The organism is Streptomyces sp. C, from assembly GCF_000158895.1.
In the GTDB taxonomy this organism is placed as follows: domain Bacteria; phylum Actinomycetota; class Actinomycetes; order Streptomycetales; family Streptomycetaceae; genus Streptomyces; species Streptomyces racemochromogenes.
Map to the genome: position 1 here is coordinate 1,511,628 of NZ_GG657750.1, position 53,735 is coordinate 1,565,362.

48 protein-coding genes, 1 tRNA gene and 2 pseudogenes are annotated in these 53,735 nt (G+C 72.1%); 11 read left to right on the forward strand and 40 right to left on the reverse strand.

Annotated elements, in window-relative coordinates; translation table 11 throughout:
- Positions 1–122 precede the first annotated feature (122 nt).
- The 14 genes from nusB to SSNG_RS06670 all read right to left on the reverse strand — a co-directional run bounded on the left by nusB (position 123) and on the right by SSNG_RS06670 (position 13,215).
- Positions 123–554: a transcription antitermination factor NusB gene (gene nusB, locus SSNG_RS06605; protein ID WP_007263033.1), complete on the reverse strand. Its 432-nt coding sequence runs from the start codon at positions 552–554 to the stop codon at positions 123–125.
- Between the two features lie 2 nt (positions 555–556).
- Entirely contained in the window at positions 557–1,123 is a 567-nt protein-coding gene (gene efp, locus SSNG_RS06610) for an elongation factor P (RefSeq protein WP_007263034.1), read from the reverse strand.
- Between the two features lie 59 nt (positions 1,124–1,182).
- Positions 1,183–2,289, reverse strand: coding sequence for an aminopeptidase P family protein (locus SSNG_RS06615; RefSeq protein ID WP_007263035.1), 1,107 nt, complete (start codon positions 2,287–2,289; stop codon positions 1,183–1,185).
- 90 nt (positions 2,290–2,379) lie between these two features.
- On the reverse strand, positions 2,380–3,114 hold the full coding sequence (locus SSNG_RS06620) for an AAA family ATPase (protein ID WP_128636885.1): 735 nt from the start codon (positions 3,112–3,114) through the stop codon (positions 2,380–2,382).
- A gap of 46 nt (positions 3,115–3,160) precedes the next feature.
- A complete protein-coding gene (aroQ, locus tag SSNG_RS06625; RefSeq protein WP_007263037.1) occupies positions 3,161–3,601 on the reverse strand; it encodes a type II 3-dehydroquinate dehydratase in 441 nt (146 codons plus the stop codon).
- Positions 3,598–4,689, reverse strand: a complete 1,092-nt coding sequence (aroB, locus tag SSNG_RS06630) for a 3-dehydroquinate synthase (protein ID WP_007263038.1) — start codon at positions 4,687–4,689, stop codon at positions 3,598–3,600. Before aroB ends, aroQ begins: the two co-directional genes overlap by 4 nt.
- Positions 4,686–5,204, reverse strand: a complete 519-nt coding sequence (locus SSNG_RS06635; protein ID WP_007263039.1) for a shikimate kinase — start codon at positions 5,202–5,204, stop codon at positions 4,686–4,688. The genes aroB and SSNG_RS06635 overlap by 4 nt, the downstream gene beginning before the upstream one ends.
- On the reverse strand, positions 5,201–6,385 hold the full coding sequence (gene aroC, locus SSNG_RS06640; RefSeq protein WP_007263040.1) for a chorismate synthase: 1,185 nt from the start codon (positions 6,383–6,385) through the stop codon (positions 5,201–5,203). Before aroC ends, SSNG_RS06635 begins: the two co-directional genes overlap by 4 nt.
- A gap of 188 nt (positions 6,386–6,573) precedes the next feature.
- The gene (locus tag SSNG_RS06645; RefSeq protein WP_007263041.1) at positions 6,574–7,401 is read right to left on the reverse strand and encodes a shikimate dehydrogenase; all 828 of its coding nucleotides are present in this window, start codon (positions 7,399–7,401) and stop codon (positions 6,574–6,576) included.
- Positions 7,402–7,408: 7 nt separating this feature from the next.
- Positions 7,409–9,145: an endolytic transglycosylase MltG gene (gene mltG / locus SSNG_RS06650; RefSeq protein ID WP_007263042.1), complete on the reverse strand. Its 1,737-nt coding sequence runs from the start codon at positions 9,143–9,145 to the stop codon at positions 7,409–7,411.
- Between the two features lie 128 nt (positions 9,146–9,273).
- The gene (gene ruvX, locus SSNG_RS06655; RefSeq protein WP_030028999.1) at positions 9,274–9,744 is read right to left on the reverse strand and encodes a Holliday junction resolvase RuvX; all 471 of its coding nucleotides are present in this window, start codon (positions 9,742–9,744) and stop codon (positions 9,274–9,276) included.
- Positions 9,745–9,746: 2 nt separating this feature from the next.
- A complete protein-coding gene (alaS, locus tag SSNG_RS06660) occupies positions 9,747–12,416 on the reverse strand; it encodes an alanine--tRNA ligase (protein WP_007263044.1) in 2,670 nt (889 codons plus the stop codon).
- Positions 12,416–12,778 (reverse strand): DUF6167 family protein, encoded by a 363-nt coding sequence (locus tag SSNG_RS06665; RefSeq protein WP_007263045.1) that lies wholly within the window; start codon positions 12,776–12,778, stop codon positions 12,416–12,418. The genes alaS and SSNG_RS06665 overlap by 1 nt, the downstream gene beginning before the upstream one ends.
- Before the next feature lie 8 nt (positions 12,779–12,786).
- Positions 12,787–13,215, reverse strand: coding sequence for a DUF948 domain-containing protein (locus SSNG_RS06670; protein ID WP_007263046.1), 429 nt, complete (start codon positions 13,213–13,215; stop codon positions 12,787–12,789).
- Positions 13,216–13,415: 200 nt separating this feature from the next.
- On the opposite strand from SSNG_RS06670, the gene SSNG_RS06675 reads away from it, so the two are divergent.
- Positions 13,416–15,602, forward strand: a complete 2,187-nt coding sequence (locus tag SSNG_RS06675) for a hypothetical protein (RefSeq protein WP_050779565.1) — start codon at positions 13,416–13,418, stop codon at positions 15,600–15,602.
- Between the two features lie 17 nt (positions 15,603–15,619).
- Here SSNG_RS06675 and rpsD read toward each other — a convergent pair whose 3' ends face one another.
- Positions 15,620–16,231 (reverse strand): 30S ribosomal protein S4, encoded by a 612-nt coding sequence (rpsD, locus tag SSNG_RS06680; RefSeq protein ID WP_007263048.1) that lies wholly within the window; start codon positions 16,229–16,231, stop codon positions 15,620–15,622.
- A gap of 55 nt (positions 16,232–16,286) precedes the next feature.
- On the opposite strand from rpsD, the gene SSNG_RS06685 reads away from it, so the two are divergent.
- Positions 16,287–17,195, forward strand: coding sequence for a DUF2470 domain-containing protein (locus SSNG_RS06685; RefSeq protein ID WP_007263049.1), 909 nt, complete (start codon positions 16,287–16,289; stop codon positions 17,193–17,195).
- Between the two features lie 160 nt (positions 17,196–17,355).
- Here the strand turns inward: SSNG_RS06685 and SSNG_RS06690 are convergent.
- From SSNG_RS06690 to SSNG_RS06705, 4 genes and pseudogenes are all read right to left on the reverse strand, one after another.
- Positions 17,356–18,710, reverse strand: a pseudogene (locus SSNG_RS06690) (replication-associated recombination protein A).
- Between the two features lie 50 nt (positions 18,711–18,760).
- The gene (locus SSNG_RS06695) at positions 18,761–19,375 is read right to left on the reverse strand and encodes a vitamin K epoxide reductase family protein (protein ID WP_007263051.1); all 615 of its coding nucleotides are present in this window, start codon (positions 19,373–19,375) and stop codon (positions 18,761–18,763) included.
- A 186-nt stretch (positions 19,376–19,561) separates the two neighbouring features.
- On the reverse strand, positions 19,562–20,821 hold the full coding sequence (gene hisS / locus SSNG_RS06700; RefSeq protein WP_007263052.1) for a histidine--tRNA ligase: 1,260 nt from the start codon (positions 20,819–20,821) through the stop codon (positions 19,562–19,564).
- A gap of 10 nt (positions 20,822–20,831) precedes the next feature.
- Positions 20,832–21,542, reverse strand: coding sequence for an MBL fold metallo-hydrolase (locus SSNG_RS06705; RefSeq protein ID WP_007263053.1), 711 nt, complete (start codon positions 21,540–21,542; stop codon positions 20,832–20,834).
- Between the two features lie 152 nt (positions 21,543–21,694).
- Here SSNG_RS06705 and SSNG_RS06710 point away from each other — a divergent pair, with 152 nt between their 5' ends.
- The 3 genes from SSNG_RS06710 to SSNG_RS06720 all read left to right on the forward strand — a co-directional run bounded on the left by SSNG_RS06710 (position 21,695) and on the right by SSNG_RS06720 (position 25,372).
- Positions 21,695–22,477: a peptidylprolyl isomerase gene (locus tag SSNG_RS06710; RefSeq protein ID WP_007263054.1), complete on the forward strand. Its 783-nt coding sequence runs from the start codon at positions 21,695–21,697 to the stop codon at positions 22,475–22,477.
- A 189-nt stretch (positions 22,478–22,666) separates the two neighbouring features.
- Positions 22,667–23,896 carry a DUF349 domain-containing protein gene (locus SSNG_RS06715; protein ID WP_007263055.1) on the forward strand — a complete coding sequence of 410 codons (1,230 nt, stop codon included), beginning with the start codon at positions 22,667–22,669 and terminating at the stop codon, positions 23,894–23,896.
- A gap of 231 nt (positions 23,897–24,127) precedes the next feature.
- Entirely contained in the window at positions 24,128–25,372 is a 1,245-nt protein-coding gene (locus SSNG_RS06720; RefSeq protein WP_128636886.1) for a glycosyltransferase family 39 protein, read from the forward strand.
- A 91-nt stretch (positions 25,373–25,463) separates the two neighbouring features.
- Here SSNG_RS06720 and SSNG_RS06725 read toward each other — a convergent pair whose 3' ends face one another.
- The 15 genes from SSNG_RS06725 to pgsA all read right to left on the reverse strand — a co-directional run bounded on the left by SSNG_RS06725 (position 25,464) and on the right by pgsA (position 40,716).
- Positions 25,464–27,890 (reverse strand): bifunctional (p)ppGpp synthetase/guanosine-3',5'-bis(diphosphate) 3'-pyrophosphohydrolase, encoded by a 2,427-nt coding sequence (locus SSNG_RS06725; protein WP_007263057.1) that lies wholly within the window; start codon positions 27,888–27,890, stop codon positions 25,464–25,466.
- A 295-nt stretch (positions 27,891–28,185) separates the two neighbouring features.
- The gene (locus SSNG_RS06730; RefSeq protein ID WP_007263058.1) at positions 28,186–28,743 is read right to left on the reverse strand and encodes an adenine phosphoribosyltransferase; all 558 of its coding nucleotides are present in this window, start codon (positions 28,741–28,743) and stop codon (positions 28,186–28,188) included.
- Positions 28,740–29,795, reverse strand: coding sequence for a protein translocase subunit SecF (gene secF / locus SSNG_RS06735; RefSeq protein ID WP_007263059.1), 1,056 nt, complete (start codon positions 29,793–29,795; stop codon positions 28,740–28,742). Before secF ends, SSNG_RS06730 begins: the two co-directional genes overlap by 4 nt.
- A 3-nt stretch (positions 29,796–29,798) precedes the next feature.
- Positions 29,799–31,610, reverse strand: coding sequence for a protein translocase subunit SecD (gene secD, locus SSNG_RS06740; protein ID WP_042800638.1), 1,812 nt, complete (start codon positions 31,608–31,610; stop codon positions 29,799–29,801).
- Between the two features lie 150 nt (positions 31,611–31,760).
- Positions 31,761–32,204, reverse strand: a complete 444-nt coding sequence (gene yajC / locus SSNG_RS06745; RefSeq protein ID WP_042800639.1) for a preprotein translocase subunit YajC — start codon at positions 32,202–32,204, stop codon at positions 31,761–31,763.
- Positions 32,205–32,368: 164 nt separating this feature from the next.
- Positions 32,369–33,430 carry a Holliday junction branch migration DNA helicase RuvB gene (ruvB, locus tag SSNG_RS06750; protein ID WP_042800641.1) on the reverse strand — a complete coding sequence of 354 codons (1,062 nt, stop codon included), beginning with the start codon at positions 33,428–33,430 and terminating at the stop codon, positions 32,369–32,371.
- A 233-nt stretch (positions 33,431–33,663) separates the two neighbouring features.
- Positions 33,664–34,293 (reverse strand): Holliday junction branch migration protein RuvA, encoded by a 630-nt coding sequence (gene ruvA, locus SSNG_RS06755; protein ID WP_007263063.1) that lies wholly within the window; start codon positions 34,291–34,293, stop codon positions 33,664–33,666.
- The gene (ruvC, locus tag SSNG_RS06760) at positions 34,290–34,829 is read right to left on the reverse strand and encodes a crossover junction endodeoxyribonuclease RuvC (RefSeq protein ID WP_007263064.1); all 540 of its coding nucleotides are present in this window, start codon (positions 34,827–34,829) and stop codon (positions 34,290–34,292) included. The genes ruvA and ruvC overlap by 4 nt, the downstream gene beginning before the upstream one ends.
- A gap of 120 nt (positions 34,830–34,949) precedes the next feature.
- Positions 34,950–35,702: a YebC/PmpR family DNA-binding transcriptional regulator gene (locus tag SSNG_RS06765; protein WP_007263065.1), complete on the reverse strand. Its 753-nt coding sequence runs from the start codon at positions 35,700–35,702 to the stop codon at positions 34,950–34,952.
- A 57-nt stretch (positions 35,703–35,759) separates the two neighbouring features.
- Positions 35,760–36,350: a pyridoxal 5'-phosphate synthase glutaminase subunit PdxT gene (gene pdxT / locus SSNG_RS06770; RefSeq protein WP_007263066.1), complete on the reverse strand. Its 591-nt coding sequence runs from the start codon at positions 36,348–36,350 to the stop codon at positions 35,760–35,762.
- A gap of 8 nt (positions 36,351–36,358) precedes the next feature.
- Complete coding sequence (pdxS, locus tag SSNG_RS06775) at positions 36,359–37,276, reverse strand: pyridoxal 5'-phosphate synthase lyase subunit PdxS (RefSeq protein WP_007263067.1); 918 nt, start codon at positions 37,274–37,276, stop codon at positions 36,359–36,361.
- Between the two features lie 135 nt (positions 37,277–37,411).
- Entirely contained in the window at positions 37,412–37,954 is a 543-nt protein-coding gene (locus SSNG_RS06780; RefSeq protein ID WP_042800642.1) for a membrane protein, read from the reverse strand.
- Positions 37,955–37,982: 28 nt separating this feature from the next.
- A complete protein-coding gene (locus SSNG_RS06785; RefSeq protein WP_007263069.1) occupies positions 37,983–39,146 on the reverse strand; it encodes a glycosyltransferase family 4 protein in 1,164 nt (387 codons plus the stop codon).
- Positions 39,146–40,048 (reverse strand): phosphatidylinositol mannoside acyltransferase, encoded by a 903-nt coding sequence (locus tag SSNG_RS06790; RefSeq protein WP_042800643.1) that lies wholly within the window; start codon positions 40,046–40,048, stop codon positions 39,146–39,148. Before SSNG_RS06790 ends, SSNG_RS06785 begins: the two co-directional genes overlap by 1 nt.
- A complete protein-coding gene (pgsA, locus tag SSNG_RS06795) occupies positions 40,048–40,716 on the reverse strand; it encodes a phosphatidylinositol phosphate synthase (RefSeq protein ID WP_042800644.1) in 669 nt (222 codons plus the stop codon). The genes SSNG_RS06790 and pgsA overlap by 1 nt, the downstream gene beginning before the upstream one ends.
- A 254-nt stretch (positions 40,717–40,970) precedes the next feature.
- Between pgsA and SSNG_RS06800 the strand changes: the two genes are divergently transcribed.
- From SSNG_RS06800 to SSNG_RS06810, 3 genes are all read left to right on the forward strand, one after another.
- Positions 40,971–43,175 (forward strand): elongation factor G-like protein EF-G2, encoded by a 2,205-nt coding sequence (locus SSNG_RS06800; RefSeq protein ID WP_007263072.1) that lies wholly within the window; start codon positions 40,971–40,973, stop codon positions 43,173–43,175.
- Positions 43,176–43,386: 211 nt separating this feature from the next.
- Positions 43,387–45,069 (forward strand): hypothetical protein, encoded by a 1,683-nt coding sequence (locus tag SSNG_RS06805; protein WP_007263073.1) that lies wholly within the window; start codon positions 43,387–43,389, stop codon positions 45,067–45,069.
- 41 nt (positions 45,070–45,110) lie between these two features.
- Positions 45,111–45,512 carry a DUF1992 domain-containing protein gene (locus tag SSNG_RS06810; RefSeq protein ID WP_007263074.1) on the forward strand — a complete coding sequence of 134 codons (402 nt, stop codon included), beginning with the start codon at positions 45,111–45,113 and terminating at the stop codon, positions 45,510–45,512.
- A gap of 30 nt (positions 45,513–45,542) precedes the next feature.
- On the opposite strand, the gene SSNG_RS06815 is transcribed toward SSNG_RS06810, so the two are convergent.
- Positions 45,543–46,103 (reverse strand): HIT domain-containing protein, encoded by a 561-nt coding sequence (locus tag SSNG_RS06815; protein WP_007263075.1) that lies wholly within the window; start codon positions 46,101–46,103, stop codon positions 45,543–45,545.
- Positions 46,104–46,208: 105 nt separating this feature from the next.
- Positions 46,209–48,185 (reverse strand): threonine--tRNA ligase, encoded by a 1,977-nt coding sequence (thrS, locus tag SSNG_RS06820; RefSeq protein ID WP_007263076.1) that lies wholly within the window; start codon positions 48,183–48,185, stop codon positions 46,209–46,211.
- Between the two features lie 464 nt (positions 48,186–48,649).
- Between thrS and SSNG_RS06825 the strand changes: the two genes are divergently transcribed.
- Positions 48,650–49,117, forward strand: a complete 468-nt coding sequence (locus SSNG_RS06825; protein WP_007263077.1) for a GNAT family N-acetyltransferase — start codon at positions 48,650–48,652, stop codon at positions 49,115–49,117.
- Positions 49,118–49,192: 75 nt separating this feature from the next.
- Entirely contained in the window at positions 49,193–49,900 is a 708-nt protein-coding gene (locus SSNG_RS06830; protein WP_007263078.1) for a hypothetical protein, read from the forward strand.
- 124 nt (positions 49,901–50,024) lie between these two features.
- Here the strand turns inward: SSNG_RS06830 and SSNG_RS43570 are convergent.
- Together SSNG_RS43570 and SSNG_RS06840 are read right to left on the reverse strand one after the other, a co-directional pair.
- Positions 50,025–51,233, reverse strand: a pseudogene (locus SSNG_RS43570) (hypothetical protein).
- Positions 51,233–51,811, reverse strand: a complete 579-nt coding sequence (locus SSNG_RS06840) for a DUF4365 domain-containing protein (RefSeq protein ID WP_007263080.1) — start codon at positions 51,809–51,811, stop codon at positions 51,233–51,235. Before SSNG_RS06840 ends, SSNG_RS43570 begins: the two are co-directional and overlap by 1 nt.
- Positions 51,812–52,041: 230 nt before the next feature.
- Here SSNG_RS06840 and SSNG_RS06845 point away from each other — a divergent pair, with 230 nt between their 5' ends.
- The gene (locus SSNG_RS06845; protein ID WP_007263081.1) at positions 52,042–52,767 is read left to right on the forward strand and encodes a 3'-5' exonuclease; all 726 of its coding nucleotides are present in this window, start codon (positions 52,042–52,044) and stop codon (positions 52,765–52,767) included.
- Positions 52,768–52,855: 88 nt separating this feature from the next.
- On the opposite strand, the gene SSNG_RS06850 is transcribed toward SSNG_RS06845, so the two are convergent.
- Together SSNG_RS06850 and SSNG_RS06855 are read right to left on the reverse strand one after the other, a co-directional pair.
- Positions 52,856–52,927, reverse strand: a tRNA-Val gene (locus SSNG_RS06850).
- 38 nt (positions 52,928–52,965) lie between these two features.
- Positions 52,966–53,439: an SRPBCC family protein gene (locus SSNG_RS06855; protein WP_007263082.1), complete on the reverse strand. Its 474-nt coding sequence runs from the start codon at positions 53,437–53,439 to the stop codon at positions 52,966–52,968.
- Between the last annotated feature and the right edge of the window lie 296 nt (positions 53,440–53,735).

Consider the following 53,735-nt stretch of genomic DNA (forward strand, 5'->3'; position numbering starts at 1 on the left):
CGCCGGTTTTTCGTCGGTCGACCGACAGGAGGTCCCCCTGGGGCCCGCGAGAGCCGGAGAACGGCGGAGGGCCCGTGGCGCGCATGCGCCGCGGGCCCTCCGCTCAGCCGTCCGGCTCCGGGCTATTCGCCCCGGCGCAGGCTCGGCTTCAGGTCCTTGAAACGGGCCAGCAGGCCGTTCACGAACGCCGGGGAGTCGTCCGTGGAGAACTCCTTGGCCAGCTGCACGGCCTCGTCGATCGCCACGGCGTCCGGGGTCTCGTCGACCCAGATCAGCTCGTAGGCACCCAGCCGCAGGATGTTCCGGTCGACGACCGGCATGCGGTCGAGCTCCCAGTCCACGGCGTAGGTGACGATCAGGTCGTCGATGCGCTTCACCTTGTCGGCGTAGCCCTCGACGAGGTCCATCGTGAAGGCGTTGACCGGCGGCTGCCGGTCGTCCGACCGCGAGTGGCGGATCCAGTCCGCGAGGACCTCGCGCACGGGCACGCCGCGCTGATCGGCCTCGAAGAGGATCTGGAAGGCGCGCTTGCGCGCGTTGCTCCGGGCAGCCACGGTTAGCTGTTCACCCGGCCGAGGTAGGCGCTGGTGCGGGTGTCGACCTTGATCTTCTCGCCGGTGGTGACGAAGAGCGGGACCTGGATCTCGTGGCCGGTCTCCAGCTTGGCGGGCTTGGTGCCGCCGGTGGAGCGGTCGCCCTGGACACCCGGGTCGGTGTGCTCGATGGTCAGCTCGACGGCGGCCGGGAGCTCGACGTAGAGCACCTCGCCCTCGTGCTGGGCCACGGAGGCGGTGAAGCCCTCGATGAGGAAGTTGGCGGCGTCGCCGACGGCCTTGCGGTCGACCATCAGCTGGTCGTAGGTGCTCATGTCCATGAAGACGAAGTAGTCGCCGTCCATGTACGAGAACTGCATGTCACGGCGGTCGATCGTGGCGGTGTCGACCTTCGTGCCGGCGTTGAAGGTCTTGTCGACGACCTTGCCGGAGAGCACGTGCTTGAGCTTGGTGCGCACGAAGGCCGGGCCCTTGCCGGGCTTGACGTGCTGGAACTCGACGACGGACCAGAGCTGGTCACCGTCGAGCTTGAGCACCATGCCGTTCTTGAGGTCGTTCGTGGAAGCCACGGTTGCGGAATCTCCTGCACTGGAAGACCAGGGATGCGCGCACGGTCCGGCGGTACGGACTAGAGCGCGAGCAGCTCCTTGGTCGTAATGGTGAGTAGCTCGGGACCGCCGTCCGCCTCGGGGCGCACGACGAGCGTGTCATCGATCCGGACACCTCCCCGGCCCGGGAGGTGAACCCCCGGCTCGACGGTGACCGGCACGCAAGCGTCCAGTTTACCCATTGCCGTGGGTGCAAGCTGCGGGTCCTCGTCGATTTCGAGACCCACCCCGTGTCCCATCCATCCAGCGAGGGCCTCACCGTGCCCCGCGGAGTCCAGTACGGAACGCGCCGCGTGGTCCACTTCCCGGTACGCGGCGCCGGGCACCAGGGCCTGCCGGCCGGCCCGCTGGGCGGCGAAGACCAGGTCGTACAGCTCGATCTGCCAGTCGGCCGGCGTGGTCCCGATCACGAAGGTGCGGCCGATCTCGCAGCGGTAGCCCCGGTAGTTGGCGCCGAGGCAGACGGAGAGGAAGTCCCCCTCCTCCACCCTCCGGTCGGAGGGCCGGTGCCGGGAGCGGCCCGAGTGCGGGCCGGTGCCCACGGAGGTCGGGAACGCCGGACCGTCCGCGCCGTGGTCCACGAGCCGGCGCTCCAGCTCCAGGGCCAGGTGGCGTTCGGTCCGGCCGACCAGGATCGACTCCAGCAGCTCGCCCAGGGCCTGGTCGGCGATCTCGGCGGCGATCCGCAGGCAGGCGATCTCCTCCTCGTCCTTGACCAGCCGCTGCTGCTCCACCGCCGTGCCCAGATCCGCCAGCCGCAGCCGGGGCGCGACCGAGTGCACGGCCCGGTGCCGGCCGACGGTGAGGTGGTGCTCCTCGACGGCGAGGGAGTCGGCCCGGTTCGCCGCGGCCAGGTCGGCTGCGGCCACCGCCGGATCGGCGCCGGGAGTGGGCAGCACGGAGACCCGCAGCCCCTCGTCGAGCCGCCCCTCTTCCGCCTCGCCGGTGGGCGCCCCGGGGCAGAACAGCACGTCTTCGGCGGGCCCGACCAGCAGGACGGCGCCCAGCGGGGACGCCCCGGCGAGGTAGCGGACGTTCGCCGGACGCGTGACCAGGGCGGCGGAGTTGCCCGCGGCGGCGCAGCGCTCGCGGAGCAGGCCCCTGCGGGCCTCGTACACGTCTGACATGTCTTCGAGCCTACGAGCGCCCCGCGCATCCGGCCCGGCGAGCGCGTCCGGACGGGGCCGGAGCGGGGCCCGCCCGCCGCTGCGGGTGCCCTACCAGCGGGGCGGGCTCGTCAGCGCCCGCGCGAGGGCCTCGTCCAGGGCCCGCGCGGTGCCCTCGACGTCGAGGTGGGTGTTGTCGATGATCGGCAGCCCGGAGCCGTACCAGCCCGCCATCCGGCCGTGGATGCGGGCGACCTCCTCGTCGGAGAGCCGGCGGTTGCCGGAGCGGGCCGCGTTGCGGTCGAGGACGACGTCCAGGCCGGGCAGCAGCACGACCGGCAGCAGGGCGGGGCCCACGTGGCGCTTCCAGCCGCCGAGGCCCACCACGGGCCGGTCCGGGAAGACGGCGTCGTCGAGGATGCAGGAGATCCCGTTCGCCAGGAAGTTGCGGGCGGCGAAGCCGCAGGTGCGGCGGGCCAGGCGGTACTGGGCCTCGGAGTGCTCGTTCCAGCCGGCCTGCGGGTCCGCGAAGCCCGAGCAGACCCATTCGCGGACGTCGTCCAGGCTGATGTGCGCGGTCGGTACCGGGCGGGTCCGCGCCCAGTGCCGGGCCACGGTCGTCTTGCCGGCGCCGGCCGGGCCGATGAGCAGGACGGCGAGCACCGCCCCGCCGGTGCCGGGCGCGGGCGGCCCGGACGCGGGGGCCGCGGCGGGAGGCAGCGGGATGTGCCCCGTCGCGTCGGGGACCGGTGCCACCGGCCAGCCCTGCGCGGGGGATATCGGCGGCTGCGGGGGAACCGCCGGGTGCTGTCCCGGCGGACCCCAGGCCCCCACTCCGTGCTGCATCCGCGCCACTCCGTCTCGTTCAGGCGACTGATGCGAGAACGTTATCTCAGGCCGTGACCTCTTCCGCCAGCGCGCGCAGCGCCAGCCGGTAGGAGCCCAGGCCGAAGCCCGCGACGGTGCCGGTCGCCACGGCCGCGATGACCGAGGTGTGCCGGAACTCCTCCCGGGCGTACGGGTTGGAGATGTGCACCTCGATCAGCGGCGCGGTGCGCTGCGCGGCGGCGTCCCGCATGGCGTACGAGTAGTGCGTGAAGGCGCCCGGGTTGATGACGACCGGGATCTTGCCGTCGGCCGCCTCGTGCAGCCAGCGCACCAGCTCGCCCTCGTCGTTGGTCTCGCGGACCTCCACGTCGAAGCCGAGCTCGGCGCCCAGGGCGGTGCAGCTCTCCACGAGGCCCGCGTACGAGGTGGCCCCGTACACGTCGGGCTCGCGGGACCCGAGCCGGCCCAGGTTCGGGCCGTTCAGGACCAGCACCCGGCGGCTCACGCGGAGACCTCGCCGTACGCCGCGACCAGGTGGGCCGGGTCCGGGCCCTCCAGCACGGTGGGCTTGGCCAGGCCGTCCAGGACGATGAAGCGCAGCAGGTTGCCGCGGGACTTCTTGTCGACCTGCATGGTCTGGAGCAGCTTGGTCCACTGGTCGCCGCGGTAGGTCAGCGGCAGGCCCACCGAGGCCAGTACGGCCTTGTGGCGGTCGGCGGTGGCGTCGTCGAGCCGCCCGGCCAGCCGGCCCAGCTCGGCCGCGAAGACCATGCCGACGGAGACCGCCGCGCCGTGCCGCCACTTGTAGCGCTCGTTCTTCTCGATGGCGTGCGCGAGGGTGTGGCCGTAGTTGAGGATCTCCCGCAGGCCCGACTCCTTCAGGTCGCTGGAGACCACGTCGGCCTTGACCTGGATGGAGCGGACGATCAGCTCGGCGGTGTGCGGGCCGGCGGGCGTGCGGGCCGCCGCCGGGTCCTCCTCGATCAGGTCGAGGATCGCCGGGTCGGCGATGAACCCGGCCTTGATGATCTCGGCGAGACCGCTGACGTAGTCGTTGACCGGCAGCGACTCCAGCGCGGCCAGGTCGCAGAGCACCCCGGCCGGCGGGTGGAAGGCGCCGACGAGGTTCTTGCCCTCGGCGGTGTTGATGCCGGTCTTGCCGCCGACGGCCGCGTCCACCATGGCCAGCACGGTGGTCGGGACGGCGATCCAGCGCACCCCGCGCAGCCAGCCGGCCGCGACGAAGCCCGCCAGGTCGGTGGTGGCGCCGCCGCCCACGCCGACGATGACGTCGGTGCGGGTGAAGTTGGACTGGCCGAGCGCCTTCCAGCAGTACGCGGCGACCTCGACGGTCTTGGCCTCCTCGGCGTTCGGCACCTGGATGGCGACCGCCTCGTAGCCCTGGTCCGCCAGGTCCGCGCGCAGCGCCTCGCCGGTCTCGGCCAGCGCCTCGGGGTGGATCACGGCGACCCGCTGGGCCTTGGGGCCGATCAGGCCGCCGAGCTCGCCGAGCAGCTGCCGGCCGACCAGCACGTCGTACGCGTCGTGTCCGGCGCTGGCGCCGACGTTGATCCGCGTCACCTGGTCTGTCATACGTCCTTCAACTCCAGAGCGTCGAGGACCGCCTGGGCGACCTCTTCGGGGGTGCGGTCGTCGGTGGCCACGACGACGCGCGCGACTTCGGTGTACAGGTGGCGCCTGGCCTCCATCAGCTCGCGCCACTGGCGGCGCGGGTTGACGGCGAGCAGCGGGCGGGCGGCGCCGAGCCCGACCCGGCGCACGGCCTCCTCGACGTCCATCGACAGGTAGGCCACGGGCAGCCCCGCCAGCAGGGCGCGGGTGCCCTCGTCGAGGACGGCGCCGCCGCCGAGGGCGAGGACTCCGGTGTGCTCGGCGACCGCGGCCGCGACGGCCGCGCGCTCCAGCTCGCGGAAGTACGGCTCGCCCTCGTCGACGAAGATGTCGGAGATCTCCCGGCCCTGGGCCGCGACGATGTCCGCGTCGGTGTCCCGGTAGGGGACGCCGAGCCGGCGGGCGAGCACGCCGCCCACCGTGGACTTGCCGGAACCCATGGGGCCGACGAGTACGACCAGGGGGCCGCCCGTCACCGGATCTGCAGGTTGTCGAGGTAGGACCGCACGTTGCGGCGGGTCTCGGCGACCGAGTCGCCGCCGAACTTCTCGACCACGGCGTCGGCCAGGACCAGCGCGACCATGGCCTCGGCGACGATGCCCGCGGCGGGCACGGCGCAGACGTCGGAGCGCTGGTGGTGGGCCACGGCGGCCTCGCCGGTGGCGACGTCGACGGTGGCCAGGGCGCGCGGCACGGTCGCGATGGGCTTCATCGCGGCGCGGACGCGCAGCAGCTCGCCGGTGGTCAGGCCGCCCTCGGTGCCGCCGGCGCGGCCGGAGGTCCGCTTGATGCCCTCGGGGGTGGAGACGATCTCGTCGTGGGCCTTGGAGCCGGGCACGCGGGCCAGCTCGAAGCCGTCGCCGACCTCGACGCCCTTGATGGCCTGGATGCCCATGAGCGCGGCGGCGAGGCGGGCGTCGAGGCGGCGGTCCCAGTGGACGTGGGAGCCGAGGCCGACGGGCACGCCGTACGCGAGGACCTCGACGACGCCGCCGAGGGTGTCGCCGTCCTTGTGGGCCTGGTCGATCTCCGCGACCATCGCCTTCGACGCGTCGGCGTCGAGGCAGCGGACCGGGTCGGCGTCGAGCTTCTCGACGTCGGCGGGGGTCGGGTAGACGCCGTAGGGGGCCTTGGCCGAAGCCAGCTCCACCACGTGCGAGACGATCTCGATGCCCGCGACCTCCTTGACGAAGGAGCGGGCGACGGCGCCGAGGGCGACGCGGGCGGCGGTCTCACGGGCGCTGGCGCGCTCCAGGATCGGCCGGGCCTCGTCGAAGCCGTACTTCTGCATGCCCGCGAGGTCGGCGTGGCCGGGGCGGGGACGGGTCAGCGGCGCGTTGCGGCCGGTCTCCTTGAGCAGCGAGGGGTCGACCGGGTCGGCCGACATGACCGTCTCCCACTTGGGCCACTCGGTGTTGCCGACCATGATCGCGATCGGGGAGCCCTGGGACAGCCCGTGGCGGACGCCGCCGAGGAAGGTGATCTCGTCCTGCTCGAACTTCATGCGGGCACCGCGGCCATAGCCGAGCCGGCGCCTCGCCAGGTGGTCGGCCACCAGCTCGGTGGTGACCGGGACGCCGGCGGGAAGACCCTCCAGCGTCGCGACCAGTGCCGGTCCGTGCGACTCTCCTGCGGTCAGCCAACGCAACCTGCTCAACGATGCTCCTCATGCTCGCGCCTGGCACTGCGACGACCCGTCCGGCTGCGCGGACCGGACGGCCGTACCCGAATCCTCCCACGTCCGGGCCGTCGCGCGGATCTCGGTCCAGCTGACGGACGGCCCGGGCGGCCCGGAGGTACGCGATGGTGCCGGGTACGGCTATCGGCCCCCTACGTGCGGGCGCGTCAGTGGCGGGCGCGCAGGGCCGCCTCGCCGGCGGCCCGCATGGCGGCCAGGGGGCCGGGGGTGCGGCCGGTCATCTGCTCGACCTGGAGCACGGCCTGGTGGACGAGCAGGTCGAGGCCGCCGAGGAGGGTGCCGTCGCGCCCGGACCAGGCGGCGGCCAGGGCGGTGGGCCAGGGGTCGTAGAGGACGTCGAAGAGGGTGCCGGGCGCGTCGGGGACGGCGGCGGCGAGCTCGTCCGTGGCGCCGGCCGGGGTGGTGGCGATGACCAGCGGCGCCTCCAGCGCGCGGGCCGCGTCCGACCAGGCGGCCGTGCGGACGTCGACGCCGAGCCGCTCGCCCCACTGGCGCATCTCGTCGGCGCGGGCGGCCGAGCGGACGTACGCGGTCACCTCGCCGGTGCAGATCCGGGCGAGTGCGGCGAGCGCCGAGGAGGCGGTGGCCCCCGCCCCGAGGATCGCGGCGGCGGGCACCTTCTCGACGCCGCGCGCGTGCAGGGCGGCGATCAGGCCCGGGACGTCGGTGTTGTCGCCGAGGCGGCGGCCGTCCTCGGTGAACACCACCGTGTTGACGGCCTCCACCGAGGCGGCGGTGTCGCTGATCCCGTCGAGCAGCGGGATGACCGCCCGCTTGAGCGGCATGGTCAGCGACAGCCCGGCCCACTCGGGGCCGAGGCCGGCCACGAACGCGGGCAGGGCGGCCTCGTCGATCTCGAACCGGTCGTAGGACCAGTCGTCGAGGCCGAGCTCCCGGTACGCGGCGCGGTGCAGCACCGGTGAGAGGGAGTGCTCGATGGGCGAACCCAGCACCGCGGCCCGTATCCGTGACATGTCCTGCCTACCCGCCGTTCTTCTTCTGCGCCTGGCGCTCCTGGAACTCCGCGACGAGCTTCAGGTGCTCGTCGTAGGTCTTGGTGAAGGTCGTCTTGTTGCCGTCGACCGACACGAAGAACATCCAGCCGCCGTGGTCGGGGTTGAGCGTAGCGCTCACGGCGTCCGTGCCGGGGTTCCCGATCGGGCCGGGCGGCAGCCCCTTCACGAAGTGCGTGTTGTAGGGGTTGTCGAACTTCTGGGCTTCCTTGAGGTTGAAGTTGATCTCGCTCTGGTTCTTGACGTAGTTGTACGTCGAGTCGAACTCGATCTTCTGGTTCGTGACGTCGTTGGTCTTCTTGAGGCGGTTGTAGACCACCTCGGACATCTTGCGGAAGTCGTCGTGGTTCTTGCCCTCGGCGTTGACGAGGCTGGCGACGGTGATCACCTGGAGCGGGTTCTCCAGGTTCAGCTCCTTGGCCTTGGCCTCGACGCCCATCTCCGCGTACTTGTCCGCCGCGCTCTTGACCATCTGACGGAGCAGCGACTCGGGCGTGCTCTCCTTCTTCAGGTCGTAGCGCGCGGGGAGCAGGAAGCCTTCCAGCGGGTCGATGATCTTGGGGTTGTTGCCGGCCCAGGCCGGCAGGCCGAGGTTCTTGGACTCGCGCAGGGCGACGTCCTTCGTGGTGCCGTCCGGCTTGCCGAGCTTCTTGTCGATCGCCTCGTAGATCTTGGAGTTGCGCCAGCCCTCGCCGATGGTGATGACGTTCAGCTTGGTGGGGTCGATCATCACCGCGACCGCGGCGGCCGCCGACATCTTCTTCTTCAGCGGGTAGACGCCCGGCTGGATCGACTGGCCCCCGGGCTTGGCCTTGGCCGCGTCGACGAACGCCTGCGCACTGGCGACCACGCCGGCCTGCTTGAGGATGCGGCCCATCTGGCCGAGGCCGGCGTCCTTGGGGATCTCGACCTCGACGATCTCCTCGGTGCCCTCACCGGCGAAGTCCTCGGCCGGGGCGAAGCGGTCGTGGAGGTAGTTGTAGCCGTAGTAGCCGCCACCGCCGACCACACCGATGATCACGACGGCGGCGATCAGGCAGGCGGTGCCGCCGCGCTTCTTCTGTTTACCGCCCTTGCCGCCCTTGGCGCGGCCGCCGGCCCGGCGCCCGCGCGACTCGTCGCCGTCGTCGGAGCCGCCGCCGGCGGGCAGGAGCGCCTCTTCGGGCTCCTCCTCCAGCGGCTCCTCGACCGGTTCCGGTTCCAGGTGGCGCAGGCCGGGCGGCTGCGGCGGCGGGTAGGCCTCGGCCGTGGTGTACAGGTCGGGGGTCTCGCCGGGGTAGGCCGCGACGGTCTGCTGCGCGTACGGGTCCGCGCCGGCGTACGGGTCGACCTGTACGGCCGCGGCCGCGTACTGGCCCTGGCCGGTGTCCCAGCCCTGGCCGTTGCTCCCGCCCTCGTACAGGGGCTGGGGGGCCAGGGGCTGAGGGGCCATCTGCTGGGCGGCCATCTGCTGCGCGGCCACCTGCTGCTGGGCCATCTGCTCGTACTGGAGCTGCTGCGCGTAGGCCTGCTCGTCGTACTGCTGCGGATACTGGCCCGCGAACTGCTGCTGGTACTGCGGCTCCTGCGGGTACTGCTGCTGAAGGTCCCCGCCGTAGGGCACCTGCGCCTGCTGCGTCTGGTGCGCGGTCCACCCCTGGTCCCCGTAGAGGGGGTCCTGGGGGTTCCACGGTTCGGAGCCGTGGCCCCGGCCATAGTCAGTCATCGGTCCCCTAGAGCCGCGAGACGAAGCCCGCGGCTTCTGTCGGCCGCGGCACCCGGTTCCGCCTCTTTGGTGGTGAGCGACGGCTGTTCGAATGCCGTCTCATCGCGCGGAACGTTACCGTATCGCGATCAGACAACCACTTCGACGCACTCACCGGGCGGATTACCTGATACCCGTTCGGTCTCAAGAGCGTTCTGGAGGATAACCACAGCGGCCGCCTGGTCGATGACCGACCTGCCCTTCTTGGCGTTCCGGCCGGAGGCCCGCAGGCCCTGGGCGGCGGTGACCGTGGTCATCCGCTCGTCCACCAGCCGGACCGTCACCGGCTTGATGCCCTTGGCCAGTTCGTTCGCGAATGCGCGCACCTTGGCCGCGGCCGGCCCCTCCCGCCCGCTGAGCGAGCGGGGGAGGCCGACCACGACTTCGAGGGGCTCGTACTCCTCGACGAGCTGCCGCAGCCGCCGGTGGGCGAAGGGGATGTCCCGGCCCGGGACGGTCTCCACCGGCGTGGCGAGCACCCCGTCGGGGTCGCAGGACGCGACCCCGATCCGGGCGTCCCCGACGTCGATGGCCAGTCGGCGGCCGCGGCGCAGAGTCATCGTCAGGCCGTCTCTGCCACGAGGCGCTCGACGGCGGCGATGGCCTCGGGCACGGCGCCCGGGTTCTGGCCGCCGCCCTGGGCCACGTCCGGCTTGCCGCCACCGCCGCCGCCGAGGGTCTTGGCGGCGGTGCGGACCAGGTCGCCGGCCTTGAGGCCGCGCTCGCGGGCCGCCTCGTTGGTGGCGATGACGGTCAGCGGGCGGTCGTTCGCCACGGTGAACAGCGCGACGACGGCCGGGCGGTCGCCCTGGATGCGGCCGCGGACGTCGAGGACCAGCTTGCGCAGGTCGTCGGCGCCCGTGCCGTCCGGCACCTGGCCGACGACGAGGGCGACGCCGCGGATGTCCTGGGCGTTCGAGGCGAGACCGGCGGCGGCCTGGAGGACCTTCTCCGCGCGGAACTTCTCGATCTCCTTCTCGGCGTCCTTCAGCTTGCCGAGCATGGAGGCGATCTTCTCCGGCAGCTCCTCGGGACGGCCCTTGACCAGCTCCTGGAGCTGGGCGACGACCGTGTGCTCCTTGGCGAGGAAGTTGTACGCGTCCACGCCGACGAGGGCCTCGACGCGGCGCACGCCGGAGCCGATGGAGGACTCGCCGAGCAGCTTCACCAGGCCGAGCTGGGAGGTGTTGCCGACGTGCGTGCCGCCGCACAGCTCCTTGGAGAAGTCGCCGATGGTGACGACGCGGACCCGCTCGCCGTACTTCTCGCCGAACTCGGCGATGGCGCCCTGCTTCTTCGCCTCGTCGATGCTCATGACCTCGGCGGTGACGTCGAGCTCGCGGGAGAGCACGTCGTTGATCTTCTGCTCGACGTCGGTGAGGACCGTGCCGGGGACGGCGTTCGGCGAACCGAAGTCGAAGCGGAAGCGGCCGGGGCTGTTCTCGGAGCCGGCCTGGGCGGCCGTCGGGCCGAGGGCGTCGCGCAGCGCCTGGTGGGTCAGGTGGGTGGCCGAGTGGGCGCGGGCGATGGCCCGGCGGCGCTTGACGTCGATGGCGGCGTACGCGGAGGCGCCCACCGTCACCTCGCCGACCTGGACGGAGCCCTTGTGGACGGAGACGCCCGGGACGGGCTGCTGGACGTCGCGGACCTCGATGACGGCACCGGTGTCGAGCTTGATGCGGCCCTGGTCGGCGAGCTGGCCGCCGCCCTCGGCGTAGAAGGGGGTGCGGTCGAGGACGACCTCGACCTCGTCGCCCTCGGAGGCGGCGGGCGCGGAGACGCCGTTGACCAGGAGGCCGACGATGGTGGACTCGCCCTGGTTGGTGGCGTAGCCGGTGAACTCGGTGGCGCCGGAGCCGTCGGCGATCTCCCGGTAGGCCGACATGTCGGCGTGGCCGGTCTTCTTGGCCTTGGCGTCGGCCTTGGCGCGGTCGCGCTGCTCCTGCATCAGGCGGCGGAAGCCGGGCTCGTCCACGGACAGGCCCTGCTCGGCGGCCATCTCCAGGGTGAGGTCGATCGGGAAGCCCCAGGTGTCGTGGAGCAGGAACGCCTTGTCACCGGAGAGGACCGTGCCGCCGGCGGCCTTGGTCTCGGTCACGGCGGTGTCGAGGATGTTGGTGCCGCCCTTGACGGCCTTCAGGAAGGCGGCCTCTTCGGCGAGGGCGACGGTCTCGATGCGCTTGCGGTCGGTGATCAGCTCGGGGTACTGCTGCCCCATCGTGTCGATCACGACGTCGATCAGGTCCTGGACGACCGGCCCGGTGGCGCCCATGAGGCGCATGTTGCGGATGGCGCGGCGCATGATGCGGCGCAGCACGTAGCCGCGGCCCTCGTTGCCGGGGGTGACGCCGTCACCGATGAGCATGACGGAGGTTCGCATGTGGTCGGCGACCACGCGCATCGACACGTCGCTGCCCTTGGCCGCGCCGTAGCGGACTCCGGTCAGCTCGGTGGCCTTCTCCATGACCACGCGCAGGGTGTCGGTCTCGTACATGTTCTGCACGCCCTGCAGGATCATCGCGAGGCGTTCGAGGCCGAGACCGGTGTCGATGTTCTTGGAGGGCAGGTCGCCGAGGATCGGGAAGTCCTCCTTGCCCTCGCCGGCGCCGCGCTCGTACTGCATGAAGACCAGGTTCCAGATCTCCACGTACCGCTCGTCGTTGACGGCCGGGCCGCCCTCGACGCCGAACTCGGGGCCGCGGTCGTAGTTGATCTCGGAGCAGGGGCCGCAGGGGCCGGGGACGCCCATGGACCAGAAGTTGTCCTTCTTGCCCAGGCGCTGGATGCGCTCGGCGGGGACGCCGATCACGTCGCGCCAGATCGTCTCGGCCTCGTCGTCGTCGAGGTAGACGGTGATCCAGAGCTTCTCGGGCTCCAGGCCGTAGCCGCCGTCCGCCACGGAGCTGGTGAGCAGCTCCCAGGCGTACTTGATGGCGCCTTCCTTGAAGTAGTCCCCGAAGGAGAAGTTGCCGCACATCTGGAAGAACGTGCCGTGGCGGGTGGTCTTGCCGACCTCTTCGATGTCCGGCGTACGGACGCACTTCTGCACGCTGGTGGCCCGGGGGGCCGGGGGCTTGGTCTCGCCGAGGAAGTACGGCTTGAACGGGACCATGCCCGCGTTGACCAGCAGCAGAGTCGGGTCGTCCGCGATGAGCGACGCCGAAGGGACAACGGTGTGACCGCGCTCCTCGAAGAAGCTCAGCCAGCGGCGGCGGATTTCAGCCGACTCCATCAGTGGTCCTCATTCCGGTTGGACGTAACCGCCGAGCGATCAGGGCGGTGGGTGTTCTGGTCGTTCTGGTGGTACTCGATGGCCCGCAGCCGCCGCGGCCCGGGGAGGGCGGTGACGTTGTCGGGCCGGTCGGGGTCATGGCGCAACCCCAGTGCGTCGTTCAGCTCGTCCTCGCGCTGCGTCATTCCCGCCTTGACGTCGAGGGCGAAGTCCTTGAGGCGGTGCCCGGCCTCCACGGCCTTGTCGGCGGCCTGGGCGGCGAGGCTCTCCGGGGTCAGCTTCTTCAGCTGGCGGTTGACCTTGGTGGTGGCCCACACGCCGGCGGCGGCGCCTGCGGTGAACCAGAAGGCTCGGCGGAACATCGGCGGTCTCAGCCCTTCTGCTTCCGGCGCCGGGCCGGCGGCACCGTACGGCCGACGATCACGGTTCGCCGGGTGGTCTTCTGCGGGGCGTCCTCGGTGCGGCCCAGCGCCTTGCGCACGCCGTAGCCGAAGGCCGCGACCTTGACCAGGGGGCCGCCGAAGGTGGAGGCAACGGTGGAGGACAGCGCGGAGGCGTTGGAGGTGACCTCCTGGACGTCGCTCGCGATGGCGTCGACCCGGTCGAGCTGGGTGCGCGCGGAGCGGACGGTCGTGGAGGCGTCCGCCAGCAGCGGGACCGCCTGCTCGGTGACGTCGGCCACGAGCTTGGTGGTCGCGCGGAGCACCTGCGCGAGCCGGACCAGCACCACGGCGAGGAAGGACACCAGGATGGCCCAGAAAACGGCCACGAGGATGCCGGCCACCTCTCCACCGGACACGTTGCACCGCTCCCTGATCTGCTTGCCTACGGTTTCGCTACGGATCCACTGCGGATCTGCTGCGGATCTGCTGCGGAGAAAAGTCTCCCTCCGACCCTATCGCGCCGGAGATCCGCCGCAGTACCGGAATTCCCGGGTCCGGTGCACGCCCCCGCGGACCCGCCTTGTACGGGGCGCCGGAACAGTACTCTCCGTGTCCCATGCGACAGCGACCCACCCGACGTGCCCCGTCGGGCAATCTTCCCTCGGAGCTGAGTTCCCTCGTCGGGCGGGGTGCCGAACTCGCCGGGGTGGCGCGGCTCCTGGAGTCCTCCCGGCTGGTCACCGTGACCGGGGTGGGTGGGGTGGGGAAGTCCCGGCTGGCGCTGGCCGCGGCCCGGGCGGCCGCCGAGGAGCTCCAGGACCGCCACCGCGACGGCGTCTGGCTGGCCGAGCTGTCCTGCCTGCGCGATCCCGCGCTGCTGGAGTTCACCCTGGCCGAGGCGCTCCACCTCACGGACCACACGGTCCGCCCGCCCCGCACGGTGCTGGCCGAGCACCTGGCCGGACGCCGGCTCCTGCTGGTCCTCGACGGGTACGAGCAGCTGGCCGACGAGACGGCCTGCCTGCTGCGCGAGCTGCTGCTCCGCTCCCCCGGCCTGCGGGTGCTCGCGGCCGGCCGGTGCCCGCTCGGCCTGGACGGGGAGGTGCTGTTCCCGCTGGCCCCGCCCGCCCCCGCCGAGGCCCTGGCCCTGCTGGCCGAACGGGCCGCGGCCGCCGACCCGGCCTTCGCGGTGACGGCGGCGAACCGGCCCGCGCTGACCGAGCTGTGCGCCCGGCTCGACGGGATCCCGCTGGCCCTGGAGCTGGCCGCCGCCCGGCTGCGGATGCTGTCCCCGGAGCAGGTGCTGGCGCGGCTGGAGGACAGGTTCGCGCTGCTGACCGGCGGTGCGCGCGGGGCGCTGCCCCGGCACCGGGCGCTGCGGACGGCGATCGGGTGGAGCCACGAGCTGTGCACCCCGGAGCAGCGGCTGCTGTGGGCGCGGCTGTCGGTGTTCGCCGGGCGGTTCGACCTGGACGCCGCCGAGTACGTGTGCGCGGGCCCCGACCTGCCGGCGGACGGGGTGCTCGACCTGGTCGGGGAGCTGCTCGCGCAGTCGGTGCTGGCCCGGGAGGAGACGCCGGCGGGGGTGCGCTACCGGATGCTGGAGACCGTACGGCTGTACGGGGCGGGGTGGCTGGAGTCGCTGGGTGACGCCGGGCGGCTGCGGCGGCGGCACCGGGACTGGTACGTCGGGCTGGCCACGTGGTGCGAGCTGGACTGGTTCAGCCCGCGCCAGCAGGAGGTGGCCGCGCTGGTGGAGGTGGAGCTGGCGAACCTGCGCCTGGCCCTGGAGTGCTGCCTGGAGGAGCCCGGGGAGCAGCACCTGGGGCAGTACCTGGCGGGCACCCTGTGGTTCTACTGGGCGGGCTGCGGCCGGCTCACCGAGGGCCGGCACTGGCTGGCCCGCAGTCTGGAGCCCGCGGCCGAGCAGTCCGAGCAGGCCGGCGAGAGCGGCGAGGGCGGCGGGGCCGAGGAGTACGAGGGCTCGCGGCTGAAGGCGCTGTGGGTGCTGGGGTACGTGGCGGCGCTCCAGGGTGACGCGGTGGCCTCGACGGGGGCGCTGCACGAGTGCCGGGACGGCGCGGAGCGGACGGGCAACCGGGTGGCGGCCGCGTACGCCGTGCACCGGCTGGGGTGTCTGGCGCTGGTCTCGGACGAGATGCTCCGGGCCGCCGAGCTGCTGGGCGAGGCGCTGGGGCGCTACCGGGAGACCGGGGAGCTGAACAGCAACGTGCTGATGTGCCAGGTGGAGCTGGCGATGGCGCTGGCCTTCCAGGGCGATCTCGCGGGCGCGGTCTCGCTGTGCGAGGAGGTCCGGGACATCTGCGTGGAGCGCGGGGAACGCTGGACCAGGGCGTACGCCCTGTACGTGCTGGCGTACGCGGCCCTGACCGCGGGGGAGCCGGCGCGGGCCCGGCTGCTGCTCACCGAGTGCGTGACGGTGAACCACACCTTCCGGGACCTGGTGGGGCTGGTGCTTGCGGTGGAGCTGCTGGCACTGGTCACGGTCACCGAGGGGGCGGCCGCCGAAGCGGCGGTGCTCCAGGGCGCGGCGGAGCCGATGTGGGACGGGGTGGGGCTGCGGCTGTTCGGGTCGGAGTACTTCAACGCGCCCCGGCTGGCCTGCCAGGAGCGGGCCGGGCAGGTGCTGGGCCCGGAACTGTACGCGGCGCACGCGGCCGAGGGGCGGCAGCTGACGGTGGAGGCGCTGGTGCGGCGCGCGCAGTGGGTTCCCGGGCCGCGCCCGGCAACGCGAAGGCCCGCCGCCCCCCGGAGGGGACGGCGGGCCGATACCAGCCTGTGAGGGCTACGGCCGCTGGATCAGCGGGCGTAGTACTCGACGACGAGCTGCTCGTCGCAGATGACCGGGATCTCCTTGCGGTTCGGGTCGCGGTCGAGGCGGAAGGCCAGGGCCTTCAGGTTGACCTGCAGGTAACGCGGGGTCTCACCCTCACCGGCGTAGCCACCCTCGCGGGCAACCTGGAAGGGGTGCTTCTCGCGGCTGCGCTCGCGGACCGTGATGACGTCGTCGGGACGCACGCGGAACGACGGCTTGTCGACCTTGCCACCGTTGACCTCGATGTGGCCGTGGACGACCATCTGGCGGGCCTGGTAGATGGTGCGGGCGATGCCGGCACGCAGGACCAGGGCGTCCAGACGACGCTCGAGCTCGACGACCAGCGCCTCGCCCGTCTTGCCCTCGGCCTTCTTCGCGCGGTCGTACGCGCGGGCCATCTGGCGCTCGGAGATGTCGTACTGGGCGCGCAGACGCTGCTTCTCGAGCAGACGGACCTTGTAGTCCGAGTTCTGCTTGCGGCCACGGCCGTGCTCGCCCGGCGGGTAGGGGCGGGCCTCGAAGTACTTGACGGCCTTCGGCGTCAGGGCGATGCCGAGGGCACGAGACTTCTTGACCTTGGGTCGCTTCTGGTTCACGGGGAACCTACCTCCATGTAAGTTAGGTGAGGCTTACCTTATCGAGGAGGACGTAATGTCTCGACCACATGGGATCCCCCTGCCCAGTGCGCGCCGCAGTTCGGATTTCAACGAAACGAAATCCGCTTTCGACGACGATAAGCAAGGTCAGCCGCGTCCCAGGGAAGGCGTTCGGCAGCTCACCGGAGCCGAACGCGTACGAACCCTCGTAGAGTCCAACGCCTCAGTATCCCTCACGTTGCCGGGTGCTTCTGACCAGGCCGAGTGGTGGACAGGGGTGCCGGCCGCGCGGACCGTCACCCCGGACGGGGACGTGATCCTCCTGGTATCAGGGGAATCCGCGGCTGCCAGGGCTGCCGCTCACGCCCAGGACGACGACCTCACCGCCGTGATCGAGATCACGGATGTGGCGCCGGTGTCCGTGCCCCATCGTATCCGAGCCCGCGCCCGTCTCACCGGGTGGCTGACCCCGGTCCGCGGCGACGACCGCGCGGTCTGCGCGGCGCTGCTCGCGGAGCGGCACCCGGTGGGCGAGCTGCTGGGCCTGACCGAGTCGCAGGACCCGCCGTACACCGGGCGCCCGGCCTGGACGATGCTGCGCCTGGAGGTCGGCGAGATCACGCTGGACGACCTCTGGGGCGCCGAGCAGGTGGACCCCGACGAGCTGGCGGGGGCCGAGCCCGACCCGCTCGCCGCCCACGAGACGGAGCTGCTCCAGCACCTCGCCTCCGCCCACGCCGAGCGCGTCGCCGACCTGTGCGGGCTGCTCGGCTCCCGGGAGGCGGCCGGCCTGACCGCCGTCCCGCTGGCCCTGGACCGGCTCGGGCTGCGCGTGCGCTTCACCGCGGGCCCGGGCCGGACCTCCCCCTCCTTCGACGCCCGTTTCGACTTTCCGCAGCCGGTGGCGGACGTCTGCGGCCTGCGCCGGGCCATGCGCGCCCTGTTCGCCGCCGCCGCGCGCTGAGCAGCCCTCACGCGGTTCCCGCGGCGGGGCCGACCTCAGCCCCGCCGGCGTTTGAGGCGCGGGGTCCGGGGCGGAGCCCCGGGGAACGGAGGAAGGGCGGGGCGGGGAGCAGCGCCGCGGGCACCCGCACCCGGGCACCCGGCACGCGGCCCCGGCAGGGTCAGGCGCCGCCGCGCAGCCGCTCGCGGACCTTGTCCACCACGTCCGCGTACCGCGCCTCCGCCCCGTACCGCGTCGGTTCGTAGTACCGCTTGCCGTGGATCTCGTCCGGCGCGTACTGCTGCGCGGCGATCGCGCCCGGCACGTCGTGCGGGTAGACGTACCCCACCGCGTGCCCCAGCTTCGCCGCGCCCTTGTAGTGCCCGTCCCGCAGGTGCGCCGGTACCGCGCCCGCGAGCCCCGCACGGACGTCGGCCAGCGCCGCACCGATCGCGGTCGTGGCGGTGTTGGACTTCGGGGGCCAGCGCCAGCGCGATGGTCGCGTGCGACAGGGGTCAGCGCGGCCTCCGGGAAGCCGATCATCGCCACCGCCTGGGCGGCCGCCACGGCCAGCGGCAGGGCCGTCGGGTCCGCCAGGCCGATGTCCTCGCTCGCGGAGATCATCAGGCGCCGCGCGATGAACCGGGGGTCCTCGCCGGCCTCGATCATCCGGGCCAGGTAGTGCAGCGCGGCGTCCACGTCCGAGCCCCGGATCGACTTGATCAGGGCGCTCGCCACGTCGTAGTGCTGGTCGCCGTCCTTGTCGTAGCGGACCGCCGCCCGGTCGACGGCCTCCTCCAGGGTCTGGAGGGTGATCTCCTCCTCGCCCTTGGCGATGGCCGAGCCGGCCCCCGCCTCCAGCGCGGTCAGCGCCCGGCGGGCGTCGCCGCCGGCGATGCGCAGCAGGTGCGCCTCGGCGTCGGCGGGCAGGGACACCGCCCCGCCCAGACCCCGCTCCTCCGTGAGGGCGCGCCGCATCAGGGCGCGCAGGTCCTCGTCGGTCAGCGGCTCCAGGGTGAGGAGCAGCGAACGCGACAGCAGCGGGGAGATGATCGAGAAGTACGGGTTCTCCGTGGTCGCCGCGATCAGGGTGACCCAGCGGTTCTCCACGGCGGGCAGCAGCGAGTCCTGCTGCGCCTTGCTGAAGCGGTGGATCTCGTCGAGGAAGAGGACGGTCTCCTTGCCGTAGCCGCCGGCGGCGCGCTTGGCGCCCTCGATGACGGCCCGGACCTCCTTGACGCCGGCGGTGATCGCGGAGAGCTCGACGAACCGCTTCCGGGTGGCCTGGCTGACCACGTACGCGAGGGTGGTCTTGCCGATGCCGGGCGGTCCCCAGAGGATCACCGAGGAGGCCCCGGCCGGTCCCCCGGCGCCCTCTCCCACCAGCCGGCGCAGCGGCGAGCCCGGCTTCAGCAGGTGCTGCTGGCCGACGACCTCGTCCAGGTTGCGCGGGCGCATGCGGACGGCGAGCGGGGAGCTCGCGGGGTCCTTCTCCCGGCGGTCCTCGGCTGCGGCGGTGAAGAGATCTGGTTCCACACCGGAAGCCTAAGCGAGGCCACTGACAACGCGGCGGCCCTCGGCGGGCCTCAGGAGGTCCAGAAGTCCCACCAGCGGGTCAGGATCAGCATGCCGATGATCCCGATGTGCAGGACCGGCAGCACCCAGGTGAACTCGTCCAGGAAGCCGCGCAGCCAGCCGGGGGCGGGCAGCAGGCCCTGGCGCACGTTGTGCGAGGTGACGTACCAGAACATCAGGATGGTGGCGACCCACGCCAGGCAGCACCACAGGCAGAGCGAGTTGATGTTGTACAGGGACTGGTACGTCAGCCAGGCGCAGAACCCGACGCCGAAGAGGGTGCCGGCGTTGAGCATCAGCCAGTACCAGCGGCCGAACCGGGCCCCGGCCAGCAGGCTCATGCCGACGCAGATCACGATGCCGTAGGCGACCAGGCCGAGCATCGGGTTGGGGAAGCCGAAGACGGCCGCCTGCTCGCTCTTCATGATGTTGCCGCAGGAGACGACCGGGTTCAGGGAGCAGCCCGGGACGAAGTTCGGGTCCTCCAGCAGCTTGAACTTGTCGATGGTGATCACCCACGCGGCCAGCAGGCCCGCTGCTCCGGTGATGACCAGCAGCAGGGCCAGCGCCCGGCTCCCGCCGAAGGTCCGCGCAGCGGTGTCCGCGCCAGCGCCTGTTGTCGTCATCCCGATCCCGCCCGCTCCGCTTCCGCAAGGTCATCAAGCAGGGGCCATTGTGCCGTACGGCGGCGGGCGCCATCCGTTCGCGGGAGATAAGGACGGCCCGGAGACACCCCGGGCGACGGCCCGGAAAACGCCGGGGGCGGGGCGGGGAGGATTCCCCCGCCCCGCCCCCGGCGGACGGCTCGGACGTCAGGCCAGACGGGCCCGGACCTCGGCGACCAGGTCGGCGACGGCCACGGCGGCCTGCTCGCCGGACTCCATGTCCTTGAGCTGGACGACGCCCTCGGCGAGGTCGCGGTCGCCCGCGACGATGGCGAGGCGTGCACCGCTGCGGTTGGCGTCCTTCATGGCGCCCTTGAGGCCCTTTCCACCGTAGGACATGTCGGCCGCGACTCCGGCCCGGCGCAGCTCGGTCACCAGTCCGAAGACGGCCGGCTTGGCCTCGCCCAGCGCGACCGCGAACACCGCCGTCGAGGCCGGGATGTCCAGCTCGACGCCCTCCGCTTCGAGGGCGAGGACGGTGCGGTCCACGCCGAGCGCCCAGCCGACCGACGGCAGCGCCGGTCCGCCGATCATCTCGGACAGGCCGTCGTAGCGGCCGCCGCCGCCGACCGCGGACTGCGAGCCCAGGCCGTCGTGGACGAACTCGAAGGTGGTGCGGGTGTAGTAGTCGAGGCCGCGCACGAGCTTCTCGTCGTCCTCGAAGGCGACCCCGGCGGCCGTGACCAGGGCCCGGACCTCCTCGTGGTACGCCTTGCACGCGTCGCACAGGTAGTCGCGCAGCACCGGCGCGCCGACCAGCTGCTTCTGCACCTCGGGCCGCTTGTCGTCGAGGACGCGCAGCGGGTTGATCTCGGCCCGGCGGACGGTCTCCTCGTCGAGGTCGAGGCCGCGCAGGAAGCCCTGGAGCGCCTCCCGGTACACCGGGCGGCACTCCTTGTCGCCGAGCGAGTTCAGCAGGATGCGGAAGTTGCGCAGGCCCAGCGAGCGGTACGCCTGGTCGGCGAGGATGATCAGCTCGGCGTCCAGGGCCGGGTCCTCGGCGCCGATGGCCTCGGCACCGACCTGCGAGAAGTGGCGGTAGCGGCCCTTCTGCGGCTTCTCGTAGCGGTAGTACGAGCCCGAGTACCAGAGCTTGACCGGCAGGTTGCCCTTCTTGTGCAGGCTCGACTCCAGGGCCGCGCGCAGCACGGAGGCCGTGCCCTCGGGGCGCAGGGCCAGCTGGTCGCCGCCCTTGGTGGTGAAGGCGTACATCTCCTTGGAGACGATGTCGGTGGACTCGCCGACACCGCGGGCGAAGAGGCCGACGTCCTCGAAGCCCGGGGTCTCGATGTAGCCGTAGCCGGAGTTCCGCAGGGGCGCGGAGATGGCCTCGCGCACCGCCAGGTACGTCACGGAGACCGGCGGGATCAGGTCGTACGTGCCCTTGGGGGCCTGAAAAGTAGCCACGAAACTCTCGTCACATTCCTCGTCGTGGGGCGGCGGTGCCGTCCCCCAGGCCGGCGGCGACTTCCCGCAGGTACGGGTTGGTCGCGCGCTCGCGGCCGATGGTGGTCTGGGGACCGTGGCCGGACAGCACCACGGTCGAGTCGTCCAGCGGCAGGCACACGCGGGCCAGCGACCGGAGCATCTCGGCGTGGGAGCCGCCGGGCAGGTCGGTGCGTCCGATGGAGCCGGCGAACAGCAGGTCGCCCGAGAAGAAGACGGGCGGGACGTCCGCCTGCTCGGGCGTCCTGAAGGTCACCGACCCCTTGGTATGCCCGGGCGCGTGCGCCACCGAGAACTCCATCCCGGCCAGCTTCAGGGCGGCGCCGTCGGTGAGCTCGCGGACGTCGTCCGGCTCGCCCACGGTCAGCTCCCCCATGAGCGGCATGCCGATGGAGCGGCCGAGCGCCTTCTCCGGGTCGCTCATCATGTAGCGGTCCTCGGGGTGGATCCAGGCCGGTACGTCGTGTGCTCCGCACACCGGGACCACCGAGGCCACATGATCGATGTGGCCGTGGGTGAGGACGACGGCGACGGGCTTGAGACGGTGCTTCTTCAACGTCTCCTCGACGCCCTGGGCGGCCTGGTGGCCCGGGTCGATGATCACGCACTCCTCACCGGCGGCGGGGGCGACCAGGTAGCAGTTGGTGCCCCAGGCCCCGGCGGGGAATCCGGCAATCAGCACGTTCGTCCTCAATCGTCGTCCGGTGGGAGGCAGCGGATCGGAATCTGCTGCTCAGAGCCTACCGGCGCCCCTCATCACACAGCGAACCCATATACGGTACGGCCTAACCCAGCCCGGACAGCGGTACCAGAGACGCACAAGGAGACGACCCGGTGGTCACGAGCGATCAGCGTCGGCGACAGCTCGCCAGGGAGAAGTACGAGCGCCAGCAGAAGCGCCGCGCGGAGGCCCGACGCAAGTCGCGGCAGCGCCTGGCGGTCATCGGCGCGGCCTCGGCCGTGGTGATCGCCACGCTGGTCGGCCTCGTCGTGGGCGGTGTGTTCGACGGCGGGGACACGAAGGACTCGGCGGCCGACCCCTCGTCGTCCCCGTCGGCGCCCACGCCGAAGAAGTCGCCCTCGCCCGCCATGGCGATCGACGACAAGGCGAAGTACACCTTCGACTTGAAGACCAGCGCGGGCGACGTGAAGTTCGAGATGGACGCGGCGAAGACCCCGCAGACGGTGAACTCGTTCAAGTCGCTCGCCGACAAGGGCTTCTTCGACAAGACCAAGTGCCACCGCCTGGTCACCGGCGGGATCTTCGTCCTCCAGTGCGGCGACCCGGAGGGCACCGGCATGGGCGGTCCCGGCTACAACGTCCCGGACGAGAACCTGGACTCCCTGGGCAAGCCCAACGAGCAGGGGCAGGTGGTCTACCCGGCCGGCACGGTCGCGATGGCCAACACCGGCCGTCCCGGCACCGGCGGCAGCCAGTTCTTCCTCGTCTACAAGGACAGCCCGCTCGCCCCGTCGTACACCCCCTTCGGGAAGATCGACGCGGCCGGTCTGAAGGTGCTGGAGGAGGTGGCCAAGGCCGGGACCGCCGACGGCGCCCAGGACGGGGCCCCCAAGACCCCCGTGACCATCGAGAAGGGCACCGTCACCAAGAACTGACCGGGCCGCGCGGCCCCGGGCCCGGCCGGCCCGCCGCCCGTACGTCGATATTCCGTCGTGCGGGATGCGGACAGCCGGCCCGGCGGTCGCCTATGTTGGCGTTGTGCAGGGCGGGCGCTGCCCGCCCCAGGAAACTGTGGACGATGCCCGGGGGTCCACCCCCGGCGGGCATCAGGTGGAGGAGGCGCTGTGAGCAGCGACCCGTGGGGCCGAGTCGACGAGACCGGCACCGTGTACGTGCGTACTTCCGAGGGCGAGCAGGTCGTCGGCTCGTGGCAGGCGGGCACCCCTGAGGAGGCCCTGGCCTACTTCGAGCGCAAGTACGAGGGCTTGGTGGTCGAGATCGGCCTCCTCGAACGGCGGGTTCGGACCACCGATCTGTCCGCCAAGGACGCCCAGACGGCGATCGAGCACCTGCGTACCCAGGTGGACGAGCACCACGCCGTGGGCGACCTGGAGGCGCTGCGCGTCCGGCTCGACAAGCTGGTGGCGACGGTGGACTCGCGCCGCGAGGAGCGCAAGGTCCAGAAGGCCAAGCAGGCGGACGAGGCCCGTACCGCCAAGGAGGGCCTGGTCACCGAGGCGGAGCAGCTGGCGCAGAGCGACCAGTGGCGCAGCGCCGGTGAGCGGCTGCGCGCGCTGGTGGACATCTGGAAGGGTCTGCCCCGGCTCGACCGCAAGTCGGACGACGAGCTGTGGCACCGCTTCTCGCACGCCCGCTCCGCCTTCTCCAAGCGCCGCAAGGCCCACTTCGCCGCGCTGGACGCGCAGCGCGAGGACGCCCGCAAGGCCAAGGAGAAGCTGGTCGCGGAGGCCGAGTCGCTGTCGCGGTCGACGGACTGGGGTCCGACGGCCGCCCGCTACCGCGAGCTGATGGACAGCTGGAAGGCGGCGGGCCGGGCGCAGCGCGAGGCCGAGGACGACCTGTGGAACCGTTTCCGCGGTGCTCAGGACGTGTTCTTCGCGGCGCGCGGCGAGGTCTTCGCGGAGCGCGACGCCGAGCAGGTCGAGAACCTGAAGCTGAAGGAGGAGCTGGCCGCCGAGGCGGAGAAGCTCGTCCCGGTGACGGACCTGAAGGCGGCGCGGGCCGCGTTCCGGTCCATCAACGAGCGCTGGGAGGGCATCGGCCACGTGCCGCGCGACGCCCGTCCCAAGGTCGAGGGCCGGATCCACGCCGTGGAGCGGGCCATCCAGGAGGCCGAGGAGGGCGAGTGGCGCCGTACGAACCCGGAGGCGCGGGCCCGTGCGGCCGGTCTGACGGGTCAGCTGCAGGCGGCCGTCGACAAGCTGCGTGAGCAGATCGACGCGGCGCGCGCGGCCGGCAACAACGCGAAGGCGGACAAGCTGGCCCGGGAGCTGGAGGGCCGGCAGGCCCTGCTGGACCAGGCGCTGAAGGGCCTGGAGGAGTTCGGCGGCTGACGCCGCGCACTCCCGCTCCCCCTTCGGCTTTCCCCGGACGGGCACCATCGGTTTTCGGCCGGTGGTGCCCGTCCGTCGTTCCGGGCCGCCGGGGTCCGCAGACACCCCGTTCCGCGCGGCCCTCCGTTATCAGGTCGACGCAGCCTGCGGGTATGTCGCACCTCGATCATGTGTACCGTTGTACGGTGCCGCCTCGGCGGACCTCCAGCCGGGCGAGGACCAGGATCGAAAGTGACGCATACCCACATACGCGCCGATGTCCCAGAGACCCGTCCCGTCGCGCGGCACGCCGCCGACAAGAGGGCACCGGGACGCCGGGGGGTCGGGCGGCGCGTTCTCGCCAGTCTGCAGCGCGCCCGGAAGGCGCTGCTGATCCACATCGGGCTGCGGGCCGTCGGGCTCGCCGTGATGGCCGTCTGGGCCCGCCGCGAGGGCGTGGGGCCGCTGGAGGTCCTGGGCGGGCGCTGGGACTCCGACTTCTACCTCCACATGGCCGAGCACGGCCTGACGACGGAGATGCCCGCGTCCTGCGGCCCGGTGGGGCCGGGCTGCCAGATGGCGTTCTTCCCCGTCTACCCGCTGCTGGTGCGGTGGACCGTGAACATCACGCACCTGCCGGTGAACTGGGCGGCGATCGGGGTGGCGCTGCTCGCTTCGGTGATCGCCGCGTGGGGCGTCTTCGTCGTCACCGACAAGATCTACGGGCGCCGGGTCGCCCTCTTCACCTGCGCGCTGTTCGCGATCGTGCCGGCGGCGCTGGTCCAGTCGATGGCGTACACGGAGCCCGTGTTCCTCGCCCTGTCGGCGTGGGCGATGTACGCGGTGCTGACGAAGTCCTGGCTGACGGCCGGTGTGCTGGCCTTCCTCGCCGGAGCCACCCGCCCCTCGGGGTCGGCGATCGTCGCTGCCGTGGTGCTGGCGGGCGTCTGGGAGATCGTGCAGTGGCGCCGCCGGCGGCGCGTGCAGCGTCCGCCCGTGGGGCGGATCCTCGCGGCCTCGGTGATCGCCCCGCTGGGCTGGTTCGGCTACGTGGGCTTCGTGGGCCTGCACTTCCGCCGCTGGGACGGCTACTTCGAGCTCCAGGACCGCTGGGGTTCCAAGTACGACGGCGGCATCGACACGCTCCGGTCGCTGAAGAAGACCTTCACCGACACGCACCTCACCCTCAACCACGTCGTGGTGTCGCTGACGGTGGTCACGGCCGTGGTGCTGTTCGTCATGATCACGCGCAAGCGCCGTCCCCCGGCGGTCGTGTGGATCTTCACGGCCATGATCATGCTGGTGGCGCTGGGCGGCGCGGGCTTCTACTACTCGAAGATGCGCTTCATCATGCCCGCCTTCCCGCTGCTGTTCCCCTTCGCGCTGGCCCTGGCCAGGGCCCGGCGGAGCACGGTGCTGTGGGTCGTCGGGGCGGCCACGGTGGTGTCCGCACTCTTCGGCGGCAACCTCAACTTCGTCTGGTGGGCCAACCCCTGATCCGCCGGCCGCCCGTGACGGCAGTGGGCGCCACCCCCTCGGGGGTGGCGCCCACTCGCGCTTCCGGCTTCGGCTTCCGCTTGCGCTTCCGCTACGGCCTGCGGGCCGAGGTGACGCGGTACACGTCGTAGACGCCCTCGACACCGCGTACGGCCTTCAGGACGTGCCCCAGGTGCTTGGGGTCGCCCATCTCGAAGGTGAACCGCGAGGTCGCCACCCGGTCGCGGGAGGTCTGCACGGCCGCCGAGAGGATGTTCACGTGCTGGTCCGACAGGACCCGGGTGACGTCCGACAGCAGCCGGGACCGGTCCAGCGCCTCGACCTGGATGGCCACCAGGAAGACGGAGGACTGGGTCGGCGCCCATTCCACCTCCAGCATCCGCTCGGGCTGCTGGGAGAGGGAGTCGACGTTGACGCAGTCGGCCCGGTGAACCGATACGCCACTGCCGCGGGTGACGAAGCCGATGATCGGGTCGCCCGGCACCGGGGTGCAGCAGCGGGCCAGCTTCACCCACACGTCGTCGACGCCCTTGACGACCACACCCGGGTCGGCGTTGCCGCGCCGCTTGGTGCGGGCGCGCGACGGCGGGACGCTCTCCTCGATGTCCTCGTTGGCGGCCTCCTCGCCGCCGAGGGCCTGCACCAGCTTCTGCACGACGCCCTGCGCGGCCACGTGGCCCTCGCCGATCGCCGCGTACAGGGACGAGATGTCCGGGTAGCGCATCTCGTGCGCCAGGGTGACGAGGGAGTCGCCCGTCAGGATGCGCTGGATCGGCAGGTTCTGCTTGCGCATGGCCCGCGCGATGGCGTCCTTGCCGTGCTCGATGGCCTCGTCGCGGCGCTCCTTGGAGAACCAGGCGCGGATCTTGTTGCGGGCCCGCGGCGACTTGACGAAGCCGAGCCAGTCGCGGGACGGGCCCGCGCCCTCGGCCTTGGAGGTGAACACCTCGACCAGGTCGCCGTTGTCCAGGGTCGATTCGAGCGGTACGAGCCGCCCGTTGACCCGCGCCCCTATGGTGCGGTGTCCGACCTCGGTGTGGACCGCGTACGCGAAGTCCACGGAGGTCGCGCCGGCGGGCAGCGCGATGACGTCGCCCTTGGGGGTGAAGACGAAGACCTCGTTGCGGGAGAGGTCGAAGCGCAGCGAGTCGAGGAACTCGCCCGGGTCCTCCGTCTCCTTCTGCCAGTCGAGCAGCTGGCGCAGCCAGGCCATGTCGTTGACGGTGTCCTGGCCGGCGCTGCCCTTGGCGGCCTGCGGGACGTCGGTGCGGACCTTGGAGGCGCCGGCGACGGTCTGCTGCTTGTACTTCCAGTGCGCGGCGATGCCGTACTCGGCGCGGCGGTGCATGTCGAAGGTGCGGATCTGGAGTTCGACCGGCTTGCCGCTGGGCCCGATGACCGTCGTGTGGAGCGACTGGTACATGTTGAACTTGGGCATCGCGATGTAGTCCTTGAACCGGCCGGGGACCGGGTTCCAGCGCGCGTGCACCGTGCCGAGGGCCGCGTAGCAGTCCCGGACGGTGTCCACGAGGACGCGGATGCCCACCAGGTCGTAGATCTCCGCGAAGTCACGGCCGCGGACGATCATCTTCTGGTAGACGCTGTAGTAGTGCTTGGGTCTGCCCGTGACGGTGGCCTTGATCCGGGCCGCGCGCAGGTCGACCATCACCTCGTCCGTGACGAGGGCGAGGTACTCGTCGCGCTTGGGCGCCCGCTCGGCGACGAGCCGCACGATCTCGTCGTACATCTTGGGGTAGAGGATCGCGAAGGCGAGGTCTTCCAGTTCCCACTTGATCGTGTTCATGCCGAGGCGGTGGGCCAGCGGCGCGTAGATCTCGAGGGTCTCGCGGGCCTTCTTCTCCTGCTTCTCCCGCTTGAGGTAGCGCATGGTGCGCATGTTGTGCAGGCGGTCGGCGAGCTTGATGACCAGGACGCGCGGGTCCTTGGCCATGGCGACGACCATCTTGCGGACGGTCTCGGCCTGGGCCGCCTCGCCGAACTTGACCCGGTCGAGCTTGGTGACGCCGTCGACGAGGAGGGCCACGGCGTCGCCGAAGTCGCGGCGGAGCTGCTCCAGGCCGTACTCGGTGTCCTCGACGGTGTCGTGCAGCAGGCCCGCCATCAGGGTGGCCGGGTCCATGCCGAGCTCGGCGAGGATGGTGGTCACCGCGAGCGGGTGGGTGATGTACGGGTCGCCGCTCTTGCGCTTCTGGCCGCGGTGCCAGCGTTCGGCGACCTGGTAGGCCTGCTCGATCTGGCGCAGCGTCGCCGTCTCGATCTTCGGGTCGTTGCTGCGGACTATGCGGAGCAGGGGTTCCAGTACCGGGTTGTACGGGTTGGAACGCTGCACACCGAGGCGCGCCAGCCGGGCGCGCACCCGGTTGGAGGACCCGGCCGGCCTGGCCGGAACGGGCTTGACCGGCGGGGCCGGCGGGGGCGTGGCCGCGGCCGCCGCGGCCGGGTCGGCCTTCGGGTCGGGCTGTGCGGCGGAGAGTGGCGGCTGGACCTCGTCTGGCAAGAGCGCTCCTCTGGCGGGCCCCCCTGACGGAGTCTGGGGGAGTGTCCGGGGCCCCGGTCAGGTCCGGATAACCCATGGTAGCGAGGGTTCCGCCGCCCCGTTCTCCTCGGCCGCCCACTGGGACGCAGCCCCAGGCCCGCTCCGGCCCGCCTGTATTCCGGCACCGGCTGAAACCAGCCCCGCCGGCGTTTGAGGCGCGGGGGTCCGGGGGCAGAGCCCCCGGCAGCGGCGCCGCACACGAAAACGGCGGGCACCCGGAACATCCCGGGCACCCGCCGCATCGGCAGAGCAGACGTCAGACCACGATCAGCGCGTCCAGCGGAGCATCGCCCAGGGCCGGGGCCAGCTTCTCCCGGCCGGGGAGGAAGGACAGCTCCATCAGGACCGCCACCCCCGCCACCTCGGCACCGGCCCGCCGGATCAGCTCCAGCGACGCCTCGGCGGTACCGCCGGTCGCGAGGACGTCGTCGATGACCATGACCCTGTCACCGGCCGACAGGTCCTCCGCGTGGACCTCGATCTCGGCGGTGCCGTACTCCAGCTCGTACGACTGCGCGAGCGTGGCGCCCGGCAGCTTGCCGGCCTTGCGTACGGGGATGAAGCCGATGCCCGCCTGGACGGCGACCGGGGCGGCGAGGATGAACCCGCGCGCCTCCAGGCCGACGATCTTGGTGGCGCCGTACCGGACGGCCAGCTCCGCCAGCGCCTCCGTCAGCGCCGCGAAGGCCTTCGGGTCGGCGAGCAGCGGGGTGATGTCCTTGAACACCACGCCCGGCTTCGGGTAGTCCGGGACGTCCTTGATCCGGCCGAGCAGCAGCTCGCGGAGTTCGGGCGTGGAAGAGGGCGCGGTCACCGGCGCCGCCTCCCCTGGCCGCCCTGGGCCACGACCTGCGGGGTGTCGTCCCCGTCGGCGCCCGCGGGGTCCTCGCCCTTGGCGGCCGCGGCGGCGCGCTTGGCGAGCACCCGCTTGGTCAGCGCCTTCATCGCCGGCTCGCGCTCCTTCAGGTCCACGACCAGCGGGGTCGCGATGAAGATCGAGGAGTACGCACCGGCCGCGAGGCCGACGAACAGCGACAGCGAGATGTCGTTGAGCATGCCGGCGCCCAGGAAGCCGCCGCCGATGAAGAGCAGGCCGGCGACCGGGAGCAGCGCGACGACGGTGGTGTTGATCGAGCGGACCAGCGTGCCGTTGATGCTGCGGTTGGCGATCTCGCTGAAGGTGTAGCGGGTCTGCTTGGTGATGTCCTTCGAGCCCTCCTTCAGACCGTCGAAGACGACGACGGTGTCGTAGAGGGAGTAGCCGAGGATGGTGAGCAGACCGATCACGGTGCCCGGGGTGACCTCGAAGCCGACCAGCGCGTACACGCCGACGGTGATGGTGAGGTCGTGGATCAGCGCGATCAGCGCGGCGACGGCCATCCGCCACTCGAAGGCGATGGCGAGGTAGATCACCACGAGGACCATGAAGACGCCGAGGCCGGTCCAGGCCTTGTTGGCGATCTGCTCGCCCCAGCTCGGGCCGACCAGGTCGGCGTTGATCTGGGCCGCGTCGACCTTGAGGTCGGTGCCGAGCTGCTTCTTCACGGAGGCGGCGGAGTCGGTGTCCAGACCGGAGATCTGGATGCGCAGGCCGCCGGTGCCGAGCTCCTGGACGATCGCGTCGTGGCCCGAGGCCTTCTCCGCGCTCTCGGTCGCGTGGGCGACGGAGACGGCCGTCTTCGGGGTGGTGAAGACGGCGCCGCCCTTGAACTCGATGCCCATGTTGAGGCCCTGTACGGCCAGGGCCACGATCGCCGTGATGGTGATCAGGATGGAAACGCCGTACCAGAGAAAGCGCTTGCCGACGAAGTCGTAGCCGACCTCACCGCGGTACAGCCTGGCGCCGAGATCTCCCAGCTTCGACATCTCTCACGCCTCCTTTGCGTCGACGGGGGCGGGAACGGGCGCGCTGCGGCGGGACCGGCGCAGCGGCGGCTTGGCTCCCAGCCGCTTCGGGTCCAGCCCGGACCACGGGTGTCCGCCGGAGAAGAACTTCGTACGGGCCAGCAGGGTCATGATCGGCTTGGTGAACAGGAACACCACGACCACGTCGAGGAGGGTCGTCAGACCCAGCGTGAAGGCGAAGCCCTGGACCTTGCCGACGGTGACGATGAAGAGCACCGCGGCGGCGAGGAACGACACGAAGTCGGAGACCAGGATGGTGCGGCGGGCACGCGGCCAGGCGCGCTCGACGGCCGGACGCAGCGTGCGGCCCTCGCGGATCTCGTCGCGGATGCGCTCGAAGTACACGATGAACGAGTCGGCGGTGATGCCGATCGCGACGATCGCACCGCAGACGGCGGGCAGGTTCAGGGCGAAGCCGATGCCCTTGCCCAGCAGAGCCATGATCGTGTAGGTGAGGATCGCGGAGACCAGGAGGCTGACGATCGCGATGAAGGCCAGGCCGCGGTAGTACACCAGCAGGTAGATCACGACGAGCGCGAGGCCGATGGCGCCGGCGATGAGGCCGGCCTTCAGCTGCTCGCCGCCGAGCGCGGCGGTGACGGTGGTGACGCTGTCCTCCTGGAAGGACAGCGGCAGGGCGCCGTACGAGAGCATGTTGCCCAGGTCCTGCGCGGACTGCTGGGTGAAGCCGCCGGAGATCTCGGCGTTGCCGCCGGTCAGCGCCTGGCTGACGGACGGGTCGGAGATGACCTCTCCGTCGAGCACGATCGCGAACTGGTTCTGCGGGGACTGCTTGGTGGCCAGCTCACCGGTGATCTTGGCGAACTTGTCGGCGCCCTTGTCGGTGAACTGCATGGTGACGATCCACTGACCGCGCTGCTGGTCGATGACGCCCTTGGCGTCCTTCACGTCCGTGCCGGCGACCTGGGCCGGACCGAGGATCCACTTGCCCCACTGGTTGCCGCGCTGACCACACGCGACCATCGGGTCCTCGGGCTTGACGCCCTGGCCCGCGGCGGTGCGCTGGTCCTCCTTGGTGCAGTCCAGCGTGGCGAACTTCGTCTGCAGGTTCGCGAGGGCCGGGTCGGATGACGGGGTCGGCGCGGGGGCCGGGGCCGAGGCGGAGGGCGTGGCCTTGCTGTCGTCTGCCTTCTTCGACTCGCTCGCCGAGGGCGAGGGAGTGGGGGTGCCCGGGGCCTTGAGGGCCTCGCTGAGCACACGGCCCTGGGAAGTGGCGCTGGACGACGGGGTGGCCGACGCGGAGGGCTTGGAGCCTTCGGTCTTCGGGGCGCCGGAACCGCTCGCGGAGGGGCTCGGGGACGAGCTCGCGGACGTGCTCGGCTTCGGCTCGGGAGCGGCGGGGGCACCGTCGGCGAAGGCCAGCACGGGGCGGAAGTACAGCTGGGCGGTGGTGCCGACCTGCTCGCGGGCCTGCTGCTCGTTCGTCCCCTTGGGGATGTTCACGATGATGTGGTCGCGGCCCTGGGTCTGGACCTCGGCCTCCGAGACGCCGAGACCGTTGACGCGGCGCTCGATGATGCCGACCGCCGTGTTCATGTTGGTCTCGTTGACGGCGTCCGGCTTGCCGGGCTCGCTCTTGGCCTTGAGCGTGATGCTCGTACCGCCGGCGAGGTCGATGCCCAGGCGGGGCGTCGTCTGCTTCGTGAGGAACATCCCCGCGGTGAGCGCCACCATCGCGATCAGGATGATGGCCAGGGCGCGCCCCGGCCTCCCCTGAGCCCCCGTGGGCCGCCGGCCCTTCTTCGGTGCTGCCACCTTGTCGTTTCTCCCTGTCCAACCGTCCCGCGCCGGGTCAGCGCGCGGACGGCCACGAAATGTGTGGTGGGGACCCCTGCCCCCCGCAGAAGTTCACTGCGGGAACCGCGGCGGATGCCGGTCGGACACCACCGCGGTCCCTGCCGGCCGCTACTTGGCGCCGGGCTCGCCGTCGGTCTTGCCGTCCTTCGGCTGGTCGTCGCCCTTGGGCTCGTCCTTCTTGCCCAGGTCGAGCTTGGGGGCGTCGCCCTCGGTCAGCGAGGAGGCGTCGTCGGGGACGACGGGCGCGTCGCCCTCCGGGGCCTCGGAGAAGCCGTGGACGATCCGGTTGTACTCGGCGTCCTCCAGCACGGCGCCGATGGCGTTCTTCGCGTAGACCGCGTGGACACCGGGGGCCACCTCGAGGGTGACGGTGTCCTCGCCGATCTCCTTGACCGTGGCGTACATGCCGCCGATGGTGCGCACGCCGGTGCCGGTCGTCATCTGGTCACGCATCTGAGCGGCCTGGGCCTGCTTCTTCTTGGCGGACCGGGTCATCAGGAACATCGCCCCGATGAGCACGATGAACGGGAGCAAGAAGCTGATGTTGTTCACGGGACGAGGATCCTTCGCACGGCCGCGCCGGGGAGCGGCCATTTCTACGGGGGTGGGCACGCCGACCCGAAGGGTCGGCATCGGCGGAGTCTAGGCGAGTCCGCACCGATGGAACAACGCCCAGCATGGCACCGCAGTTCCTGACCGGTCGAACCTCCGCGCCGTCAGGCCCCGAACAGGCCCTGTTGTCCGCTTGTTCCGCCGCCGCCCTGCTGGGGCGGGACGAGCCCCAGGTGGGCCCATGCGGCGGGGGTCGCGATCCGGCCGCGCGGGGTACGGGCGAGCAGCCCCTCCCTGACCAGGAAGGGCTCGGCGACCTCCTCGACCGTCTCGCGCTCCTCCCCCACGGCGACGGCGAGGGTGGACAGCCCGACGGGACCGCCGCCGAACAGCTTGAGCAGCGCCTCCAGCACGGCCCGGTCGAGCCGGTCGAGTCCGCGCGCGTCCACCTCGTACACCTGGAGGGCGGTGGCGGCCACCTCACGGGTGATCACCCCGTCGGCCTTCACCTGCGCGTAGTCGCGCACGCGGCGCAGCAGCCGGTTGGCGATGCGGGGGGTGCCGCGGGAGCGGCCGGCGATCTCGGCGGCGCCGGCGGTGTCGATCTCGACGTCGAGCAGGCCGGCGGAGCGGTGGACGACGCGTTCCAGCTCGGCGGGGGCGTAGAACTCCATGTGCCCGGTGAAGCCGAAGCGGTCCCGCAGCGGCGGGGGCAGCAGGCCGGCCCGGGTCGTCGCCCCGACGAGGGTGAACGGCGGCAGCTCCAGCGGGATGGCGGTGGCGCCGGGGCCCTTGCCGACGATCACGTCGACGCGGAAGTCCTCCATGGCCATGTACAGCATCTCCTCGGCGGGCCGGGACATGCGGTGGATCTCGTCGAGGAAGAGGACCTCCCCCTCCTGGAGGGAGGACAGGATCGCGGCGAGGTCCCCGGCGTGCTGGATGGCGGGGCCGGAGGTGATCCGGATGGGCGCGCCCATCTCGGCGGCGATGATCATGGAGAGGGTGGTCTTGCCGAGGCCGGGCGCGCCGGACAGCAGCACGTGGTCGGCGGTGGCGCCGCGCTGGCGGGCGGCCTTCAGCACGAGGTCCAGCTGCTGGCGGACCTTCTCCTGGCCGACGAACTCGCCGAGGTCCTTCGGGCGCAGCGCCGCCTCGACGGCGGTGTCCTCCCCGTCGGCGGCGGCCGCCACGATCCGGTCGTCGCTCTCGTCGTCCCAGTTCACGGTGTTCAGTCTGCCTTCTGCGTCGTTTGGGTGGTGGGCCGGGTGGGCCGGTGCCGGTCCGGGGGCGCGGGGCTGCGCTGGGCGCTCGAACGCCGCGCGGGCTGGAGGATCCAGCCTCGCCGGCGTTCGAGGCGCGGGGGTCCGGGGGCGGAGCCCCCAGGGGGTCCGGGGCGCAGCCCCGGGGAACCGGCGAAGGGCGGGTAGGGGACCTCGCCCCACGCGGCGGGAACCCGTCAGCGGGCCCGGTTCAGGGACTGGAGCGCGGCCCGCAGCAGCTGCGGAACGGGCGCCGACCCGCCGGAGGCAATGGCCGCCTCGGCCTGCGGCGTCACCGCCGACACCGCCTCCTCCGCGTCCCGCGACGCGTACCCCAGCCCGATCAGCGCGGCGGTGAGCTGCTCCGTCCACGGCGCCGGCCCCGCCGCCGCGGGCGCGCGCTGCGCACCGACCGCCACGCCACCCGGCGCACCCAGCTTCCCCTTCAGCTCCAGCAGCAGCTTCTGCGCCCCCTTCGGCCCGATCCCCGGCACCGCCGTCAGTGCCTTCGCGTCCCCCGCGGCGAACGCCACCCGCAGCGCGTCCGGGGTGTGCACCCCGAGCATCGCCTGGGCCACCCGGGGGCCGACCCCGCTCGCGGTCTGGAGCAGCTCGAACACCTGGCGTTCGTCGTCGTCGGCGAAGCCGTACAGGGTCAGCGAGTCCTCCCGCACGACCAGGGAGGTGGCCAGTCTCGCCGGCTCGCCCACCCGGAGCCCCGCGATGGTGTTCGGCGTGCACTGCACCGCCATGCCCACCCCGCCGACCTCGATGACGGCCAGAGTGGGGGCGAGCGCGGCGACCTGGCCGCTGACGAAGGCGATCATCGGGTACGGCCTTTCAAGGCTGAGGCGGCGTGTTGCACCACCGCCTGCTGGAGGCGGTTCTGGGCGGGGGCCCGCCAGATGTGGCAGATGGCGAGGGCGAGCGCGTCGGCGGCGTCGGCCGGCTTCGGCGGTTCGGCGAGCCGCAGCAGCCGGGTCACCATCGCCCCGACCTGCGCCTTGTCGGCGCGGCCGCTGCCGGTGACGGCGGCCTTGACCTCGCTCGGGGTGTGCAGGGCGACCGGTATCCCGCGGCGCGCGGCGCACAGCATGGCGACGGCGCTGGCCTGGGCGGTTCCCATCACGGTGCGCACGTTGTGCTGGCTGAAGACCCGCTCCACGGCGACGAACTCGGGACGGTGCGCATCGAGCCATTCCTCGATGCCCGCCTCGATCGCGACGAGCCGCTGCCCCAGCTCGGCGTCGGCGGGCGTCCGCACCACCCCGACGCCGATCATGGTCAGCGGCCGCCCGGCGACTCCCTCGACCACGCCGACGCCGCACCTGGTCAGCCCCGGGTCCACACCCAGTACGCGCACTCCGCCCCCTCTTCCGACACCTGTCCGTGCAGGCTATCCGCCCGCACCGACAATGCGACGGCGGGCCGACAGGGTGTGTCCTGTCGGCCCGCCGGGGAAGAGCGGAGGGTGCGGCGCCGGTCAGGCGTCGACCTTCTCCATGACCTCGTCCGAGACGTCGAAGTTGGCGAAGACGTTCTGCACGTCGTCGCTGTCCTCCAGCGCGTCGATCAGCTTGAAGATCTTGCGCGCGCCCTCTTCGTCGAGCTCGACCTGCATGGTCGGGACGAAGCTGGAGTCGGCCGAGTCGTAGTCGATGCCGGCTTCCTGGAGCGCGGTGCGGACCGCGACCAGGTCGGTGGCCTCGCTGATGATCTCCCAGGTCTCGCCGTTGTCGTTGACCTCTTCGGCGCCGGCCTCCAGGACCGCGTCCAGGACGTCGTCCTCGGTGAGCTCGGCCTTGGGCAGCAGGATGACGCCCTTGCGGTTGAACAGGTACGAGACCGAGCCCGGGTCGGCCATGGAGCCGCCGTTGCGGGTCATGGCGACGCGGACGTCGGAGGCGGCACGGTTGCGGTTGTCGGTGAGGCACTCGATGAGCACCGCGACGCCGTTGGGGCCGTAGCCTTCGTACATGATCGTCTCGTAGTCGGCGCCGCCGGCCTCGAGGCCGCCGCCGCGCTTGACCGCGGAGTCGATGTTCTTGTTCGGGACCGACTGCTTCTTGGCCTTCTGAACGGCGTCGAAGAGCGTCGGGTTGCCGTCGATGTCGGCGCCGCCCATACGGGCCGCGACCTCGATGTTCTTGATCAGCTTCGCGAAGAGCTTGCCGCGCTTGGCATCGATCACGGCCTTCTTGTGCTTCGTCGTAGCCCATTTAGAGTGGCCGGACATCCGCCTGTCTCCTTCGCGTAACCAACAGTGTTCGTCGCCGATCCTACCGGGAGCGTGTCACAGCCCTGCGCGCACCATGTCGACGAAGTACGCGTGCACGCGATCGTCGCCGGTCAGCTCGGGGTGGAACGAGGTCGCCAGGACGTTGCCCTGGCGCACGGCGACCGTGTGGCCGTCGTACGTGGCGAGCACCTCGACGCTGGCGCCGACCGACTCGACCCAGGGGGCGCGGATGAAGACGCCCTCGACGGGGCCGCCGTCTATGCCCGCGAAGTCGATCCGCGCCTCGAAGGACTCGTTCTGGCGGCCGAAGGCGTTGCGGCGCACGATCATGTCGATGCCGCCGAGCGTCTCCTGGTCCTCACGGCCGTCGAGCAGCTTGTCGGCGAGCATGATCATGCCGGCGCAGGTGCCGTAGACGGGCATGCCGGCGCGCACGCGCTCGCGCAGCGGCTCCAGCATGCCGAAGAGCACGGCGAGCTTCGACATGGTCGTGGACTCGCCGCCGGGGATCACCAGCGCGTCGACCTCGGCGAGCTCCTCGGGACGCCGGACCGGCCTGGCCACGGCGTCCGCCGCGGCCAGGGCGATCAGGTGCTCCCGTACGTCGCCTTGGAGGGCCAGGACACCAATAACGGGGGTGGTCATGGCAGTGACTACCAGCCGCGGTTGGCGTAGCGCTCGGCCTCGGGGAGGGTGTCGCAGTTGATGCCGACCATGGCCTCGCCCAGGTTGCGGGACGCGTCCGCGATGACCTTCGGGTCGTCGAAGAAGGTGGTGGCCTTCACGATGGCGGCGGCGCGCTTGGCCGGGTCGCCGGACTTGAAGATGCCGGAGCCGACGAAGACGCCCTCGGCACCGAGCTGACGCATCAGGGCGGCGTCGGCGGGGGTGGCGACACCACCGGCGGAGAACAGCACGACGGGGAGCTTGCCGAGCTCGGCGACCTCCTTGACGAGCTCGTACGGGGCGCGCAGCTCCTTGGCGGCGGCGTACAGCTCGTTGTTGTCGTAGCCGCGCAGCTGGGCGATCTCGTTCTTGATCTGGCGCAGGTGGCGGACGGCCTCGACGACGTTGCCGGTGCCGGCCTCGCCCTTCGAGCGGATCATGGCCGCGCCCTCGGCGATGCGGCGCAGGGCCTCGCCCAGGTTGGTGGCGCCACAGACGAAGGGGGTGGTGAAGGCCCACTTGTCCGAGTGGTTGATCTCGTCGGCCGGGGTCAGGACCTCGGACTCGTCGATGTAGTCGACGCCGAGGGACTGGAGGACCTGGGCCTCGACGAAGTGGCCGATGCGGGACTTGGCCATGACCGGGATGGAGACGGCCTCGATGATCTCTTCGATCATGTTCGGGTCGGACATGCGGGCCACGCCGCCGTCCTTGCGGATGTCGGCGGGGACCCGCTCCAGGGCCATGACGGCCACGGCGCCGGCGTCCTCGGCGATCTTCGCCTGCTCGGCGTTGACCACGTCCATGATCACGCCGCCCTTGAGCTGCTCGGCCATGCCGCGCTTGACGCGGGAGGTGCCGATCGCCGACTCAGCGGACTGGGAAGAGGTGGGAAGCGTGCTCACGGGTTGACCTCACTCGAAACGAACGCGAAGGGAAGACGGGTGTTACTCGCTGAGAAAACCCCACCGACCAGTCCACTACAAGGGCCAATGTGGAGCCGGTGGCTCTTTCATTTGTCCCCCGCGGCCCTATGAACCTCAGGCGGGGCGGTCCGCGAGGTCCACCGGAGGCTCATCGTCCATTTCGAAGGCCAGCGGGAACGGCGCGTGTCCCGCCAGTCTGAACCATCGGACCTTCCGGTGGCGGCGCAGCGCGCGGGCGGCCCGTACGGCGTCGTTGAGGAACCGGCGCGCCATGGGCACCCGGCGCACCGCCGCGGCCAGCTCCTCGGCCGCCTCCACCCCGCCCGGGGCGGCCTTGAGCACCTCCACCTGGTCCGCGTCGGCGAACACCGCCCGCAGCGCCTGGCTGAGCTCGCTCTCGGCGACCTCCCGGTACTCCTCCTCGGCCTGCCGCGCGGCGTGCGCGGCCTCGTACAGCACGAGCGAGGACGCGGGGTCCAGCGCCCCGGAGGTGGCCACCTCCAGCACCACGGAAGCCCGCCGCACGAGCTGCGCGTCGAGTGCGGCCCGGGCGGCGTCCATCCGCGTGTGCAACCGGTCCAGCCGCCCGGCGGTCCAGCTGAGGTAGACCCCGACGACGGCGAGCGCCACCGCGATCCAGACAAGGTTTTCGATCACGGGCGGCGACACTACCCGCTACGGGCCCCTACGTGTCCCGCGTGAAGCCCAGGCGGGTGCGGAGGGGGACGCGTTCGTCGGTGGCCACGGCCGCCGCGCCCGCGGTGACCGTTTCGTAGACCGCCAGGATGTCCGCGCCCACCGTCGACCAGTCGAAGCGGCGTACGTGCGCCGAGCCGCGGGCGCTCAGTTCCGCGCGGCGGGCCGGGTCGTGGAGGAGGGCGGTCGCCGCCGCGGCCAGGGAGGCGGCGTCCTCGTTGGCGAACAGTTCGCCCGCCGCGCCCTGGTCCAGGACCTGGGCGAAGGCGTCGAGGTCCGAGGCGAGGACGGCGGCGCCCGCCGAGAGGGCCTCGACGAGGATGATGCCGAAGCTCTCGCCGCCGGTGTTGGGGGCGACGTAGACGTCCACGCTGCGCAGCAGGCGGGCCTTGTCCTCGTCGGAGACCATGCCGAGGAACTCCACGCGGGAGCGCAGGTGTTCCGGGAGGGAGGCCACGGCCTCCTCCTCGTCGCCGCGGCCGGCCACGAGCAGGCGTACGTCCGGGCAGGCCTCCACGATGGCGGGGAAGGCGGCCATCAGCACCGGGAGGCCCTTGCGGGGTTCGTCGATGCGGCCGATGAAGCCGAGGGTCTGCCCGGACCATTCGGGGTTGGGGTCGGCCTTGGCGAAGAAGTCGACGTCGACGCCGTTGGGGATGACCACCGCGTCCCCGCCCAGGTGTTCGACGAGGGTGCGGCGGGCGTACTCGCTCACCGCGATCCGGGCGCTGATCTTCTCCAGTGCCGGCTGGAGGATCGGGTACGCGGCGATCATCGCGCGCGAGCGGGGGTTGGAGGTGTGGAACGTCGCCACGATCGGGCCCTGGGCCGCCCAGCAGGACAGCAGGCCGAGCGAGGGCGAGGCGGGCTCGTGGATGTGGATGACGTCGAAGACGCCCTCGTGCAGCCAGCGGCGCACCCGGGCGGCGGAGAGGAAGCCGAAGTTCAGCCGGGCGACGGACCCGTTGTAGGGCACCGGCACCGCCCGTCCCGCCGAGACCACGTACGGGGGCAGCGGGGTCTCGTCGTCCGCCGGGGCCAGCACCGACACCTCGTGGCCCTGGCGGATCAGGTGCTCGGCCAGGTCGCGGATGTGGAACTGGACGCCGCCCGGCACGTCCCACGAGTACGGGCACACGATGCCGATCTTCACTACGGGCGCTCCTCCAGGTCGTCGAGCCACAGCCGCTGCAGCATGTGCCAGTCCTCCGGGTGCTCCGCGATGCCCGACGCGAAGGCGTCCGCCACCGCCTGGGTCATGACGGCGGTCTTCTCCGTCCGCGTGCCCTGCTCCGGCACCTCCACCGCGGGGTGGAAGCGGCCGTACATCTTCGGGGTGTCGCCGTAGTACAGGGTGACCGGCAGCAGCACCGCCCCGGTCTGCTGCGCCAGCAGCGCGGGGCCGGCGGGCATCCGGGCCCGGGAGCCGAAGAAGTCCACCTCGACCCCGGAGGCCGACAGGTCCCGGTCGGCGACCAGGCAGATCAGCCCGCCGGAGCGCAGCCGGCGGGCCAGGGTGCCGAAGGAGGCGCCGCCGTTGTGCGGCAGGACCTCCATGCCCAGGCTCTCCCGGTAGGCGACGAAGCGGTCGTAGAGGGACTCGGGCTTGAGGCGCTCGGCGACGGTGGTGAAGGGGAGGCCGAGGTGGCCGGTGACCCACGCGCCGGCGAGGTCCCAGTTGGCCAGGTGCGGCAGGGCGGCGATGACCCCGCGGCCGGAGGCGAGCGCCTCGCGCAGGAGGTGGTCGTCCTCCAGCTGGACGTCCTCGCCGAACCGCTTCGGGTCCATGGCCGGCAGCCGGAAGGACTCCATCCAGTAGCGCATGTACGAACGCATGCCCGCGTGCGACAGCTCGCGCAGCCGCTCGGGGCTCGCGTCGGGCACCACCCGGGCGAGGTTGGACTCCAGCCGCAGCACGCTCTTGCCGCGCCGCTTCCACGCCGTGTCGGCGATCTTGCGGCCGAGGGCCACCGCCGCCGGCTCGGGCAGCTTCTTCACGCCCGCCCAGCCGAGCCCGTACAGCCCGTCGACCAGCTTGTCCTGCGCCTTGCCCATCAGAGCGCGCCGCCTTCGGCACCGGCGGCGGCCGCCGCGTCGGCCTCGGCCGCCTCGCGGCGGACGGTGACCACCCGCTGGACCAGCGTGACCAGCGAGCCCGCCGCGACGACCCACAGCGCGACCGGCAGCAGCACCCCGATCCACGACGGCACGCCGAAGGTCTGCAGCCCGGACAGACCGGCCGCGACCAGGGAGATCACCAGGCGCTCGGCGCGCTCGACGAGCCCGTTGACGGCGACCGGCAGTCCGATCGCCTCGCCGCGGGCCTTCGTGTACGAGACCACCTGGCCGCTGGCCAGGCAGAAGATCGCCACCGCGCACAGCACGTTGTCGTCGCCCAGGCCCGCGTACCAGAGCGCGAGTCCGCCGAAGATCGCCGCGTCGGCCACCCGGTCGAGCGTGGAGTCGAGGAACGCGCCCCACCGGCTGGAGCTGCCGGCCTGGCGGGCCATGTTGCCGTCCACCAGGTCGGAGAAGACGAAGAGGGTGATGGTGATCGTTCCCCAGAAGAGCTCGCCCCGGGGGAAGAAGACCAGCGCTCCGGCCACCACTCCGGCGGTGCCGATGAGGGTGACGGCGTCCGGACTCACCCCCCGGCGCAGGAGAAATGCGGCGAACGGCGTGAGAACACGCGTGAAGAACGCACGCGCGTACTTGTTCAGCATGGCCTTCCCAGAGGGTCGCTGGGCCGAGGGGCCACCACGGCCACCGGCTGGCCCATCGTAGCCAGCGCCCCGCGCCCGCAGTGCCGCGCACCCACCGGTTCGCTCCGGCTCCCTCCCCGCCACGGTCCCTCGTCACCCTCCCGCCGCGCAGCCGACCGTGGCCGGTACCACGTATGGACGCAGTGTGACGGCAGTGCAAAGCTCGAAGGACCCCGATCACCCTCCTCACCGCGACACCAGGAGGCACGAGAAGCATGGGAGCCACATCACACCAAGCCGGAGCCGCCGGCAGGGCACTGACGGCCGACCGCCCCGATTCCGTACGGAACGTCGTGCTGGTCGGCCACAGCGGCGCCGGGAAGACCACGCTGGTCGAAGCCCTGGCCCTCACCGCGGGGGCCGTGAACCGGGCCGGACGGGTCGAGGACGGGAGCACGGTCTCGGACTACGACGAGATCGAGCACCGCCGCCAGCGCTCCGTCCAGCTGTCCCTGGTCCCCGTCGAATGGGCCGGAATAAAGATCAACATCCTGGACACCCCCGGATACGCCGACTTCGTCGGGGAACTCAGGGCCGGTCTGCGCGCCGCGGACGCGGCCCTCTTCGTCGTCTCCGCCTCCGACGGGATCGACGGGGCCACCCGGATGGTCTGGGACGAATGCGAGGCCGTCGGCATGCCGCGCGCCATCGTCGTCACCCATTTGGAGGCAGCCCGCGCCGATTACTCCCAGATGACCGCCGTGTGCGGAGAGATCTTCGGCGCCGACGACCCGGACGCCGTCATCCCGCTCTACCTCCCGCTGCACGGACCCGCCGGACCCGACGGCCACGCCCCCGTCCACGGCCTGCTCGGCCTGCTCTCCCGCCGCGTGTACGACTACACCTCCGGCGAGCGCGCCGAACGCGACCCGGACCCCGCCGAGCTCGCCCTCATCGACGACGCCCGCTCCCGCCTGATCGAGGGGATCATCGCCGAGAGCGAGGACGAGACCCTCATGGACCGCTACCTCGGCGGCGAGGACATCGACGTCAAGACGCTGATCGACGACCTGGAGCGGGCCGTCGCCCGTGGCACCTTCCACCCCGTCCTGATGGCCGCCCCCGCCGCCGACGGAGCCCGCCAGGGCCTGGGCACGGTGGAACTCCTCGAACTGATCACCGGCGGCTTCCCCACCCCCGCCGAACGCGCCCCCGTCGCCGTCACCGCCCCCGACGGCTCCCCCCGCCCCGCCGTCACCTGCGACCCGGCCGGGCCGCTCCTCGCCGAGGTCGTCAAGACCTCCTCCGACCCCTACGTCGGCCGCGTCTCCCTCGTCCGCGTCTTCTCCGGCACCCTCCGCCCCGAGGAGACCGTCCACGTGTCGGGGCACGGCCTGGAGGACCGCGGGCACGAGGACCATGACGTCGACGAACGGATCGGCAGCCTCACCTCCCCCTTCGGCAAACAGCAGCGCACCCTCGGCACCTGCATCGCCGGCGACCTCGCCTGCGTGGCCAAACTCACCCGCGCCGAGACCGGCGACACCCTCTCCGCCAAGGACGCCCCGCTCCTGATGGAGCCCTGGCCGATGCCCGAACCGCTGCTCCCCCTCGCCGTCGAGGCGCACAGCAAGGCCGACGAGGACAAGCTGTCCCAGGGCCTGGCCCGCCTCGTCGCCGAGGACCCCACCCTGCGGCTGGAACAGAACCCGCACACCCACCAGCTCGTCCTGTGGTGCCTCGGCGAGGCCCACCAGGACCTCGTCCTGGAACGGCTGGGGACCCGCTACGGCGTCCAGGTCGACCCCGTCCCCCACAAGGTCAGCCTCCGCGAGACCTTCGGTGCCAAGGCCGCCGGACGCGGACGCCACGTCAAGCAGTCCGGGGGCCACGGCCAGTACGCCATCTGCGAGATCGAGGTCGAACCCCTCCCGCCCGGCAGCGGCATCGAGTTCGTCGACAAGGTCGTCGGCGGCGCCGTCCCCCGCCAGTTCATCCCGTCCGTCGAGAAGGGCGTACGGGCCCAGGCCGCCCGCGGCATCGCGGCCGGCTATCCGCTGGTCGACGTACGCATCACCCTGCGCGACGGCAAGGCGCACTCGGTGGACTCCTCCGACGCCGCCTTCCAGACGGCCGGCGCCCTCGCCCTGCGCGAGGCCGCCGCCGACATCCCGATCCACCTGCTGGAGCCCGTCGCGGAACTCGACGTCGAGGTCCCCGACGAGTACGTCGGCCCGGTCATGAGCGACCTCGCGGGCCGTCGCGGCCGCGTCGTCGGCACCGAACAGGCCGGCCCCGGCCGGTCCCGGGTGCGCGCCGAGATCCCCGAGATCGAGATCGGCCGCTACGCCGTGGACCTGCGCTCCGTCTCCCACGGCACGGGCCGCTTCAGCCGCGCGTACGCCCGGCACGAGCCCATGCCGCCGCACCTCGCGGACAAGATGCGCGAACAGGCGGAGAAGGGAAGCCAGTTGACATAGCACCCCGGATACCGCCCACCCAACCGGCTTGCGGTGGGCGGTATTTCCCTGTCCCATGACCATGGGGACGAGTACGCATATAGGCTCTTCGGCGCGACGGAGAGCACAACGGACCACAACGGAGCGCGACACGCCGCCGATCGCGGCGGCGCACGACTAGCACGACGGCACCACGGGCAAAGAGCACAGTGGCACGGCGATGGGGGCAGCGGTGGCGGACGACGGTTTCGACTTCAGGCCCGGAGCACAGATTCCTCTCCAGGGGGGCGGCGGCCAGACCGCGGCGACCAACGCCCTCGCCTCCGCCGCGTACCGCGACGGCGGCAAGGACACCGCCCTGTCCTCCATACTCGGGGCGAACAGCGAGAACCACCCGGCCTCGGTCAAGGCCCCGAAGATCTCCCTCCTCGAACCCAACCTCGGCGAGGCCTTCTGCCGCGCCGTCGAGGCCCGCACCCTGGGCGCCGGCCGCAAACCGCTCATCCAGTCCTTCGGCGCCGACCCGCAGACCGTCGTCGAGCACTGCCTGGCCGCCTCCCGCATCCGCAAGGAACGCGACCGCAAACTGCGCCTGATCATGCTGGTCAGCGGCATCGTGTTCCTGCCCGGACTGCTGCTCTGGCTCGGTCTCTTCCAGCTGCGCAAGACCCTGTCCAAGGGCGGGGGCAGGAAGAGCACCTGGATCGGCACCGCCCTGCTCGTCGGCGTGGTCCTCGTCGGCGCCGTCCTGCTCTACCGGGTGGTGTACCGCCAGCCCGGCAGCGGCCTGCTGGAGCTCTACCTGCTCGGCGCGCTCGTCGCCCCCGTCCTCGGCTGGTACCTGGCCCGCCGGATCTGCGAGAACACCGCCGCCGACCTGCGCTCCCGCTGGGACGGCCTGCTCGGCGGCGGCGCCCCCGTCGCCGCCAAGATCCCCGAGGCGGTCCCCGGCAACCCCGACGAGAAGGCCCGCGAGGACCTGCGCCACCAGCTGGCGAAGCTGACCGCCGAGAACCGCAGCAACTCCGTCTTCTACGCCGGCCCCAAGGGCATCCTCGGCATGGGCACCCGCTGGGGCAGCTGGCAGATGGCCGAGGAGCTCAACCCCAAGACGGACGGGCACGAGATCCACCCCTTCCGCAGCTGGGACGTCATACGCGCGATCGACGCGCAGCTGCGCAAGCTGGAGCGCGGCCCCCTGCACACCGGCGGCTTCCCGCCCGCCTCCCTCCAGCACTGGATCGTCACCCCCGTCGGGGAGGGCGCAGCCGAAGTGGCCCGCCCCAGCGGCGAGGACGTCGACACCTTCCTGGTCAAGCCGCACGAGATCACCCGGATCTGCAACGAGCAGCAGTTCAGCGCCGGCAACCGGCACTACCTCGGCATCCAGTACCCGCTCTGGGACGGCCAGCTCGTCATCACGATGCTGGTCACCGTCACCGTCCTCTACAAGACGCTGCGCGTGGACGTCACCGCCCACGCCCTCGGCCCGGTGCACGGCCTCTTCACCACCAAGTCCAAGGCGCCGGTGATCGAGGTCCCCAAGTCCATCCGCTTCTGGGAGACGGTGGAGCGCCCGCTGCCGCTGGTGGACACCATGGAGGTGGTACGCCTCGCCGCGCGCGCCCCGCTGACCTGGTACCCGCCGCTGCTGGAGTACTTCGGCGGCAAGCTGGTCCTGCCCGAGCCCTTCGGCCTGCGGCACGTCTGGGCGGGCTCCATGTGGCGCCACCGCTTCATGGCGGACGACGCCCTGCGCACCGTGGCCCCCGTGCTGCGGTCGGTGCACACGGCCACGTTCAAGGTGCTGGAGGAGAACGGCGTGGACACCGCGGCCTTCACCAACCGCTCCTCGATCATGAACGGTCTCATCCAGGAGCCTGCGCCGCGCAAGGCGGACGTCTACGACGCGTAGGTAGGCTGGAGGAGTACCGGCCGCCCCGGGGAGGAGCCGTCATGACCGAGCGCAAGCCGCCGGGGATCAGCTTCGAGTCCTTCGTGGACCGGCAGATCCGAGAGGCCGCCGACCGGGGCGAGTTCGAGAAGCTGCCGGGCTGGGGCAAGCCGATGGCCTCGCTGGACGCCCCGTACGACGAGATGTGGTGGATCAGGCGCAAGCTGCACGGCGAGGGCTTCGCCACGCTGCCCCCGGCGCTGGCGCTGCGCAAGGAGGCCGAGGACGCCCGGGAGGCGGCCCTGGCGGCCCCGACGGAGCGCCGGGCCCGGGAGGTCCTGGCGGAGGTCAACGAGAAGATCCGCACGGCCCTGCGCCGGCCCCCGCCGGGCCCGCCGCTCGGCCTCGCCGAGTTCGACGTGGAGGCGGTCCTGGCCGAGCGCCGGGAGGGCCGTACGAGCTGACGGGGGGCCTTGCGGGCAGACCGGGTCGCGTCAGTCGTCCGGCCAGGCGTCGGCGAGCATCTGGCGCGTGTCCGCGAGCAGTTGCGGCAGGACCCGCGTGTGGCCGACGATGGGCATGAAGTTCGTGTCCCCGCCCCAGCGGGGCACGATGTGCTGGTGCAGGTGCGCGGCGATGCCGGCGCCGGCGGCCGTGCCCTGGTTCATGCCGATGTTGAAGCCGTGCGCCCCGGAGGCCTTGCGCAGCGCGACCATGGCCCGCTTGGTCAGGTCCGCCAGCTCGGCCGTCTCCGGCCCGTCGAGCTCCGTGTAGTCGGCGACGTGCCGGTACGGGACGACCATGAGGTGGCCGCCGTTGTAGGGGTAGAGGTTCAGCACCGCGTAGACGTGCTTTCCCCTCGCGACGACCAGACCGTCCTGGTCCGACATCTCCGGAATCCCGCAGAAGGGGCAGCCGTCCCCGGCCTCCGGGCCGGTCGGCTTGTTCTCGCCCTGGATGTAGGCCATCCGATGGGGGGTCCACAGGCGCTGGAACCCGTCGTGCGTGCCCACACCGTTCTGCCGCTCCGGCTCAATCGTCATGCCATGCAGCATATGACCTCGTCCGGAGGAACGAGCGGGGCCCCCGGAAAGTGATCGCTTTCCGGGGGCCCCGCTCGTCGGCCGGTCAGGCCTGGATCAGACCCTCGTCGGGCCGGATCAGACCTGGACGCGGTCGGCGACGACCTTGGCCAGCTTCGCCAGCGCCTCGTCCTTCGGGATGCCGTTCTCCTGCGAACCGTCGCGGTAGCGGAAGGAGACGGTGCCCGCGGCCATGTCCTCGTCACCGACGATGATCATGAACGGGACCTTGAGCTTCTGGTGGTTGCGGATCTTCTTCTGCATCCGGTCGGAGGACGCGTCGACCTCGACCCGCAGGCCCTGCTTCTTCGCCGCGGCGGCGAACTCCTGGAGGTACTCCACGTGGCCGTCGCCGATCGGGATGCCGACCGCCTGGACCGGGGCCAGCCACGGCGGCATGGCGCCCGCGTAGTGCTCCAGCAGCACCGCGAAGAACCGCTCGATGGAGCCGAACAGCGCGCGGTGGATCATGACGGGGCGCTGGCGGGAGCCGTCCGGGCCGGTGTACTCCAGGTCGAAGCGCTCCGGCAGGTTGAAGTCCAGCTGGACGGTCGACATCTGCCAGGTGCGGCCGATGGCGTCGCGCGCCTGCACGGAGATCTTCGGGCCGTAGAAGGCCGCGCCGCCCGGGTCGGGGGTCAGCGGGAGGCCCTGCTTCTCGGCGACCTGCTGGAGGACCGCGGTGGCCTCCTCCCAGACCTCGTCCGAGCCGACGAACTTCTCCGGGTCCTTGGTGGACAGCTCCAGGTAGAAGTCGGTCAGGCCGTAGTCGCGCAGCAGGTTCAGCACGAAGGTGAGCGTGCGGTCGAGTTCCTCGGCCATCTGCTCGCGGGTGCAGTAGATGTGCGCGTCGTCCTGGGTGAAGCCCCGGGCGCGGGTCAGGCCGTGGACCACGCCCGACTTCTCGTACCGGTACACGGTGCCGAACTCGAACAGGCGCAGCGGGAGCTCACGGTAGGAGCGGCCGCGCGCGTCGAAGATCAGGTTGTGCATCGGGCAGTTCATGGGCTTGAGGTAGTAGTCGGTACCACCGTCGAGCTGCATGGGGGGGTACATGCCCTCCGCGTACCAGTCCAGGTGGCCGCTCTTCTCGAAGAGGGCGCCCTTGGTGGCGTGCGGGGAGTAGACGAACTCGTAGCCCTCCTCCTCGTGCCGGCGGCGCGAGTAGTCCTCCATCACCCGGCGGATGATGCCGCCGCGCGGGTGGAAGACGGCGAGGCCGGAGCCGATCTCGTCCGGGATGGAGAAGAGGTCGAGCTCGTTGCCGAGCTTGCGGTGGTCGCGCTTCTCGGCCTCGGCGAGGAAGTCGAGGTGCGCCTTCAGCTCCTCCTTCGAGGGCCAGGCGGTGCCGTAGATGCGCTGGAGCATCGGGTTCTTCTCGCTGCCGCGCCAGTAGGCGGCCGCGTTGCGCATCAGCTTGAACGCCGGGATGTTGCGGGTGGTGGGCAGGTGGGGACCACGGCAGAGGTCCTTCCAGCACAGCTCGCCGGTCTTGGCGTCCAGGTTGTCGTAGATGGTCAGCTCGCCGCCGCCCACCTCGACGTTCGCGCCGTCGTCGGTCGACGCGGAGCCCTTGATGCCGATGAGCTCCAGCTTGTACGGCTCGTCCGCGAGCTCCTCGCGGGCGGCCTCGTCGGAGACCACGCGGCGGGCGAACTTCTGGCCCCGCTTCTGGATCTCCTGCATCTTCTTCTCGATGGTCTTGAGGTCATCGGGAGTGAAGGGCTTGGCGACGTCGAAGTCGTAGTAGAAGCCGTCGCGGACCGGCGGGCCGATGCCCAGCTTGGCCTCGGGGAACAGCTCCTGCACGGCCTGCGCCATGACGTGCGCGGTCGAGTGGCGCAGGATGTTGAGGCCGTCCTCGGAGGAGATCTCCACCGGCTCGACGGTCTCGCCGTCCTTCACCTCGTACGAGAGGTCCTTCAGCTCACCGGCGATGCGCGCGGCGACGATGGTGCGCTCGCCGGCGAAGAGCTCCGCCGCCGTAGTGCCCGTGGCCACCACGCGCTCGTCCCGCTCGGAATCGCGTTGGATGATCACACGGACGTCTGACACCGGTCTCTCCTGACTCAGGGGGCACGCAGGCGAACGCTGCGCGCCTGAATCGTACCGAGCCGAGTGGCTGCGCCGCGAAACGGTTAACGGGGGCGGCCCCGGGCCCGGCCGCTAGACCGACCCCCGGGGCCCGGCTTCCGGCCCTGCGGGCCGGGCGGACGCGCCCCACCGGGGCGGGCGCCGGGCCGCCGGGGCGGGCACTGGCCGGCTGGACGGACACCGGGCCGCCGCGGTGTCGGGCGCCACGCCGCCAGGGCGGACACCGGGCCGCCAGGGCGGACACCGGGCCGGGCCGGCGCGGGCACCCGGGCCGCCAGAGCGGACAGCGGGCGGCGGGCGCCAGGCCTGCAGGGCGGGCGCCAGGCCGGGCCGGCGGGGGCACGGGGCGGAAAATTCCCCCGGCCCGCCGTCCCGGCGCGGGTAGCGTGGCCGTGCCCGCCCGACCCCGAAAGGAGCGGCCCGCGATGCCGCAGCCCCGCCCGCTGGACCTCGCCGACGACGCGACGTCCGCCGCCGTGCACCGGATCGGCCTGGCCGCGTACGCCGTCGAGGCGGAACTGATCGGCTTCGACGGCATCCCGGCGCTCGGCGAGGGCCTGGAGGCGATGCGGGCGCGTCCGCTGCGCTGGCTGGGCGCGGTGACGGAGGCGGGCGCCGTCGCGGGCTTCCTGGCCTGGGAGGAGACGCGGGACGGCGTGTCCGTCGACCGGCTGTGCGTGGACCCGGCCTGGTTCCGCCGGGGCGTCGCCTCGCTGCTGGTGCGCCACGCCCTGGCGGAGCTCTTCCCGGGCCGCCCGGTCGAAGTCACCACGGGCGCGGCCAACACCCCGGCGGTCGCCCTGTACGAGCGCCTCGGCTTCACCCGCGGCCCGGACTTCTCCCCCGCCCCGGGCCTGCGGATGGCCTCCTTCACGTTGGCCGGAACCCGGTAACGGGGGAACCGGTCGGCGGGCGGGTGCGTCCCAGGGGCGCCCGAAGCACAGGGGACCCAGGGGGAACGAGGAATCATGCGCCGTACCGCAGTCACGCTCACCTGCATCGCCGCCGCGCTGCTCACCGGCTGCGGGGCCGCCGCCGGTCCCGGCGCCGCGGCCAGACCGCCGGCGCCGCCCGCGCCGTTGTCCGTACCGCCCTCGGCGTCGCCGTCCGCGGGCGGGGCGCCGGCCTGCCCGGGGGCCGACCGCTCCGAGCCGGGCGCGCCGCCCACCACCATCGACGGGACCCCCGCGAACACGCCCGAGGCCGCGAAACTGTCGCAGGCCGTCGGCGCCCAGGGTTACGGGGCCTTCGCGGACGTGTACGGCACCCTCTCCACCGACCGGCCCGCCGGCCGGGTCGCGGTGTGCGTGACCGACCTCGCCCGGGGCCGCCTGCTCCTGGAGGCCGCCCGGAAGGCCGACCCCTCCGTCGACCCGGGGCGCGCCGACCTCTACCTGAGCCGCTACACGCACCGCGCGCTCACGGCCGCGGTGGAGCGCCTCACCGCCGACCAGGGCCGGACGGCCTTCCCGCTGTACACCTTCTCGGCGGCCCGGGACGCGTCGGGCGTCGTGGTGACCAGCACCGAGGCGGGCGCCGCGTCGGAGGAACTGAAGGCCCGCCTGGAGAAGATCGCCGGCGTCCCGGTCACCGTCGAGCGGGGCGACCCGGTCGACACCCTGGTCGGCACCAAGCCCCCGAAGAGCCCGGACACCGCGGCACCGGTCGCTCCCTAGGCCGTCCAGGCCGTCTCTTGCGGATCTCGCTCCCCCGGCTACCGCCGGGAGGTGCGCCCGGACCCGCGCCGCCCGGCAAGATCCGAAGGAGACACGGCCTTGGTCGTCGGTGGGGAGCTCGGCCTCAGTCGTCGGTGGGGAGCACGTCCTCCGCGTCGTAGGCCGCGTCCAGGGACTTCATCAGCCGGTCCCGCTCCATCTCGTCGAGCGGGACCGGCGTCACGTCCGAGGCCCGCGCCAGCCTGCGGAAGCCGCCCCGGCGGGAGAGCCGGCCGCTGACCCGGACCGGCATGCCGGCCAGGTGGGCGTGGACGGCGGTCCGGTAGCCCTCCTCGTCGAGCGCGGCCCGTACGTACGGGACGTCCGCGCCGGACAGCACCCGCAGCCGGACCGTCCCCCCGCCGCCCGACGCCGAGCGCCGCATCCGGACCACGGCCCCCGCGAGCCGCACGGGGACGGCCGGCTCGGCCCGCGTGTAGCGGGCGGCGGCCTCGCGCAGCACCGGCAGGTCGCCCGGCGAGAACTCCACCGGCTCGGGCCGGGCCGCGCACCCGGCCGGGACCCCGGCCGCCGGTGCCCAGGCCAGCCCGATCCGGGCCCCTTCGGAGCCCCGGACCAGGGAGACCAGCGCCTCGGCGAGCTCCCGGCTTGTTGACCCTCGCCGCCACCGTGGCGTCAAAGGTCTTTTTTGGGGGGGGGTGTTCTTCGGTTTTTTTTTCCCGTGTCGCGTGCAGCGCGTGTGCAGCGCGTCACCGTCTCGCGCCCCTCGGCACGGGCACGTACGCGGCTAGTCTTGCTGCTCTGTTCTGTGTGTTGGGTCTCATCCAGCACCCGTCCAGGAAGCGTTCGGCCTGTGCCCGGCTGGGCGGTCCGTAGTACCCGGCGCGGGCGCGGTCGGGGAGGGCCCGGCCAGCAGCAGCCGGCGGGCGGCCGAGCGCAGCCGCTCCTGCGCGGGCCAGGCGGCCTCGCCCTGGAAGCCGTCCGGCCCTTGCGGGACCTCCCGTTCCCAGCGGACCTCGTCGCTGGGCACGCTCAGCCCGAGGAGCACCTCCCGCGCGGACGGCACCCCGCTGCGGGACAGCGCGGTGAGCGCCTCCTCCACCAGGTCGGCGCAGTCGGGGAAGCCCCGGCTCTCGGGGACGAGCAGGCTGGTCCCGGCCCGGTCGGGCGGGGTCCAGCGCCCGTAGCGGCCCGCCGCCCCGCCCCGGCGCAGCCAGCCGTGCCGGTGCAGCAGGGCGCCGAGGACCTGCGGGTCGACCTGCCCGGGGTCGGGGGTGCCGGGGGCGGGTCCGGGGCGTGGCAGCGGTTCGAGGTGCGCGGGGTACCGGTCCATCAGGGTGTCCCTCCCGACCCGACCCGGGTCATGATCTCGCACAGCGCCCGGTCGTCGAAGATCCGCTCGGTGGGGATCCGTACGGTGGTGCGGCGCCGGCCGGTCACGGGGTGACCGGCGAGGTTGGTCCAGTAGCAGCAGTGCCGCAGGTCGAGCCGGTCGTGGCCGGCGCTCAGCCACTGGTCCCGCTGCCGCGGTACGAGCATCACCACGAGGATCTTGTGGACGGCGACGGGTGTCCGCGCCAGCTTCACCAGGTGCTCGTTGTCCAGGGTGAAGCCGAAGCTCGCCCCGGCCGGGCGGGGCGGTATCTGGTAGGTCGCCTTGAGCTGCACCTTGATGGTCACCTCGTCGTCGACGACGTGCTCGGGCGCGCCGTGGCTGACGTGCCAGTCGACGCCGTTGTCGGGGAAGGGCTGGGAGAGCGAGCAGCCTGCGGCGGCCGCTACGGCGTGCAGGTAGCCCACCTGGAGGGTCTCCATGCAGGCGGTGGTGGCGAGTGTGCCGCGCAGCGGTCCGGTCCGCGGATCGCCCTGTCCGTGCAGCACCCCGCCCGGTTCGGGCTGTGTGAGCGCCATGGCCGGCTCCCCATGCCTTCCGGGCCCTGCCGTGAACGGTGAACGGGAATGGCGGGGTGACGACCGGTCATGCGTGCGCCCCCCCGAGGGAGTTGTCTCCGTACCCGGCTGCCGCCAAACGGCGTACGGGGCAAACGGGACGGGTATCACGGATTCGGCGGGGGTCGGCGCGTCATGGGGCGGAGGTGCCCGGTGCGGCCCATCCGCCGACCGGGGACGAGGAGTTCGCCATGACACGCTGGTACGAGGGGCCGCTGGCCGCTTTCGACACGGAGACCACCGGGGTGGACGTCGAGCAGGACCGGATCGTGTCCGCCGCGCTCGTCGTGCAGGAGTGTGCGGGCGGCCGGGTCCGCTCCACTCGGTGGCTGGTCAATCCCGGCGTTCCGGTGCCGCCGGGCGCCACGGAAGTGCACGGCCTGACCGACGAGCACCTCCAGCGCAACGGCCGGTGGCCGGCGCCGGTGGTGGAGGAGATAGCGCGGGCGCTGGGCGAGCAGCGGATGGCGGGGCGGCCGGTGGTGGTGATGAACGCGCCGTTCGACCTGACGCTGCTGGACCGCGAGTTGCGCCGGCACCGGGCGTCGACGCTGGCGCGGTACCTGGACAACAGGCCGCTGACGGTGCTGGATCCGCGGGTCCTGGACAAGCACCTGGACCGCTACCGCAAGGGCCGCCGCACGCTGACGGACCTGTGCGCGCACTACGGGATAGAGCTGGAGGGGGCGCACGACGCCTCGGCGGACGCGCAGGCGGCGCTGGAGGTCGTACGGGCGGTCGGGCGCCGGTTCGCGGCGCGGCTGGAGCGGCTGACCCCGGCGGAGCTGCACACGCTCCAGGCGGTGTGGCACGCGGCACAGGCGCGGGGGCTGCAGGCGTGGTTCGCCCGGCAGGGCACTCCGGAGGCCGTGGATCCGCACTGGCCGCTGCGGCCGGAGCTGCCGCAGGCCGCCTGACGCGACGGGCGCGGGCCCGGGGGGCGGGGGCCGGGGGCCGGGAAATGCGGAAGGCCGGTCCGTCATCAGACGGACCGGCCTGTCCCGGTGGGCGATACTGGGATCGAACCAGTGACCCCTTCGGTGTGAACGAAGTGCTCTCCCGCTGAGCTAATCGCCCGGGAACGCACTGAACAATACAAGAGCCTCGGGGCCGGATCAAACCGCTTCGGGCGGGGCGGCCAGCAGGGCCCGCAGGCCGCGCCGTCCGGCCCGCATCATCAGCGCGTGGTTGAGCCGGAACAGCGGCCGGCCGGCGAGCGCGAACCTCCGCAGCAGGGCGGCCCGCACCTCGACCTCCTGCTCGTAGACCGCCCGCGTGCGGGCGGCGCCGGCCGCGCCCCGGGGGCGTACGGTCCAGCGCGCCCAGCCTTCGATGTCACCGTCCAGGCCCGCTTCGAGGACTCCGCGGGCCGGGTCGTGGAGCAGGTCGGTGACGGTGACGCGGATCCCGTACGGGAGGACCGAGCGGATCAGCACGGTCCCGGTGCGCCCGTCGAGCCGCTCGGCCCGGCGGACCTGGGGCCACCAGTCCGGGTAGCGGGCGGGGTCGGCGAGCAGGGAGTAGACGAGCGCGGGCGGGGCGTCGAGGTCCCACACGCTGCGGAAGCGGTAGTGCGTCCAGCGCGGCATGGTTCCAGTCTGGCCCGCCGGGGCGCGGGGGTGCGGGGTGTTCCGCGGAGTCCGCCGAGTAGCTACTCAGCGGCGATCTGAGTACGCACGCCCATGTCCTGATGGCGTGACGGGCACCACACTCCGGCTATGGACTCCCCCCTTCCGCCGGCTCACGAGCTGGCGCTCATCGACGGCGAGCTGGCCCGACTGGAGGCCCGGCGCGGGTACTTGCTGGCCCGGCGGGACTGGCTGCTGCGGCTCCTGGCGGCGCAGCCGGTGCCGTCGGGGCAGTTCGGGCCGGCCGCGCCGTTCGG

Bases quoted from the DNA above. Each gene is read 5' to 3' on its own strand.
- SSNG_RS06615 (WP_007263035.1), bottom strand. From the start codon at position 2,289: ATGTCAGACGTGTACGAGGCCCGCAGGGGCCTGCTCCGCGAGCGCTGC.
- SSNG_RS06620 (WP_128636885.1), bottom strand. From the start codon at position 3,114: ATGCAGCACGGAGTGGGGGCCTGGGGTCCGCCGGGACAGCACCCGGCG.
- aroB (WP_007263038.1), bottom strand. From the start codon at position 4,689: ATGACAGACCAGGTGACGCGGATCAACGTCGGCGCCAGCGCCGGACAC.
- SSNG_RS06645 (WP_007263041.1), bottom strand. From the start codon at position 7,401: ATGTCACGGATACGGGCCGCGGTGCTGGGTTCGCCCATCGAGCACTCC.
- mltG (WP_007263042.1), bottom strand. From the start codon at position 9,145: ATGACTGACTATGGCCGGGGCCACGGCTCCGAACCGTGGAACCCCCAG.
- ruvX (WP_030028999.1), bottom strand. From the start codon at position 9,744: ATGACTCTGCGCCGCGGCCGCCGACTGGCCATCGACGTCGGGGACGCC.
- alaS (WP_007263044.1), bottom strand. From the start codon at position 12,416: ATGGAGTCGGCTGAAATCCGCCGCCGCTGGCTGAGCTTCTTCGAGGAG.
- SSNG_RS06665 (WP_007263045.1), bottom strand. From the start codon at position 12,778: ATGTTCCGCCGAGCCTTCTGGTTCACCGCAGGCGCCGCCGCCGGCGTG.
- SSNG_RS06675 (WP_050779565.1), top strand. From the start codon at position 13,416: ATGCGACAGCGACCCACCCGACGTGCCCCGTCGGGCAATCTTCCCTCG.
- SSNG_RS06685 (WP_007263049.1), top strand. From the start codon at position 16,287: ATGTCTCGACCACATGGGATCCCCCTGCCCAGTGCGCGCCGCAGTTCG.
- SSNG_RS06695 (WP_007263051.1), bottom strand. From the start codon at position 19,375: ATGACGACAACAGGCGCTGGCGCGGACACCGCTGCGCGGACCTTCGGC.
- secF (WP_007263059.1), bottom strand. From the start codon at position 29,795: ATGTCGAAGCTGGGAGATCTCGGCGCCAGGCTGTACCGCGGTGAGGTC.
- ruvA (WP_007263063.1), bottom strand. From the start codon at position 34,293: ATGATCGCCTTCGTCAGCGGCCAGGTCGCCGCGCTCGCCCCCACTCTG.
- SSNG_RS06765 (WP_007263065.1), bottom strand. From the start codon at position 35,702: ATGTCCGGCCACTCTAAATGGGCTACGACGAAGCACAAGAAGGCCGTG.
- pdxT (WP_007263066.1), bottom strand. From the start codon at position 36,350: ATGACCACCCCCGTTATTGGTGTCCTGGCCCTCCAAGGCGACGTACGG.
- SSNG_RS06790 (WP_042800643.1), bottom strand. From the start codon at position 40,048: ATGGGCAAGGCGCAGGACAAGCTGGTCGACGGGCTGTACGGGCTCGGC.
- pgsA (WP_042800644.1), bottom strand. From the start codon at position 40,716: ATGCTGAACAAGTACGCGCGTGCGTTCTTCACGCGTGTTCTCACGCCG.
- SSNG_RS06800 (WP_007263072.1), top strand. From the start codon at position 40,971: ATGGGAGCCACATCACACCAAGCCGGAGCCGCCGGCAGGGCACTGACG.
- SSNG_RS06810 (WP_007263074.1), top strand. From the start codon at position 45,111: ATGACCGAGCGCAAGCCGCCGGGGATCAGCTTCGAGTCCTTCGTGGAC.
- SSNG_RS06815 (WP_007263075.1), bottom strand. From the start codon at position 46,103: ATGCTGCATGGCATGACGATTGAGCCGGAGCGGCAGAACGGTGTGGGC.
- SSNG_RS06825 (WP_007263077.1), top strand. From the start codon at position 48,650: ATGCCGCAGCCCCGCCCGCTGGACCTCGCCGACGACGCGACGTCCGCC.
- SSNG_RS06830 (WP_007263078.1), top strand. From the start codon at position 49,193: ATGCGCCGTACCGCAGTCACGCTCACCTGCATCGCCGCCGCGCTGCTC.
- SSNG_RS06840 (WP_007263080.1), bottom strand. From the start codon at position 51,811: ATGGCGCTCACACAGCCCGAACCGGGCGGGGTGCTGCACGGACAGGGC.
- SSNG_RS06845 (WP_007263081.1), top strand. From the start codon at position 52,042: ATGACACGCTGGTACGAGGGGCCGCTGGCCGCTTTCGACACGGAGACC.
- SSNG_RS06855 (WP_007263082.1), bottom strand. From the start codon at position 53,439: ATGCCGCGCTGGACGCACTACCGCTTCCGCAGCGTGTGGGACCTCGAC.